Here is a 57671-nt window from a genome sequence, read left to right as displayed (position 1 = left end):
GACGGCTTCAAGATTTGAATTGAAATATGCCTTGATGCTTCCTTCTTTGATACGGTTAATGATATCCGGCCGTACCCAGTATTTAACCCTATGGCTTACCTCGCTATCGCGGATCACCAATGTAACGTCAGCGCCTTTGCGATAGGTTTCAAGGGCAACGTCAATAGCCGAGTTGCTTGAACCCACCACCACCACTTTTTGCAGCGTGTAATAATGCGGATCCTGATAGTAGTGTTTTACTTTGGGCAGGTTTTCGCCGGGGATATCAAGCTTAACAGCAATATCATAAAACCCGGTTGAAAGGATCACTTTTTTAGCCTGGTAAGTTGCTTTTTTTGTGGTGATGGTATAAAATCCATCTTCAGGCTTTACTTCGGTAACTTCTTCAAAAAGATGAATAGGCAGGTTATTTGAAAGCGCTACCCGGCGGTAGTACTCCAAAGCATCATTACGGGTAGGCTTGTTATGTACGGTAACAAAAGGAACGCCGCCAATCTCCAGTTTCTCGGAAGTAGAGAAAAATGTCATGGTAGCAGGGTAGTTGTATAAGGAATTTACAAGTGTGCCTTTTTCGACAATTACAAAACTTAAACCGGCTTTTTGAGCGGCAAGTCCGCAAGTTAAACCTATCGGACCACCACCAATAATGAATATATCGAGCATTTATGTACAGTTATGAAATTAAAGAAATCATGAACCTGTGCAGGTTCGGGGCATGTTTGCCAGTGCGGCAAAAATAAGAAAATAAAAAAGGGTAAGCTACTTTTATCGCGCCGCTCAACTCTCTACCCTTGCTGTGTTCCCACCCTGGGGGAGTTCAAGAGGAGCTGGCCGTAAAAGACTTACCCCGGCGCAAATATAGAAAAAGGTAGCGTTTCTGGTTAAGAAAATGTTAAAAAAGGCTTATCTGTTGATTTATAGAGGGATAATTTTTAAATTGCCTTGCTATAACAGTATTATCGTACTTCGTTAACACGTTTTCATCTCCCCAAAATTCAAATTCGCGGTAAATTTTGGCATGCTGGTCGATATCAAGCAACAGATTTTTCAAAATAGTAAGCCGGTTAACAACAAATTTTACCTTCATTTCCCTCTTTTGAAAATAAGGCCAAAGCAGGTTAAATTGCTCGGGCGTTATAGCTCTTGCTACAGTGATATGGGGCAGGGTACTGCTATCGCCAACGATATCCTTCAGCGATTTAAGCCAGTATTGGTTTTGCCTGGTAAGTTTAAGTTTTGCAAAAATGGTTTTGTTATAGTTGTTACTTTCATTAAAGCAATCAAACCCATCTATTTCAAAAACGGCAGGCGGTAATAAGCTAAGTTTCCTGCTCAAAAACGAAAAACCCTGAACATCTACATCCAGTGGTTTGCGCGGGTAGTTGTTTATGGTGATGTGTGCCCTTGCGTGCATACTGGGGTAATTGCCAATAACGCGTTTTGCTTCGTTCTTTAATTTCCTGACCATAACATCAACATGATCGGGTATCGGGAGGATAAAATGATAAAATGCGTAGTCCATGATTATTAAATTTTAAATGAACAAATTGATCTGATCCGGATCGCCGGCCTTAAGCAGTTCCAGCTCGTCGCGGGTATAGCCCGGGCCGGTCATGTTTTTAAATTCGAAAACTTTAAACTTATCCCATTTTGCAAAGGCATCAAGCGTATCCCGTTTTAAAATGGTAAGCTCTTTAACCCAAAATGGCTCCAGCAACTTTTTATGCCTGAAATGCGGCCAAAGGGTGTCAAAATCTTTTTCAGGGATATCGCGCACAACAGTTATGTGCGGGACGATATTCTTTTTGATACGCAGCTTCTTTTTTAAAGTGTTAAACCATTCGTCGGTAGCGGGCGTTGCACGGATATTAGCATAAATGGTCATGCGGTTGTGCAGGTGGGTGAAATGATAAAACCCATCCATATGCAGTAACACAGGGGGCATAGTATTCAGTGCCTGCTCCATCAAATCAAGGTTTTTATCGGCCATAAAAGGCTTTTGCCTTTCAAGATGCTGTACAGAGATATGAGCAGGCGAATCCATACTTTTATAATTGCCAATGAGTTTTGCCGATGCTTTTTTGTAACGTGCAATCTCATGCTTCACCGTTTCGGGAGGCGATAATAACATCAGGTAATCTTCATATATACTCATTGGCTGTATCATTTTTGTTATTTCAAATTTGCTAAAAAAATTAGCAAAATACCAAATTAATTTTCATATTTGTTGTGTGGAAGCTAAGCGGCATATTGTACATATCGACCTCGACTCGTTTTTCGTTTCGGTGGAACGAAAGTTTCATCCCGAGCTGATCGGTAAGCCGGTGATCATCGGTGGTTCGCCCGAAAGGGGAGTGGTGGCTTCATGTAGTTATGAGGCGAGGGCTTTTGGGGTACATTCGGCTATGCCAACTAAAAAGGCTTTGCAACTTTGCCCACACGCTATCCTTATTCGCGGTTCGCACGGGCGTTATGGGGAGGCCTCACGCGAGGTTACACAGATCATTCATGATACAGTGCCTTTGTACCAAAAAACGTCGGTCGATGAGTTTTATATTGATTATACCGGCATGGATCGTTTTTATGATTGCTATCACGAAGCAAGCAAGCTAAGACAAAAGATCATAAAGGAAACTGGTCTGCCTATTTCATTTGGTATGGCATCCGGTAAAACGATAGCTAAAATGGCTACCAATCAGGCCAAGCCTAACGGACAAATGTTTGTAAAACATGGCGATGAGTTGAAATTTCTGGCCCCGCTAAATATCGGTAAGATCCCAGGCTTAGGAGAGAGCACCTGCAATAAGTTATATCAATATGGCATTGAAAAGATAGGGGATTTGCAGCGTACCAATATTCGCTTCCTCGAAACCATTTTCGGGAAATACGGGCATTCACTTTGGGAAAAAGCCAATGGGATAGATCATGGCGAGATTGTCCCGCACTCTGACAGGAAATCCATCAGCACAGAGCATACTTTCCATATCAATGTATCCGACCATCGTACCCTTGAAACTATCCTGGTATCGATGACGGAGGAGCTGTCTTCCAAACTCAGGAGAGAGAACAAACTTTCATCATGCCTGGCTATTAAATTACGCTACGGCAATTTTGAAACGCATACCCAGCAGCAAAAAATAGCGCTTACCGCGGCCGAACATATCCTGATTCCCGGTGTGAAAAACCTACTTAAAATGGCCTGGGACCAGCACCGACCCATCAGGCTGATAGGCGTACGGCTGAGCGATCTTTGTACCGGCAGCTACCAGATCAACCTTTTTGAGGATAATGAAGAACGCATCAAACTTTACCAGGCCATGGATCAGATCAACTTTAAGTTTGGCGATAAAACTGTTTGCAGGGCAGCAGGGATGGAGATCGGCACGAGGAATTTTAATCCGTTTATGCGGGGCTGACCGTTGATTTTTTTTGATTGGGTTGATTTTGCTGATTGCAGGAATTATCAATGTAAAGTATGTGTCATTTCGATAGAGCATGGGCTGGTTGAGGGCTGGTGCGAAAGAGAAATCTTATACGCCATGCAAGTCGCCGTGCATGGCGTATAAGATTTCTCCTCACACTGCCGCACTGCCTCCGCGGATTCGTCGAAATGACAGGGAGAATTATACATGTCAGTCGCGCCACTAATTTTCTACCAATGGTCAAAGGTTTTTTACCGTTGGTCAAAGTAATTTTATGGAGTGGCGGGTTGTGGCTTCTTTTGATCAAAAAGAAGAAATCATGGAAACCACACAACGTCAAACTTACCTCGATTGGTTGAGGATCTTATCCATATTGGGGGTGTTATTTTTTCATTCAGCAATGCCTTTTGTTGCCGAAGATGGCTGGCACATCAAAAACCACGAAACCAGTAACCTGATGATGGAATCGAATCATTTTCTGCACCTTTTTCGCATGCCGCTGCTCTTTTTTATTTCAGGTACCGTGAGTTACTACATGATGCAGCGGCGTTCTACACTCAGTTTCATAGGTTTGCGTTTCCGCCGTCTTTTTATTCCGCTTTTGGTGGGCATGTTCATCATTGTGCCGCCGCAGATCTACATGGAGCGTTTAGCCAATGGCTACAAAGGATCATTCCTGGATTTTTATCCAAGTACATTTAGCTTCCAGCCTTATCCTAAAGGCAATTTCAGCTGGCACCACCTTTGGTTTATCGCCTATCTGTTTATTTACGATCTAATCTTCGCGCCTATCTTCGCCTGGATGATCTCGCCTAAAAGCAATGCGTTTAAACAAAAGCTTGCGGTTTTGGCAGAGGGGAAATGGGTTTACCTATTGATGCTGCCAGGAATTCTGTGGTTTACTTTCACCAGTTGGGATTTGCCCGAAACCAATGATCTGATCCACGACGGCAGCTACTTTGTTTACTGGCTATTATTCCTGCTGGCAGGTTTTATCTGTATCCTTCAACCTAAACTGATAGACAGCCTGGAGCGCAATCGCCGGTTTGCTTTAACCATCGGTTTTTTAAGCCTGATGACCTGGGAAGTAATGCGCTGGAATGGCGTTGAACCGTTGCATCCCCACTGGCCTTTTCAAAATATTGCGTTTTCGTACGCCTTTACAGCTTTGCGGCCAATTATTGCCTGGGGATGGGTGCTGGCACTGGTTGGCTATGGCAAGCATTATTTTAATCGCAGTCATAAAGTGCTCAATTACTTAAACCAGGCTGTATATCCGTTTTATATATTGCATCAAACGGTTATTGTATTGGTGGTATATTACATTGTGCAGGTACAAAATGAAAGCATCCTTTCAAAATACATTTATACTGTGGGCATTACCTTTTTTGTAACTGTGCTTACGTATCATTTATTAGTGCGGCCTTATGCGCTAACCAGGTTTTTATTTGGTATGAAACCGAAGGACAAAACCAGTGTTGTACCTAAGCCGGAGATATTGGAGATAAAACCTGAACCTGTCCTTTCTGCCTTAAATTTGTAATTTGCTGATATGAATTTTTTTCGGAAATATATTTTCCCGGCAGTATATGGCCTATTGGTATATTTTACCATCAGGCTGTTACACGATACCGATGTTGGCCAGCATTTTTGGAAAAGGGATTTTTATGTCAATGGCATTGAAATGGCCTGTTCTATATTGGTTGGCTATTTGGCTATCTATCTTTTTGAACGGCTTTTCAGGCACTATGACAAACACTGGGCAGGACAATTATCCTATCGGGACGTAGCACGGGAGTTGGCCATATTGGTAGGTGTAAACCTGGTATTGGTAAACGTAGTATTTGTTCCGATGGATATGGCCCTGCACGTAACCCAGGGGATAAGAGAGCTAATTCCCTGGGCAGACATAGCCGATATTAATATGATACCCACCTTGTACGCTATTGTTTATTATGGCATTGCCCGTAGCAGTACGTGGTTAAAGGCTTATGTAAATAACAAGATGCAACTGGAAAAGTTAACCAACGACCAACTGGATACCGAGCTGAAGTTTTTAAAAGCACAATACCATCCGCATTTTTTATTTAATGCACTGAATACTATTTATTTTCAGATGGATGAAGATGTTCCCGGCGCAAAAAAAAGCACCGAGTTATTGTCGAGCCTGTTGCGTTATCAGCTTTATGATCAGCAACAGCAGGTACCTATAAAACAGGAGTTGGAATATCTCGAAAATTATATCCGGTTGCAGCAAATCAGGGCGAGCAGCAAAATGAAACTCAGTGTTAATTTTGAGGGAGGCTTAACCGATCAGCAGATCTATCCGCTGCTTCTATTGCCTTTGGTTGAAAATGCTTTTAAATACATAGGCGGAGATTATAAAATAGTTATAGAAGGATGCATCACTGAGGGTAACTTTGTTTTTAAAGTTTATAATGATGTGCCGGCAAATATGAAAACCCCTGATAGTTACAGCGGCATCGGTCTGGATAATTTAAGCCGAAGGCTGCAATTACTTTACCCGGATAAACATCAGTTAACTACGGGTCGCGAAGCTGATCACTATACAGCAATACTTCAATTAGACATTTAAATAATGGCCTTAATCAGTTGCATTATTACCGACGATGAACCCTTTGCCCGTAAAGGACTGGAAGGCTACGTTAAAAAAGCCGGCTTTTTTGATTTGAAAGCACAATGTGAAGACGCGATGGAATTAGGAGCCTTGCTGGCTCAGCAATCAGTTGATCTGCTGTTCCTGGATATCCAGATGCCGCACTTAACCGGCGTTGAGTTTATCCGTTCGCTTCCCAATCCGCCAAAAGTGATCTTCACCACCGCTTTTAAGGAATATGCTACTGATGGTTTTGACCTGGATGTGCTCGACTATCTGCTTAAACCTATTCCTTTTGAGCGCTTTATGAAGGCCGCATTTAAAGCCAAGGATTACTTTGATTTAAGAAATAACGCAGGCGCCGTCGATTATCTGTTTGTTAAATGTAATGGTAAGCTCGAAAAGATAATTTTTGATGAGGTGCTGTTTATCAAAGGCATGGAAAACTATGTAGAGATCTACACTCCAGCACGTAAGATCATAACCCACAGCACCCTGCGGGCCTTTGCCGAAAAAATGCCTCCGCGTAAATTCATGCAAACACATAAATCATACATTGTTGCCAATAATAAAATCACGTCGATAGAAGGGAATATGCTGAACATTGGCACATTTGAGGTACCGATCAGCAGGCAGCTTAAAGACCAGGTAATGCATGCGCTTACTAATCAATCAAGGTAACTTGAATCACGAAAGCCGTTGATACATTAGGTAGTATGGCACTGTGATTTTTAAAGTGATTTTCCTGTGGATAATTAAAACTATTTTGTAATATGCAGTTATACTACTATTGTATAATTGAAAAACCTATGGGGCACGGTAAAAACCTGTTCAAAGCTTTATCCATTTTTTTAACGGCAGGTTCGTGCTTAGCCGTCAATATTTCATATGCCCAAACCCATAGCGACAGCGTTAAACTGGCTATCGAGCCATCTTATAATAATGTAAGTGGTACCCACCAATTTTTTTTAGGCGATAATTATCGCAAGCTTTGGGCGGCACCCGTTACCCTGCCTGTATTTCATCTTACTGCCGAAAAAGGCGGGCTTAAAATATTGCAAAGGGGCGGAGGGAAGCAAACTAAATCATTGCGTCTTCAGGATCCTACGGGGCAGCAATGGGTATTGCGTACCATTCAAAAATATCCTGAAAAAGGTTTGCCTGTTGATCTGCGTCCAACGGTAGCTAAAGATATCCTGCAAGACCAGGTATCGGCAGCTCATCCCTTTTCGGCGCTTACGGTACCTCCGCTGGCCGAAGCATTGGGCGTTCCGCATTCAAACCCTAAAATTGTTTATGTACCGGATGACCCTGCTTTTGGTGAGTATCAGAAAGATTTTGCCAACCAGGTGTTTTTGTTTGAAGAACGCGAGCCGCTTGATGCCGAAAAAACTGATAATACCGAAAAGGTACAACGTAAATTACAGGATGACAACGATAACCGTGTTGACCAGAAGACCGTGTTGCGTGCCCGGTTGCTGGATATGCTTTTAGGTGATTGGGACAGGCATGAAGACCAATGGCGCTGGGAAAAGATCGACGGAAAACATGAAACCGTTTACGAACCTGTTCCGCGCGACCGTGACCAGGTGTACTACAAAACATCGGGCGTATTACCCTGGATAGTAGCTCATCAATGGCTCAAATCAAAATTTCAGGGTTACAGTGACGAGATCAGGGATATCAATGGCTGGAATTTTAATGCCCGTTATTTTGACCGCTATTTCCTCAACCAGTTGAGTGAAGATGACTGGAAAGAGCAGATAGCCTACGTGCAAAGCAAACTGACCGATGACCTGATCAAAAAAGCGGTGCATTTAATGCCCGATACCATCTACAAACTTTCGGGCCCGGAAATCATCAGCAAAATGATAGCGCGGCGTAATATCCTGCAAAAACAGGCGCTTGAGTATTATAAATTTATCTCCATATACGTAGACGTCCCGGCGAGCGATAAAACGGATAAGTTCACCATCGCTCACGAAACTAACGGCGATATCAGCCTTACTATAAATAAGATAAAGAAAGACGGCAGCGTTGATAAAGTTACCTATCATCGTATTTTTAAGCCGGGTGTTACCAAAGAAATAAGAATGTATGGTTTCGATGGAGATGATTTTTTTACGGTAACGGGTTCAACACCATCGCCTATAATAGTTAGGATGATAGGTGGTGATGGCATGGATACCTTCGCGGTTGACAGCAGTTTGAACAATAAGGGCAAGACCTATATTTATGACCGTTCGGATCAGAAGAATGTACTTCCTTCATCGTCCCTTGCCAAAAATCGTACTTCAACAGATACTGCGGTAAATAGTTATGATAAAACCAGCTTTAAGTTCGACAGGTTTGAGCCCATCATCCTGGCTAATTACAGTAATGATATCGGTATTTTGCTGATAGGTGGTTTCTCATATGAGCGGCACGGTTTCCGCAAGGAACCTTATGCTTTCAGAGAAGAGTTTCTGACTAATTATTCGCTGGAACGCAAATCATTTTTGTTTACCTACATGGCCGACTGGAAAAAGGCCATTGGCAAAAATGACCTGAAGATAAACCTGCTTTCGCGCGGGCCAAGTAACCTGAGTAACTTTTTCGGGATAGGTAATAATACCGTTTTTGAAAATGAAGGCGACAGGAAGATCTCCTATTATCGTAACCGCTACGACTATGTTACAGGTGATGTTTCCCTGCACCGTGATTTTGGGAAACTGCATGTTAGCGCTGGCATTGCAGGTCAGTTTTATAACAGCAAGGAAACCAACAATACCGAAAGGTTTTTAAATGGCTATAACGCCTCTTTCCCTAACGAGGAAGTTTTTGGCACAAAAGTTTACGGAGGTTTAACGGCCAATGCAACGGTTGATACCCGGAATAAACTGATCATCCCCACGCAGGGCATTTTATGGACAACCACTATAAGCGGCTTTAGTGGCGGCGGTTCGGGAAGTCACAACACCTACGGACAGGTATTATCCGAGTTTAGTTTCTATTTAAATCCCGACAGGGACTCTGTATTGGTAATTGCCAATCGCACGGGTTTAGGCACTACGGTAGGGAATGCCGCGTATTTTCAGCAGATGAAACTCGGGGGGGCACAAAACTTCCGGGGCTTTCACACCAACAGGTTTACTGGTAAAACAATTGCTTATAATAACCTCGAGTTACGATTAAAGGTTATGGATTTCACATCGTACCTGTTGCCGGGTTCATTTGGTTTGATAGGCTTTAATGACGTAGGCAGGGTATGGGTTCCCGGCGAATCATCAGACAAGTGGCATGATGGTTATGGCGGTGGCTTATACATCATTCCGGCGCAATTGGTGCTGATTGAAGCAGTAATGGGTTTTTCAAAAGAAGGGTCGTTACCTTATATATCTATCGGGTTTAGGTTTTAAAATAACTGCCGCGGGTTTAGCGTAGCATAACCCGTGGTTGGCATGCTCAAAGCTTTCAGCTTTAGTTTTTAGGAGAGAGTAGTTCTGATAATTAATCAACACATTCCGCTTTTTTGGTGGCATTTTTTTGTCAGTACCTGTTTCCCGGTTTTAAACTTTAGTCCAAAAACTTCAAAAACGACAAAAAATTATCAAAAAACAGAAAAGGTAAAGTGTTTTTTGAAATACCTGTTTTTTTATTCTTGAAAGTTTTATTTGTTGATAATCAGCTATTTATTAGTGTTTCATATGGGATGCTAATTTATTGATTACCAATATGTTTCAATTATTAGGTGTTCCGCGTTTTGACTCTCAAAAAATGGAACACTATAAAAAAGGCGAGTACATATTTTTATTTTTTTTTTGAGAATGGCGATTTTGGGACGCCCGCTTTTTTACAATTATATCATAAAATAATTGGCTTTTACCGGCATGCGGGTTACCGGGTTTTATATATTTGCATATGAATCACCTCGTAGCACCATCTATCTTAGCGGCCGATTTTGCCAACCTGCAACGCGATATCGAAATGATCAATAACAGCGAAGCCGACTGGATCCACGTTGATATTATGGATGGTATGTTTGTTCCTAATATCTCTTTTGGTTTCCCGGTTGTAAGCGCTGTCAAAAAACACGCTACCAAGCCGCTTGATGTTCACCTGATGATTGTTGACCCTGATCGTTACCTGAAAGCGTTTAAAGATGCCGGTGCCGATAGTATTACTGTGCACCAGGAGGCTTGCCCGCATTTACACCGTACCGTACAGGTAATTAAACAATTAGGTTGTAAAGCTGCTGTTGCTATTAACCCGGCGACCCCTGTTTTCTTATTAGAGGATATTATTGCCGAACTGGATATGGTTTTGATCATGTCGGTTAATCCCGGTTTCGGTGGACAGCATTTTATTGATAACACTTATAAAAAGATCAAAGAACTCAGGACACTAAGTGCCGAAAAAAATCCCGGCCTGTTAATTGAGATCGATGGCGGGGTGGATGCTAACAATGTAACAAAACTGATAGAAGCCGGGGCAAATGTGTTTGTTGCGGGTACTTCGGTATTCTCGTCGGCCGATCAGGTGGCCGCAATTTCAAAACTCAAACATCCCTAAAAGTATTATAATGATAATAATTACTATCAACCCTGTAGGGTTAGTTTAATTATTTGCAATCAAAGGCCCGTTTGTTGATTAATTGTATATTTTTTCAAAAAATGTAAATAATGTCTATATATTTTGTCAAATTAATTAACTTCGGCCCAACAAAATACAAACTTCCTAATAGTGTATTTAGAACCTACAATTCGTTAATTATATGAAACATAATTTTGGTGCCGGACCCGGCATTCTACCACACGAAGTTTTAAAGCAAGCTTCAGAAGCAGTTATTGATTTTAATGGTACTGGACTCTCTTTGCTTGAAATTTCACACCGATCGAAAGAGTTTGAAGCCGTTTTAGACGAAGCTGTAAGCCTGGTAAAAGAATTATTCAACGTTCCGGAAGGTTATTCGGTATTGTTTCTGCAAGGTGGCGCCAGCACCCAGTTTGCTTTGGCCCCTTACAACCTGTTACCTGAAGGTGGTAAAGTAGCTTATGTTGAAACTGGTGTTTGGGCCAATAAAGCTTTAAAAGAAGCTAAATATTTTGGCGAAGTACAAGTTGTAGCTACTTCAAAAGAGGCTAACTTTACTTACATCCCTAAGGATTTTGAAATCCCGGCCGATGCTGCTTACATCCACATTACATCAAACAATACCATTTACGGTACACAGTTACAGGAGTTCTTTAAATCGCCAATTCCGGTGGTTTGTGATATGTCGTCAGATATTTTCAGCCGCGTGGTTAACGTTGCCGATTTTGGTTTGATCTACGCTGGTGCTCAGAAAAACATGGGCCCTGCCGGTGTTACTTTGGTTATTGTTAAGGATGATTTGCTGGGTAAAACCGGTCGTAAAATTCCTGCAATGTTTAACTACCAAACTCAAATTGAAGGTGGTTCAATGTACAACACCCCACCGGTATTTGCTATCTACGTATCAATGCTTACCCTTAAATGGTTAAAAGCAAAAGGTGGCGTACCGGCAATTGAGCAGGAAAACATTACCAAAGCACGTGTACTTTATGAAGAAATTGACCGCAACCCATTGTTCAAAGCGGTGGCTGCTGTTGAAGACCGCTCAAAAATGAATGTTTGCTTTGTGATGGAAAATCCGGAACTGGAAAAACCATTCCTGAAACTTGCCGAAGAACGCGGTATAGTTGGCATTAAAGGCCACAGAAGTGTAGGCGGTTTCCGCGCTTCAATTTACAACGCATTGCCAATAAGCAGTATTTATGCGCTGATTGACGTAATGCAGGAATTTGCTGAGAATAATAAATAATTTAAAAGTATCATTAGTTCACTGGTTCATTAGTTCATTAGTTTTTAATGAAGCAGACCAATGAACCAGTGAACTAATGAACCATTGAACATAAAAGAGATGATCAAAATATTAGCTAATGACGGTATCGACCCGATAGGTAAAAAAATGCTGGAAGATGCCGGCTTTTTTGTAGATACCAACAATATCCCACAGGACGAGCTTCCTGAAAAATTGAAAAACTATGATGCTATTACCGTACGTAGTGCTACTAAAGTACGTAAAGCATTGATCGATGCTACGCCTAACCTGAAACTGATCGGTCGCGGTGGTGTAGGTGTTGATAATATTGATGTTGATTATGCCAAAGAAAAAGGCATTGGTGTATATAATACCCCGGCATCATCTTCTTTATCAGTAGCTGAACTGGTATTTGCGAGCTTATTCGGTTCTGTACGCTTTTTACCTGATAGCAACCGCAAAATGCCGGTTGATGGTGGTACTAAATTTAACGACCTGAAAAAAGCTTACGCTAAAGGTGTTGAGCTTCGCGGTAAAACTTTAGGTATTGTAGGTTTTGGCCGTATCGGCAGGGAAGTAGCTAAAATAGCTATCGGTGTTGGTATGGATGTTTTAGCATATGATCTTTATGATTTCAATCCTGAGTTGGATCTTGTTTTAGGTGGCGGTACTACTGTTAAAGTAGCTGTTAAAAAATCTACGCTCGACGAGATTACTACAACTGCTGATTTCATTACGTTGCATACTCCATTTATCGACAAAGCCCTTTTTGGTGCTGAAGAATTGGCTAAAACTAAAAAAGGTGTTGGCTTGGTAAATATTTCACGCGGCGGTTTGATCGACGAGCTTGCTTTGGTTGATGCATTAAACAGCGGCCAGGTTTCATTTGCTGCGCTTGACGTGTTTGACAATGAGCCGACCCCTCGTGCAGAGATCTTAACTCACCCTAAAATTTCTCTGACCCCGCACATTGGCGCTGCCACTAACGAGGCCCAGGAAAGGATTGGCGTAGAGCTTGCAAGTTTGATCATTGAGCATTTCAAAAACGCGTAACACGAATTCGTTCTAATTAGAGCGAATTACACGAATACAATCTATAAAGCAAACGGCACGAATTTTATCAATTCGTGCCGTTTGCTTTATATGAAAAAACCATGTCATTGCGAGGCACGAAGCAATCGCATGCTATACAGGGCGGTCATGCTTCCGCGTGTGATTGCTTCGTGCCTCGTATGACATGGTTTATATTGAATGATTTTTATATGATATAACTAACACCCTTCTCAGGCATAGTTACGCCATAACCTTCCTGCTCCAAATCATTAGCCAATAGCTGCATGCTTTCACCCTCGCCATGTACCAGGAATACGTGTTTCAACTTTTCCTTACCGATGATTTTTACGGTGTTCATCAGATCATTATGATCGCCATGGGCACTTAGTACGTCGGTTTGTTTGATGGTGGCATAAACGGAAAGTTCACGGTCTTTTATGTGAACAATAGAATCACCTCTTAATAAACGATGTCCCAATGTTCCTTTGGCACAATAGCCTATGAATAGAATAGTGGCATAGTAATTTTGGATATTGTAAAAAAGATGGTCCTGGATACGGCCGCCTTCCAACATCCCTGCGGATGATATGATAATACAAGGCTCCCAGTAATTGGAAATTTGCCTGCTATCCTTAAGCGTTTCCACGTAGGTGAGGTTGTCAAATTCAAATTCATCGCCGCGTTTCTGGTAAAAATCCTGGGCTTCCTGATTTACGTGATTATGGTATTTCCTAAACACTTCGGTTGCCTGGGTAGCCATTGGACTATCGACAAATACTTTAACGGGCGGCAATAAACCTGTACTGAAGATCTTATTTAAAGAGTAAACTAATGATTGTGTACGCCCAATGCTGAACGCCGGGATAATCAAACGGCCTTGTTCTTTAATGCAGGCCTTTTCAATAATCTCTATCAGGGTTTGTTCAACGGTTTTGTCCGTGCTATGGTAGCGACCGCCGTAGGTAGCCTCTGAAACCAGGAAATTAACAGGTGGCAGGGGCTGTGGATCGTTCAGAACCGGGTAATTTTTCCTGCCGATATCGCCGGTAAAGGCAATGGATTTTTCTTCGCCTTGATCTGTTATTTTAAATACCGCTGCAGCTGCGCCTAACAAGTGACCAACTGGTACAAAGGTTAATTCAATATCGCCTGTGATGCGAAAAGGTTTATCAAATCCTATAGTAACAAAACGCTCTACCGTATCCATTACATGTTTTTGCATGTACAATGGCTGCGCGTGAGTATTAAATTTACCCCTGCCGCGCTTGTGGTGCCCGCCTTTACTCGCAGCTTTGCGCATGAAAATGTTTACTGAGTCGAGCAGCAACAATTCAGTCAGATCGGCTGTAGGTGGGGTACACAAAATTTGCCCTTCAAATCCTAAACGGATTAGGGTAGGTAAATTGCCCGAATGATCGATATGGGCGTGGGTAAGCACTACTACGTCAATGTCTTCAGGGCGAAAAGGAAAGTTTTCGTTAGATATAACACTGCGGTCCTTTTCATAGTCCAGCCCGCAATCCACCAAAATTTTATATTGTCCAACCTCAAGCAAATGCATGCTCCCGGTTACCTGCCGGGCCGCCCCGTGTATAGTTAGTTTCATTTTTATATACGCGACACCAAATTATAACATTGGTATCAATAATTATATTACGTTGTAAGTAATCTTTAATTTGTGAATATAATAGTTTACACCCGTTTTGTTGCGAGTATAAACGGATTAACAAGCTATAAGTTCGTTTATATGCTAATTAATTTTAGGCCTGGCTGCTTTCAAACTGTAGCTGACTCAGGTATTTGTAAAGACCCTGTTCGTTGCCAATGAGTTCGGTGTGGCTGCCGCTTTCAATAATATGGCCCTTTTCAAGCACGATGATCTTATCCGCTTCGCGAATGGTTGACAGGCGATGCGCTATGATAATGGAGGTACGGTCTTTCATCAGTTCTTCCAAAGCTTCCTGTACCAGGCGTTCCGATTCTGAATCTAATGAAGAAGTAGCCTCATCAAGGATTAGTATGGATGGGTTTTTGAGTAAGGCCCTCGCAATGGCAATACGCTGCCTTTGTCCGCCTGATAATTTAACACCACGCTCGCCCACAACGGTTTCATAACCTTCGGGGAAGGACGAGATAAACTGATGCGCGTTGGCACGTTTAGCAGCCTGAATAATATCTTCTTTTGAAGCATTGAGCCTGCCATAGGCGATGTTCTCCATAATAGTACCGCCAAACAGCAATACATCCTGCGGAACGATGGCTACCTGGTTGCGGATATCAGTAAGGGAATAATTGTCGGCTGGTTTACTATCAAATAAAATACCGCCGTTTTGCGGATGATAGAATTGTAAAATCAGCGAAGCCATAGTAGATTTGCCCGAACCGCTTGGCCCAACAATGGCTACCCGCTGCCCGGCATCGGCATTAAATGAGATCCCTTTTAATACGGTAATTTCTGGGCGTGATGGGTAGGCAAATACTACATCATTAAAAGCAAGATCACCTTTAATGGGTTGTTTAATCCCGTTTTCGCTTTCAACCATCGAGATCTCTTCACCCTGCTCGGCAAGGATTTCGAGTACACGCTCACTTGCACCTACAGCTTTTTGGAGGTTGGCATAAAGATCGGGGAAACTACCCATAGCAGCACCTACAAATATCGAATACATGATAAAAGTGGTAAGGTCGCCAACATATATTTCATGATTAGCTACCAGCACCGAACCGTACCAGATAACCCCCACAAAAGTGCCGAACAAGCAAAATACGATGAACGACGCGAATATCCCCCTGAATTTAGCCCCGCGAACAGCGATATTCACTACCTGGCGTAAGATCTTGTCGTAACGGGTGGCTTCATAGGCCTCGTTAACAAAAGCCTTTACGTTGGCAATGCCTTGCAGTGTTTCTTCAACTATAGTATTTGATTCGGCTAATTTATCCTGAGCCTCCCGTGAAAGCTTGCGGATATACCGCCCAAAAAATACAGCGAAGGCAACAAGAAAAGGTAATATAGCCAGCAAGGTAAGCGTAAGTTTTATGGATACAATTGCCAGCAGGGTAGTGCTGCCCACCATGATCACCAACTGACGGATCATTTCGGCGAAAGTGGTGGTTAATGTATCCTGAATCTGGGAAAGATCGGCAGAGATTCGGCTGTTGAGCTCACCAACCCGGCGGTTGGCGAAGAAGTTCATAGGCAGTGTGATCAGCTTAAAATAAGTATCGCGCCTGATATCGGCTAATGACTTTTCAGCTACTTGTACAAACCAAACTACCCTGAAAAACGAAATAAAAGCCTGGGCAAATAAGATAATGAAACCCATGATAGCTATGGCATTTAAACCATGCGGCAAATATTTGTATTTGTAGATACCCTGTGCTGCATCGATCAAAGCACCGAGGATAGCTGGGAACGCCAGCCCGACAAGGCTCGATAAGAACAGAAAAACTAATCCGGCTATGAATTTAACCCTGTAAGGTTTTAAGTAAGTAAGCAGTTTGGCTACATTACGCAGGCTGCTTCGGTTTATTTTTGCTTTAGGTAATTCTGCTTCGGCCTTGCTGCCACTGTTCAGTCGTCCTCTTGCCATGTATGGGTTTGAATGTTAAGTCGCGAATTTACGCTTTAACCCGGTTGTTTTTACGCAACAGAAATAAAATTGACGCAGCCATGAAAAGTATAACTACTACAAATATGGTTTGCATGGTACTAAAATGCTGTTCTGAATTGTTTAATTGCTGTTTAAGGTGTGCATTTTGTAGTTTTAACCTGTTGATCACTTCCATGTAGCCAGCCGCCGTAGTTTCGGCCTCTTTGCTGTGGCTTTGGATCTGTCTTTGCTGAAAATCACGGTATTCAAGCAGGATCTTGAGTTCTTTGAAAATAGCATCGTCCGTTTTGGCGATATCCATCAGGATGCCGGCCGACCGACGGATATCATCTTTGGTTTGAAAGCCGAAAATGCCGGTGTGCTGGCTGAGGCTTTGATCATACTGCCCAAATTTTTGTTTACGGGCCGCCAGCATGGTGTTGATTTTTTTACGCTGAAGCTGGTAAGCTACAGAATCGGAGTTAACAGGGCTTTGGGCTGATGCACCAACAGTTGCTATCAAACAGAATAAAAAAAGCAGCGCGATTTTTTTCATTTATACAATACCTTATTGAAATTCAATGATTACTTTATCATTCAGGTTTAAACCCAGCAGGCCGCTTGCATTGCCCTTATTTATGGCTATCTCCAGATGGTCGCTGATGCCGAACAAACAAAGTTTTTCGCCAACGGGCACTTCATTATAATGCCAGCTTAAATGGTTGATGGTTTCGTTGCGCTTAAAATTGAGCACAAAACGCCTGCCTTGCTGTACGTTGTTAAAAAACTCCTTGGTAATATTGGTGATCACATTCTGAAATGAATCGATATAGATCACCACGCCTTTGATCAGGTTTTTTTCAATAACAGGCTGCAAATTCATTTTGTTTTCAATCTCGCTCACCGGCAGGCCAATCTCGTCCAATTTGCCGCCTTTGGCTAAATGACAGGCTGTTTTTACAAAAATATCAGCTAGCGGAAAGTGCAGGAATTTAAGGTCCTGCATAATGTTGATCTCAACGATATCTTCAGGCGCCTGGTCAAACATGAGCGAAAAAATGCCGTTGTCGGCCCCTACAAAGTAGTGCTTTTTGTAGCGTACAGCAAGGTATTTGGTATGGTCGTTATAAACGGTATCAATGCCAATAAGGTGTACGGTATCTTCGGGGAAATAATGATAGCTGTTTTTAAGTATAAAGGCGGCCTGTTGTACATTAAAGGCCGCTACACTGTTGGTAATATCAACAATATTTACTGTGGGCAACAATTTGTAGATACTGCCTTTTAAAGCAGCCTGGTAAATATCTTTATCGCCTAAATCAGTAGTTAATGTTATAATTGCCATTAATTTTATAAATATTTATTGCTAATCTTGTAGTAGCATTTGAAGCTACAAATATTCAATTTTTAATTCATAAAAATCTGTAACTAAAAAATCAAATTAGTATTGAACGAACTTAAGCTATCAATTGAAAACGTAAACCCTGCAGTGCTGTGGGGACCGAATAATGATCATTTTGAGATCATTAAGAAACAATACCCCAAGCTTAAAATAGTTGCCCGTGGCAGTGAAGTGAAGATTTTGGGCGATGAAAATGAGATCAATATTTTCCAGGAGAAGTTTACCCACCTGATAAATCATGTTGAGAAATTTGAAAATCTTAACATAACCGACCTCGAACGTATTCTTGGTTCAAGAACCAGCAATGCCACCACGGTTGCTGAACCAACAGCTGTTGATAAATTTGCAAGTGGTGAAGTAATTGTATTTGGGCCAAACGGTATTATGGTTAGGGCCCGTACTACCAATCAGCGCCGCATGGTTGATAGTATCAATAAAAGTGATATCCTTTTTGCCATTGGTCCGGCAGGTACCGGTAAAACTTATACTGCAGTTGCATTGGCGGTGAGGGCGCTTAAAAATAAGGAAATTAAACGCATTATATTAACCCGCCCGGCTGTTGAGGCCGGGGAGAACCTCGGTTTTTTACCGGGCGACCTTAAAGAAAAGATCGACCCGTACCTGAGGCCTTTGTATGATGCTTTGGATGACATGATCCCGGCCGAAAAACTAAAGGTTTACCTGGAGAACCGTACTATTGAGATTGCACCGCTGGCCTTTATGCGTGGCCGTACCCTTGATAACTGTTTTGTTATTTTGGATGAGGCCCAGAATGCTACCGATATGCAGCTCAAGATGTTTTTGACCCGTATGGGGCCATCGGCTAAGTTTATTGTTACAGGTGATGTTACGCAGATAGATTTGCCAAAAAAACAACAATCCGGCTTACATACCGCTTTAAGGATCCTGACAGATATTAAAGGCATTGAAATAGTTTACCTGAGCGGCGAAGACGTAGTAAGGCATAAATTAGTACGTAAGATATTAGAAGCTTACGGGGATATACAGTAAAACACAGATACAAGAGTCAAGAATCAAGATGCAGGAAGTCGTGTTTCTGTCTTGCTTCTTGACTCTATATTCTTTATTCTTAACATGAACGCAATAAACGAAACACATTTTAACTTTCCCGGCCAAACGGCTTTTTACAAGGGGAAAGTACGCGATGTTTATACGATAGATAATAAATTCCTGGCCATGGTTGTTACCGACCGTATTTCGGCCTTTGATGTTGTACTGCCTGAAGCAATTCCTTTTAAAGGGCAGGTGCTTAACCAGATTGCTGCCCGCTTTTTAGAAGCAACGGCAGATATTGTTCCAAACTGGGTTATTTCAGTTCCGGACCCAAGCGTTACTATTGGCCGCATTTGTGAGCCATTTAAGGTAGAGATGGTGATCCGCGGTTACCTGGCAGGTCATGCTGCGCGCGAGTATAGTGCAGGCAGGCGCCATGTATGCGGTGTAGCTTTGCCTGAAGGTTTAAAAGAAAATGATATACTGCCCGAACCTATCATCACACCAACAACTAAGGCATCGGTAGGGCATGATGAAGATATTTCACGTGAGGAGATCCTCGCAAAAGGCATCGTATCTGAAGAAGATTATGTTAAGCTTGAAGCCTATACCCGGGCCCTGTTTAAACGCGGTACCGAAATTGCAGCTAAACAAGGTTTAATATTGGTAGATACCAAGTATGAATTTGGCAAGGTTGACGGCCAGATCTACCTGATTGATGAGATCCATACACCCGACTCCTCAAGATATTTTTATAAAGAAGGGTACGAAGACCGTCAGCAAAAGGGAGAAGCCCAAAAACAGCTTTCGAAAGAGTTTGTGCGCAAATGGCTTATCGAAAATGGTTTCCAAGGTAAAGATGGGCAGGTAGTGCCGGTTATGACCGAAGAAATTGTTAATTCGATATCCGAACGTTATATTGAGCTTTACGAGCAGATTATTGGCGAGGCATTTGTCAAGCCTGCTGAAGGCAGTGTGTTAACTCGTGTTGAAACCGCAATTAATAACGCCTTGAGTGTTATGTAATTTTTAAATATCCATAAAATATTTATCTTAGCTTATTAATTTTAATAAGAATGAAATTTACTGTAGATAAACACGAGAAATATATATTATTGAAGCTTAATGAGTCAAAATTAAATTCAATAGTAACTCCTCAGTTAAAATCAGAATTGATTTTGATCAATACAGAGGGCCAGCGCAACATTATTCTCGACTTGTCGCAGGTGAAATATGCCGATTCATCGGGCTTAAGCAGCTTGCTGGTTGGCCACCGCTTATGTAAAAATGCATCGGGTTCCTTCATTCTGGCGGGTTTAAATGATGCGGTTGCCCGTTTGGTAACCATATCTCAACTGGATAATGTATTAACCATTGTTCCAACTGCCGAAGAAGGTGTCGATCATATCTTTATGGAAGAGATTGAAAAGGAATTAAAAAAAGAAGCAAGATAAACCATTTGATTGCTTACCTATTATGAAATTTGAGGTAACAATCCTTGGCAGCAGCTCCGCAACCCCCATTTTTAACAGGAATCCCACTTCACAGGTGCTCAATATCAATGAGCGCCTGTATTTGATAGACTGCGGCGAAGGCACGCAGCAACAAATGCTCCGCTTTGATATCAAAGCCGGTCGCATTGATCACATTTTAATTAGTCATCTTCACGGCGATCATTATTTAGGGCTGGTTGGTCTATTGTCATCCATGCACCTTAACGGGCGTAAAAAGGCGCTTAAATTAGTTTGTCCCGAACCCTTAAAGGAGATCATTGACCTGCAATTAAAATATTCAGATACGGAGCTACAGTTCCCAATTGAATACATATTTACTAATGCGCAGCAAATTGAAGTTTTGATAAGCAATAATGATGTCGTTGTTGAAACCATACCGCTTGATCACCGGATTGCCTGTACGGGCTTTTTATTTAAGGAAAAGAAACGTTTACGTAAGCTGATCAAGGAGAAAATAGAAAGCCTTGATATTTCTGTCGCCTATTATTCGATATTAAAAAAAGGCGGAGATTATACGGATGAAAAAGGCAAAGTTTACAAAAATGAGGATTTGACCATTGATTCGGCCGAGCCTAAAAGCTATGCTTACTGCTCCGATACGATGTATAATGAAAACTACTTTGCCCAAATCGCTAACGCCACGCTGCTTTATCATGAGTCTACGTTTTTAAATGATATGCTCGACAGGGCTGTTATTACCCATCATACCACAGCGTTACAGGCAGGAGAGATAGCCCTGAAAACTAACGCTAAAAAACTACTCATAGGCCATTTTTCGGCCCGCTATAAAACCCTGAATGAGTTATTGGATGAGGCTAAAATAAATTTCCCCTCAACTGAACTTGCAATTGAGGGGAAAACCTTCTTTATAGAATAGTTTTTTAGAGCTAAAAGCTTAAGGCAAAAAGCTGAAAGCTCAATCAAGCTTTTAAAGCTTTAAACTTTGCGCATTCAGCTTTTAGCTCTTCATTAATCTTTCTTGCCGCCAAATACCGAGAAGCTTACATAACGTTTCGGATGTGCTTTTAAATCGATGAACAGGTTGTTGAGGTTGTTTGATGCGTCTGTAAGATTTTTGTACATCTTATCATCATTAAGCAATAAACCCAAAGATCCCTGGCTGTTGTTGATCTTGGCAATAGTTGCCTGCAAATCGGCCATGGCTTTGTTTGCATTATCAAGCGTTTGTTTCAGGTTAGCAGCGGCAACGTCGTTACTTACTTTTTCAAAGTTGGCCGTCATGCCGTTAAGGTGTGTTGTACTTGTTTTTAAGTTTCCGGATACAACTTCGGCATTGGAAAGTATAGCATCGATATGGCCTGTTTGTGAACCTACCAGGTAATCTATTTTTTTCGTGGTGCCTTCAAGCGTTTGCAGCGAGTTGGCAATGCTCATGAAGCTGCGGTCGATATTTTTCTGAAAGTTAGGGTTCAGGATCTTATTAACAGCGCTCAATGACGAATCAAGTTTTGACATCAGCATTTCTGCCTTTTTCTGTATCGGCTGCAGGGTTTCAGCAAGGCTTCCCTGGATATCGGCCCTAAGTGTATCCTTGTCTTCGGCAGATACGTTGCTGTTTCCTAACTCAAAGACTATGGCCTTACTGCCCAAAAGATCGGTACTTTCCAGTTTCGCTAAAGTGTTTTTAGGGATAACAACATCCGGATCAATTTTAAATTCTACAACCGTATGCCCATCTTGCTGAAGTTGCATTTTGGAAATGCGGCCTATCTGGAAACCATTTACCAGCACGGGTTTGGAAACGGTTAAACCTTCAACGCTGTTATAAATAGCGTAGTATTTGTTTGATCCTGAAAAAACATCATTACCACGTAAATAACTGTAACCTAATATAAGTATAGTAATTGCGATGGCCGTAAGCGCGCCAATTTTGGTTTCGTTAGAGATTTTCATTAAGTAGAGTTTATACGTTAATTGTGTTTAAGGTTATAAACCTGCACCAGGCTTATATGTTTTATGATGTACGTTTTATTTACACAGAAGGTAACAGTTTGCCTTTATAATTATTGCGAAACCTGCTCCATCTCTTTTTTATAGCTTGTTAATGCACGGATGATCGAAGCTACGATCTCGTTTTGTCCATCTTCCGAGTTAAGGTATTTTTCGTCATCGGGGTTATTGATGTATCCGGTTTCAACCAATACTGATGGCATCGCGCTGTGGCAAAGTACATAAATTCCCTGCTCCCTGATACCCTCACTTCGTCTCCCGTCAGTATCGGTAAATTCGCCGTTAATTAAAGTAGCCAGCTTAATACTTTGCTGTCTGAACTTCCTTTTGTACTCATTTGTTAAAATGATGGTCATCGGATCGTTGGGGTCTAATGCGCCGCCGTCAAGTTCTGATTCTTCGCCAACCTGGTTTTTCTGAATAGCGCTTTCCTCTTCGCGAGTGCGGTGCAAACCATAAACCAAAATCAGTACGCCTTTGCCTGATCTGTCCGGAACCCTGACCGTACGATATACCGCTTTATGGCGTTTAGTGCCAACCTTTTCGCGAATGGTTCTGTCAGATAATGAGTTACAGTGCAGTGAAATAAATAACTGTCCTTTGTTTTCATTGGCTATTTCGGCCCTACGCTCAAATGAAACATCATCTTCAGTAGTACGGGTCATTACAGCCTTCACCCCGGTTAATTCTTTTTCTATAGCAGCTTGCAATTTAAAGCCAATAGCCAGCGTTACATTCCTTTCTGACGAATAAGAACCCGATGCACCGTGCGAATAATGACCTGTAGAAGCTGATGGTTTGCCACCATGCCCCGGGTCGATAATGATGGTTTTAATCTTAAAACCGGTACTGTTTATCACAGTATCCTTTTGAGAATTAATATTATTAGTTACAATAGAACTGTATGATTTAAAAGGAAAAAATGAAAGGAGAACCAGCAATACCCACAAACTATAAATCAATCTTTTCAATGCCTTATTTTTCATTATTTTTGAACGCTGTTAACTATATCTGCAAAAATACTATTCATAATCAATTTTGAAATTCATAACCCTTTTTTTTCTGCTTGCAATTATATTAATAGTAAATGGACTTGCTAACGCTGGCACTATTTTAAATAGCAGCAATGGCAGGCGGCCTTTAACTGATACTATTATCAAACTTGATTCGCTTCGTGATAAGAAACTTCTTAAAGGTAAAAAATCCGGCTCAATTACGCCACTAAGAAATGGTAAACCGGTAAATTCTTTACCCGCGAATGATACCACTAAAAAAAATAAAGGTGGGCTACAATCAGAAGTAAAGGCAACCGCCGAGGATTCGACACACTCAGACAGGGAGCACCAGATCACCCAGTTTTACGGAAAAGCCCGGGTAACCTATGAAGATTTTGAGCTTGATGCAGATTATATCAGGGTTGACGATAAAAACCACCTCATATTTGCTCGGGGGAGTATTGATCCGCGCACGCATCAATATACCCGCAGGCCTATCATGAAACAAAAAACGGATAAGCCTGTAGCATCCGACTCCCTTATTTTTAATTATCAAACCAAAAAAGTAAAGATCTATAATCCTGCATCCGAGCAGGAAGGTAACTTTATTTCGGGTGGACAGGCAAAAAAGCTAAATGATGATGAGGTTGCTTACCGCAACGTAATTTTCAGTACCTGTGATCTTCCTTACCCTGATACGCACTTTGGTATTGTGATAACCCGTGGTATAGGCGAAAAGAAACGGATTATATCAGGGCCTGCTTATCTTGAAATTGAAGGCGTGCCATTACCGTTGGGTATACCTTTTGGCTTTTTCCCAAAGCCGGATACCAGGACATCGGGTGTTATTTTACCAACTTTTGGTGAGGATAATACCTTGGGCTTTTACCTTAAAGGGCTGGGATATTATATAGGTATAAGTGATTACGTTGATTTAACTACCACAGGCTCCATTTACTCAAAAGGTTCTTATGAGCTGAGCAGCACGGCACGTTATCTTAAACGCTATAAATATACAGGTAACGTTACGCTGAGCTTCGGCTCGCATAACTATGGACTGGAGGGTGACCCTGCTACTAAGGATGCGCACATTTACTGGTCGCATGTACAGGATGCCAATGCCAATCCTGGTTCAACTTTTAGTGCTTCCGTTGATGCAGGTACTTCCGGTTTCTTCAGGAATACACCATCGGCAAGTAATTATAACGTTAATTCTATTGCGCAAAGTAGTTTACGTTCAAGTATCGCCTATGGCAAAACTTGGGCGGGTACACCTTTTAACTTAAGTATAGGCATTTCGCATAGCCAGGATATAGCCCGTAAAACAGTAAATATCGAATTACCTACCATTGCTTTTGGTATGTCGTCAATAAATCCCTTCGATTCCAAAAATAGGGTAGGCGAACAAAAATGGTATCAGAAAATTACTATCAGTTATAATTTGGTAGGTACTAATAAGTTGAGCGATATCCCTGAAAGTCAATTGTTCAAGAGCGAAACTTTGTCAAAGCGGTTACAAAATGGTTTTCAGCATACCATTCCGGTTAGTTTAGGTTTAAACGTGTTGAAATACTTTCAGTTTAATAACAGTGTGAACTATACCGAGCGCTGGTATTTTCAAAGCATTAACGAAAGGTTTGAAAGGGGGAGTATTGCCGGCTCAAACCAGCTAATTATTGATACTATACCGGGCTTTAAGCGTGCCGGGGAGTATAGTGTAAGTACAGGTATCTCAACCAAATTATATGGTACTATCAATTTTAAACATGGTAACCTGAGAGCCATCAGGCACGTGGCAACCCCTTCAATAAGTTTTAGCTATCGTCCCGACTTCAGCGACCCGAGTTTCGGTTATTACAGAACTGCGGTAAGTACAGCTACTGTGCCTTATCCTTATACTTACCAAAAATATTCGATTTTTCAGAATGGGGTTTACGGGGGGCCATCGGCGGGTAAGCAGGCCGGCTTAAACTTCTCGGTAGATAATACCATAGAGGCTAAGGTAAAGGCAAAAAGCACAGATACATCGGGCACTGACCGGAAGATCACTATTTTGCAGGGCCTGTCGTTCTCTACCTTTTATAATTTCGCGGCTGATTCAATGAAACTGTCAGATATCTCATTTTCGGGCCATACTGCTATTTTTAATCAAAAATTAAGCATCAGTTTTTCGGGAGTATTTAGTCCGTATATAACAAAGGTAAGTGATTCTATTGCAAATAATCAGATAGTAAAAACAAGCCGCTACGTCAACAGGTATGCCTGGCAGGACGGGAAATTCCCAACTTTAACAGGTTTAAATATCTCTATGGGCGGGAGTTTAAATTCAACCAAGGCAACTCCGGGTAACGCGGCCCTCAATACTATTGCAACCATGAATACCAACCAGGCCCAACGGCTGGCCCTGGTAAACAGCGATCCGAATGCTTATGTTGACTTTAATGTTCCGTGGAATATCTCGCTTAATTATAGCTTTAGCTATCAAAACTATTTAAATACCAAAACAACCAGCAATACACTCCAGGTATCGGGTGATGTGAACCTTACACAAAAGTGGAAGATCCAGTACACTACCACATATGATATTAAGGCGGCTAAGTTTGCCAGTGCAACATCGTTTTCAATATATCGCGACCTGCATTGCTGGGACCTGGCCTTTCAGTGGATTCCTTTTGGCGTATATAAAATGTATAACGTAACTTTAAAGGTGAAGGCGTCTATCTTGCAGGATCTGAAACTGAGCAAGAAAAGCGATTACAATCCACAATCATCTTTTTATTAATATAATAATGCTGGCAGAAATAATTACCATCGGCGACGAAATACTTATCGGGCAAATTGTTGATACTAATTCGGCCTGGATGGCTACCGAACTTAATAAGATAGGGGTACGGGTAAAACAGATCTCATCAATAAGCGACGATAAGGAGCATATCCTGAAAGCATTATCGGAAGCAGCCCATCGGGCCAATATTATTTTTATCACTGGTGGCCTTGGCCCCACAAAAGATGATATCACCAAAAAAACATTGGCCGAATATTTTGGCGTTGAACTTGTTGAAAATGTGGAAGCCCTTGCCAATGTAGAACGCATTTTTGCTAAATACAACCGTCCATTACTGGAAGTTAATAAGCAGCAGGCTTTTGTTCCTGCTAATTGCGAAGTAGTGAGGAATGAAAACGGCACAGCGCCGGGGATGTGGTTTAACCATAATGGTGTTATCTATGTGTCGATGCCGGGTGTACCTTTTGAGATGATGTACATGATGGAGGGGCAGGTACTGCCTAAAGTTAAAGCTACTTTTAAGCTACCAGTAATTATCCATAAAACACTGCTGACCGTTGGAGAAGGTGAATCATTTTTGGCTGAACGGATAGCGGATATTGAGAACGATCTGCCATCATATATTAAGCTTGCCTACCTGCCCAAGTTAGGCCAGGTGCGTTTACGCTTAAGTGCTTTTGGCGAAGACCAGGCCGCTTTGCAAAAAGAAGTGGATGCATTTGCCGCCCGGTTTATAGAGCGGATAGGCTCGCCGTTTGTTATTGATCAGGATATTCCGCTTGAAAAGGCAATTCTTGATTTGATGGAAAATAACGGTCTTACTTTATCGGTGGCAGAAAGCTGCACCGGTGGTTATCTTTCACATTTGTTTACCCAGCATCCGGGTTCATCGCACGTGTTTTTAGGTGGGGCGGTATCGTATTCGTACGAATTAAAAGAGAGTATCCTGGGGGTAAAGAACGAAACTTTATGGCAGCATGGGGCCGTTAGCGAAGAAACTGTAACAGAAATGGTAGAAGGTGCACTGTTAAATTTCAAATCGGATTTTGCCGTCGCCATTACGGGCGTAGCAGGCCCTGGCGGCGGAACAGAAGATAAACCCGTTGGTACTGTGTGGATTGCGGCTGCAGGAAAAGGTAAATCATTGATAAAAAAATACACATTTGGCAGTAAACGCCGCCAAAACATTGAACGGAGTGCGGTAATGGCCCTGTCAATGTTGAATACTTTACTTACTGAAATTAAAAAGTAAAGATTTAAATACATAATTTTGGGGTTAAACTATATTCTACTGTATGGCCAAATACCAGCTGTTATTGCCAAAAATGGGGGAGAGCGTTGCCGAAGCAACCGTTATCAAATGGGTGAAAAATCCGGGTGATAAGGTTAATGCTGACGATGCGGTGATGGAAATTGCCACCGATAAAGTTGACTCGGATGTGCCTTCGCCTGTAGCAGGTAAGTTAGTTGAACAACTGTATAAAGAAAACGACGTTGTGCAGGTTGGCGCGGTTATAGCCATCATTGAAACTGATGAACCTGAAGCTGCTGCGCCGGTAACTGTACAACCGGAAGAAGCTCCTGCTCCTCAACCTGCCGAAGAGCCCAAAATAGCAGAATCAACTTATCACGAAACCGTTCAGTTTACAGAAACTGAAAAAGCTCCTGAACCTGAGCTTAACGAAATTCAACCTGAAAATTTATCAGGTATCCCCGGTATAGATCAGCTTGAGCAAAAAAGCTCATCTGCTAGTCCTGTATTTAAGTCGGAAGGGCGCTTTTATTCGCCCTTGGTAAGAAATATTGCCGCGCAGGAAAGCATTAGCATTAATGAGCTTGATGGCATCCCCGGAACAGGTTCTGAGGGCCGTTTAACCAAGGATGACCTGCTGAACTACCTGCAGGCTAAAACTCCAACGGTTCAAAATATCCAGCCACCAGCTTTTGCAGTACCGGTTAATGGTCAATCAACTGAACCTGTAAAAGTTGCTGAGCCAGTGAAGGAAACACAGCCGGTTGCTGAACCGGTAAACATAACTGTGCAAGCCCCAGAATCGGTAGCTCAACCTGTAATTGCCGCAACTCCTGAACCTGTAAAAGCGGAAGCGCCGAAAGTTTCGCCTGTTGAGCAAAAAACTGCGCCGGCCGCTTCAGTATCTGGTGCTGATGAGATCATTGAAATGGACAGGATGCGCCGTTTAATTGCCGACCATATGGTGATGAGCAAGCAAACATCGCCTCACGTTACCTCGTTTGTTGAAGCCGATGTTACCAACCTTGTGCTATGGCGTGAAAAAGTAAAGAATAGCTTTGAAAAACGCGAAGGTGAAAAAATAACCTTTACGCCTATATTTATTGAAGCCGTGGTGAAAGCCATTAAAGATTTCCCGATGATCAATGTATCAGTTAATGGTACCCAGATCATTAAGAAAGCGGCTATCAATATCAGCATGGCAACAGCATTGCCAAGTGGTAACCTCATAGTCCCTGTAATTAAAAAGGCCGATGAGCTTAATCTTGTTGGGTTAAGCAAGGCGGTTAATGACCTGGCAAACCGCGCACGTAACGGTAAGCTACAACCCGATGATGTAAAAGAGGGTACATTTACCATCACCAATGTTGGCTCGTTTGGTAATGTTATGGGTACACCGATAATTAATCAGCCGCAGGTTGCTATTTTAGCTGTCGGCGCTATTAAGAAAAAGCCGGCCGTAATTGAAACAAAAGAAGGCGATATGATCGCTATACGCCATATGATGTTTCTTTCATTATCATATGATCACCGTGTTGTTGATGGTGCCTTAGGAGGTTCCTTTGTAAGGCGTGTGGCTGATTATTTAGAGAAATGGGATAGCAGCAGGGAAGTATAAACGCTTAGATATATATTAAACAGGGAACGCCGGGCAAATTGTCCGGCGTTCCCCGTTTAAGGGGCATCGTTCGAAAATTGAATTTTAAATTTTTACTAATGAAGCACATAAATCTCTACTGGCTTTAAAACCCTGTTAAATCATACTTATAGCAAAAAATCGTATTAACTTTGCCTTTGAAAATGGCTTATAAGTATATTGATAATTACCGCGAACAGGGCGCCCGTAAAAGATTGGTTGATGTTTTAAGAAAAAAGGGAATTGGCGACGAACACGTTTTAGAGGCTATTGGTAAGGTAAAACGTCATTTCTTTTTTGATGAAACTTTCTGGAACCAGGCTTACAGGGATATTGCGTTCCCGATAGGCGAAGGGCAAACCATATCGCAACCTTATACTGTGGCCTATCAAACTGAATTGCTGCATATTCGCAGGGGAGATAAAGTACTTGAAATAGGTACAGGCTCCGGGTATCAAACCTGTGTACTGCTTGAGCTTGGCGCTATTGTTTATACCATAGAACGTCAGGAAAAGCTATATCATCGCACTAAATTTGTATTGCCCAATGAAATGGGATATAATGCCCATTTTTTCCTGGGTGATGGCTCTGTTGGTATAGCCGATTACGCACCTTATGATAAGATAATTGTAACTGCCGGTGCACCAACCGTACCTGAAGTATTGTTAAAGCAATTAAATATAGGTGGCATCCTGGTTATCCCGGTTGGCGACGAGGAAACCCAAAAGATGGTTACGATACTAAAAGTAGGGGATAACGATTACGAAAAAATTGTGCTGGATACCTTCAGGTTTGTGCCGTTGGTAGGGGATAAGGCTTGGTAAGCCCCCTAACCTAAAGGGGGAATTTCTGATTTGCATATTAATAAACAAGGCCCGAATTTTGAATCCGGGCCTTGTTTATTATTTAAATGCTTGATCGATCATACTAAGAAGCTCCCCCATTAGGGGGCTTGGGGGGCAACTACCTTTTCATCACCCTGTCCAATTCTATCTTGGTATCGCGCTCTTTTAATGTTTCGCGTTTATCGAATGTCTTTTTACCTTGTGCTAATCCGATCTCCAGTTTTGCAAAACCGCGCTCGCTGATAAATAGGGCCAGCGGAACTATGGTCAGTCCCCGCTCTTCGCCGCGGGTTTGGAGTTTTTTGAGCTCTTTTTTATTTAGCAGCAGGATACGGTCGCGTTTAGCCTCGTGGTTATAGAACGAGCCAAATGAATATTCAGAAATATGCAGGTTACGTACGTATAGCTGGTTGTTAATGAATGTACAAAAAGCGTCGTTAATATTAGCCTTCCCTTGTCTTATAGACTTGATTTCGGTACCCAGCAGTTGTATTCCCGCTACGTATTTATCAAGTATATGGTACTCAAAGTAGGCTTTTTTATTTTTTATGTAGATCTTATCCTCGCTCATAATTATTCGACCGCAAACTTACAAAATTAGTTTGACTGTGGCTTTACCACCAGCACCGGCACATTAACCTTGTGCCTTACAGAGTTTACGGTTGTGCCAAATATAAGGTCTTTCAGTGCCTTGTGCCCGTGCGAGCCCATTACAATGAAATCAATCTTTTCATCCTTTACAATCTCGGCAATGGCACTGGCAGGGTTACCGTAACCAATTTGTCCCTGGGCATTGTAGCCAAGATTTTTTAAAGCGCAAACATACTTGTCGAGGTTGTTAAAATCGATCTGGGTTTCATTATCTAATACTTGGCCGCCATAATAGCGTGCGCCGGCAGTTTCAACAACATGTATCAATGTATAATCGGCCGTTTTACCACCCTGCATAATGGCGTGGCGAAGGCAGTCGGTATCATTTTTTGAAAAATCGATGGTTATGGCAATATGGCTATAAGTGATGGCATCAAGCTCGGTAATAGCATTGGCTATACCGTGCGGCACAATGGCTGGTCTGTCATAATGTTTAAATAACAATGGTCGTATAAAAACGTAGACCAGCAGTATAGCTACACCAATAACAATCGGAACCACTATAGCATAGATCCATATTGATGACGGGTTGCCGTTTACCCAATCCCCAATTTGTTCATATACCAGCTTGGCATTTAACGCTACAATTAATAGGGCGCTTGCCCATGCCAATGCCCTTGTCTGGAAATTGATAGCAAATTTGCCCATTCTTTTCCTGTCGGATGTAAAATGGATGAGCGGGATTACCGCGAAGCCCAGTTGCAGACTTAATACCACCTGGCTCAAGATCAGGAGTTTGCCTAAACCTTCCTCTCCATAATAAAGTATGGTAAACACAGCTGGCACAATAGCCAGCACACGGGTGAGCAGGCGGCGTAACCAGGGTTCTATCCGCAGGTTGATATGGCCTTCCATGATGATCTGCCCGGCAAGCGTACCTGTAATAGTTGAACTCTGGCCCGAGGCTATCAACGCTATGGCAAATAAGGTTGGTGCAATGGCTCCAAAAATATGTTCAAGAAGTTTAAACGCATCCTGGATTTCTGCCACTTCAAAATAGCCGTTTCTGAAGAAAGCGCTTGCTGCTAATATCAAAATAGCCGCATTTACAAAAAAAGCAAGGTTAAGGGCTATAACAGTATCAAAAAGGTTAAACTTAATAGCAGCTCTGAAGCCTTCTTCCGTGCGGGTTATTTTACGGGTTTGCACAAGTGATGAATGCAGGTATAAATTATGCGGCATCACCGTTGCACCAATGATGCCGATAGCTATATAAAGCATCTGCTGGCTTATTTTATCGCCTTTAAATAAATTAGTGGGAATGAAGCCCTTTGCCACCTCTATTACATCCGGCTTAACAATAAACATTTCAACCAAAAAGGAGAGCCCGACTATAAAGATCATCGAAATAATGAAACCCTCAAGCTTGCGCATACCCTTATTCATAAGGTAGAGCATCAGTACAGTATCTGTAATGGTAAGTGATACGCCCCAGATCAACGGTAAATGAAACAGCAGCTTTAAGCCAATGGCCATACCGATGATTTCGGCAAGGTCACATGCTACAATGGCTATCTGTGCTAAAATATACAAACAAAAATTTGCGAAACGCGGATAGGCATTTTTGGAAGCTTGTGCAAGGTCGAGCCCGCGCACTATCCCTAACCGGGCCGCCAGCGATTGCAGGAGCAACGCTATCATGTTTGATACAAACAACACCCAGATGAGCTTATACCCAAAGGCACTGCCACCGGCAATATCTGTTGCCCAATTACCCGGATCCATGTAGCCCACGCTTACCAGGTAAGCCGGGCCTAAAAAAGCCATGAGTTTACGCCAGCCGGTTTTGTTTTCGGTGATTACAGATCCGTGTACGTTGCCTAAAGATTCGGTGTGTGTATTGTTCATAGGGCTATAAGCAAATTGTTAGCTACCTCACGGCTTATATGCACTTCTTTATTGCCTGTTTGTACCACTACCGAATGGTCATATTCAATAATATCAGTGATCATTATTTTGCAGCCGATGGTAAGCTGTTTTTTATCGAGGTATTGTAAAAATGATGAACTATGGTCGCGTACGCCTGAAATAACGCCGCCCTGATTAACCGTTACCGCCGAAACAGGTTTTAACTCATGCGTGGCAAACCGGCCATTACAATCCGGTATAGGGTCGCCATGCGGGTCGTGCTTGGGATAGCCCATAAACTCGTCAAGGCGGTCAATCAGTTCTTCAGATGAGATATGTTCCATCTCTTCGGCAAGGTCATGTACCTGGTCCCACTTGAAATTAAGTTTCTCAACCAGAAAGTATTCCCACAGCCGATGCTTACGGATAATGCTTATGGCTATCTTTTCGCCGGAAGGAGTTAGGCTTACACCCTGGTAAGGAGTATAGTTGATGAGCGCCTTATCGGCAAGCTTTTTCAGCATATCGGTGACCGAAGATGCTTTGGTATTTAGCGAGGAAGCGATTTGATTTGTACTTGCATTTCCATCATTTACAGCAAGATGATAGATGGCTTTTAAGTAGTTTTCCTCGGCTAAAGTATTCATTTAAACAAATCTAATAAAAAATTTAGACTAATCTAAAAAAATAAACGTTAGGAAATATGTTTTCGTTGAAGTACTTTAAAGAAAAATTAAATTTTGTGAAGCAAGGAAAATACTATATTTGCATACAACTATGGCCGCCGAATTAGATAAAATAGACCTACAAATACTCAGGATTTTACAGGAAAACGGAAGGATAACCAACCTTCAGCTGTCTAACGAGATAGGGCTTTCACCAGCACCTACTCTTGAACGTGTGCGTAAACTTGAGAACGCCGAATACATTAAGAGCTATCATGCCCTGGTAGATGAAGAGAAATTAGGATTAGGTATCAAAACTTTTATCCAGATCTCCCTTGACTTTCATCAGAAAAACACTATTCAAACTTTTTTGGATGAGATCAAGAATATTAAAGAGGTTACCGAATGTCATCACGTGACCGGCCAGTGCGACTTTTTGCTGAAGGTGTATGTGCGCGACATTAAGTCATACGAGCAGCTCATTATGGAAAAGATCAGCCGCATTACCGTGGTAAAAACATTCCAAACCATGATGATCATGTCAACCAGTAAAAAAGAGCCGATAGTGCCGTTGGAGTACTGAAGAAAGATTCAAGACAGTAAGAGTCAGGAATCAAGAAAAGATTCAGGACTATAAGAATAAAGAGTCAAGAAGAAGGATTAGATATCTTTCATTTCTTGACTCTTTTTATTTTCAGACTTTTTCAAATCTTGATTCTTGACTCTTACTGTCTTGACTCTCTCTCAATGTATTTGCCAGTCAATCTCTTTTTTACCTTCCTTTTTCAATATCTCGTTGGTTTTTGAAAAAGGCTTACTGCCGAAAAAACCACGATCTGCCGAGAAAGGTGAGGGGTGAGGAGAGCGAATAATAAAGTGTTTCTTTTCGTCGATCAAAACTGCTTTTGACTGGGCGAACGCTCCCCACAGTATAAATACAATGTCTTCCTTTTTATCAGAAATGGTTTTGATCACCTCGTCTGTAAATTCTTCCCAGCCTCTTTTTTGATGTGAGCCGGCATCACCTGCCCTTACGGTTAAAGTTGCGTTCAGTAATAGTACACCTTGTTTTGCCCATTCTTCAAGGTTACCATGCGCGGGAAGGGTAAAGCCCGGAATGTCGCTTTGGAGCTCTTTATAGATATTAATGAGTGAGCGGGGAATGGCAATACCTTTTTGAACCGAAAATGAAAGGCCATGCGCCTGATGGGCTCCATGATAAGGGTCCTGGCCTAATATCACCACTTTAACATCATCAAAATGAGTAGTGTTAAACGCATTGAAGATTTCACCGTTTTTAGGGTACACAATTTGTCCGGATTCGTGCTCTTCCTTTAAAAATTGTTTGAGTTTTAGCATGTAAGGTTTATCAAATTCCTGCTGTAAAACCTCGAGCCATGATGATGGTAACGCAATCGCCATAAATATTTATATAGAAGTTGATTAAGCGTACAAATAAACTGATATTTGTGCTAATATATAGTAACACAAATTATGTCAAATATTGTTCGGTTAGTTATTGCTTGTGTAGTGATGGGTGCGGCGGTCGCACTTAGTGCATTTGGTTTTTGGGGATGGGGTTTTTTAGTTTTGTTAATGGGCGGTATTATATTGCTTAGCTTTTTCTTTAACGAAAACATGATCATTGCCCAGTATTTTTTACGTAAAGAAAATTCTGAAAAATCAGAAGTTTGGTTATTGAAAATTACTGATTATGAAAAACAGCTGCACAAAAACCAACATGGTTATTACAACCTGTTGATCGGTTTGATCGAATCGCGCAAGGCGCCAATGAAGTCAGAGAAATACTTCAAGAAGGCTTTATCGCTGGGTATGAAGATGTCGCACAATACGGCTTTAGCCAAATTGAGCCTGGCTGGTATTTCAATGGCAAAGCGCAACAAGCGCGAAGCACAAATGTATTTGTCAGAAGCATCAAAGGATGATAAGAACAAATTGCTTACCGAACAGATCAAGATGATGAAAGGCCAGTTGGCACAGATGGATAAGCAAGTAGTAAGGGGCGGATATCGCCAGTTCTAAAAGAGAATAAGAAAAAAGGAATAAAAAATAAAAGGGACGCGAAAATCGCGTCCCTTTTATTTTTCTTCAATGGCGCTGAAATAATCAGGCGTAGCTGAATGGTTTTGATAAGGTTGAACGTAGCTGTCTGTATATGATGAATATTCAGATTCTTCAGACGGGTTGGCCACTTCAACAAGTTTCAGTAAACTCCTGATGAACGACAGGTTGAAATTGCTCCTGTTAAGTTTGATCAGGTATTCGTTTTCGGTGATCTCCAATATTGAGTTGGTCATGATATTTGTATATATGTGTTTATTACAATGATAGCTAACTCTTTTTAAATGAAAGTATTATTTTTTTTAAGCTTTTGTTAAGAAATTATAGCTGGTTTTGGTTTGTTAGCGTTATTTAAAAAGCAGCGAAGGTAAGCCAACGCCGATACCAATGCCGTAGAAAAAATCGGCCCAGAAGAAACGTAGCAGGTTAAATAAATAGATCAGTCCTATAATAGGAAAAGATATGATGGCTAACGCGTTTTTTTCCTTGGCTTTCACTTTTGCCTGATCAAATAAATTTTTAGCATCCTGGTTTGACGGTATTGCATGCATACCTATAGACACGCCAAGCCACATTAAAAAGTACGACAGTGGGTGATCGACATTGAAATAACTAATGGGGATATAAGCCGGGATACAAATAAGCAGGCATAATAAGGTATTTATAAAAAACGGGCCCATGCTTATTAAAAATGTTGTGTAAAAATTGTTTGTATTTTCATGTATCACATAACCTACCGGGTTGGCAAATCTGAAATAACAAACATCAAAAACGGCTACTTTGCGTAACCTGCAAAAAAACAGGTGTGCAAACTCATGTACAATAACACYGGGAAAAGTAGCAATAGAGATAAGAATACCAGGAATGAACATATTTATTTGTTTAAAGCAGAAGTGTAACCATTAGGAAATTTTTTCAGAAACTCATCGCGGCTGATGATCTGTTTGCTATCAATCCTGTATAAGATCCGGCCGGTATAATCTTTTGATATAGCGCTGGTATCATCCATTTTTCTGGCCTTTTGAAGGTATTGTAGCGAAAGCTGTCTTAGCGAGTCCTGTCCGTTTTGTGCATATAAACAGGCATATGCCGAGGCCACACCAGCCCACGATTGTGCTATTGTAGAATCAAGCCCTAAAACAGCTCTTGATGTTTTCAAAAACATCGGGTAATCTTTCTTTTCATAAGCAACCCCGTTTTCGGAATTGAGTATCAGTTGATTAATGTGAAAATCGGCGCCCAGATCTGTACATTTATTAAATTCGACTAAAGCAAAGGCTGATTTATCTTTTGACAAAAATTCAATACCACGGAAATAAGCGGCCATTTGTACAAGATCGCGGGTTTCAGGTACTTCTTCGGCCGCTTTGCTCATGAATTGTGCCGCATTTGAAACATCTGATTTTGAAAAAGCCACATTGGCTTTGTTTAAATTGTTGTACGCCGCATAAAAGCGCCAGTTCCAGAATATGGAAAATACAACCAGCAATATTACACCGCCAAAAAATAGCTTAACCCACTGCGGGAAGATCTTTTTTTCGAGATCGACGCTGCAGTTATCGCAAATAGGGTAAGCCGAAAGTTTGTTAAGCGGTGTTCCATAATCGGTTTTGCAGAATGTGCATACCGTATCAGGATTTGCTATTTCTTCAGGAGTTTTGGCCTCTTGAGCAGGCATACTATTTTCATTGGTTTCCGGAAGATCTCCTTCGCCAGAAAAATGTGCAGTAAAATTAGAGGCTGGCCGTATTATGGCCGTTTTTGGGAAATGCTCTCTTTTAAAACGGAGAACGTGCAGGTTTAATTTCATTAAAATGTGATATGATCAAGGTGGGTTTACACAGCGATAAAAATCACTGTGTAAATCCTATCTCAAATATATCACAAAAAGCAGAATTTAAAAAGAAGTTACTGTTATAAGTCCATTACTATTCAAACCAGGCCATTACCTCTTCTTTGGTGGGCATGGTAATATCCAGTTTTAATTTTTTACGCATTCCGCCAAGATCGTTAAATACCTTGTTGGGGTTAGCTGCTTTTAATTCTTCAACGGTGTTATATCCCATTTTATTTAATACAGGTACCCACTCGGCGCGTACACCGATGTTTATAAAATCATCGGCAGTGGTAACTTTAGCTTTTTTCTCCGGGCGCATTTGCGGGAAGAACAATACTTCCTGGATAGTGCTTTGATTGGTCATCAGCATTACCAGCCTGTCGATACCTATGCCTAAACCTGATGTTGGTGGCATACCGTATTCAAGGGCGCGTAAAAAGTCATCATCCATTGCCATAGCCTCATCGTCACCGCGACCGGCCAGGATCAGTTGTTCTTCCAAACGCTCGCGCTGATCAATAGGGTCATTTAGCTCAGAATAGGCATTTGCAATTTCTTTACCATTCACAAATAGCTCGAAGCGCTCAACCAGCCCGTCCTTAGTACGGTGCTTTTTGGCAAGCGGAGTCATTTCGATAGGGTAGTCGGTAATATAAGTAGGTTGGATCAAGTGGTGTTCAACTTTAGCGCTGAAGATCTCATCGATCAGTTTGCCTTTACCCATGCTTGGGTTGATCTCTATTTTTAATTCGTTACAAACCTCACGTAAACCGGCCTCGTCCATCGCAGATACATCGATACCTGTGTATTTCAGGATCGAATCATACATGGAGAGTTTTTCGTAAGGGCCTGCAAAGTTGATCTCGTTGTTGCCAACCTGCACAGCCGGGATGCCATGAACTGCTCTTGCAACAGTTTCCAAACATTCCTCAACCATGGCCATCATCCAGATGTAGTCTTTATAGGCTACATAGATTTCCATAGCGGTAAACTCCGGGTTATGGGTGCGGTCCATGCCCTCGTTACGGAACATTTTACCAAACTCATAAACACCATCAAAACCGGCAACGATAAGCCTTTTTAAGTAAAGCTCATTAGCGATACGTAAAAACAGCGGCATATCAAGCGTGTTATGATGGGTAGCGAACGGACGGGCCGCAGCGCCACCATGCACAGGCTGCAGGATAGGGGTTTCAACCTCCATCCATCCCTGGCCATTAAAGTAATTGCGCATAGCGCTGATCACTTTTGAGCGGTTGATGAAAATTTGTTTGTAATCGGGATTAACGGTTAAGTCCACATAACGCTGGCGATAACGTAGTTCGGGGTCGGTAAAGCCATCGTGAATGGTTCCGTCATCTTCACGTTTAACAACCGGCAGTGGTTTCAATGATTTTGAAAGCACAACCAACTCGCGTACGTGAACCGAGATCTCACCTGTTTGAGTGGTAAATACATAGCCTTTTACGCCCACGTAGTCACCGATATCAAGTAGCTTTTTAAATACGGTGTTATATAATGTCTTGTCCTCATCAGGGCAAATATCATCGCGTTTTATATATATCTGCACACGACCGGTTGAATCCTGTAACTCGGCAAATGAAGCACTGCCCATGATACGGCGGGTCATGATGCGGCCTGCAATTACAACATCCTGGTAGGCCTCGGGTTTATCCTTAAAATTATCGGCTATATCCTGTGCCCAGGCGTTAACATTAAAAGCTTCGGCGGGGTATGGATTAATACCAAGTGCACGTAACTCTTGTAAAGATTTGCGGCGAATGATCTCCTGTTCGGATAATGCAATACTCATGTGATGTACGGTATTTTAATAAAGGTGCAAAAGTAGCGTTTTTATCAATCTTTTTAATCAAATATTTGTTTGGTTTTGAAGGGGTAGATGGGATAGAGAAAAGTTGGACAAAATACAAATCCACTACTTGTATCAAATATTTTACCCCTGTAAAATAATCAGTCTCAAAAACATATTACTTTAGCAAAACCATTATAACATTCCGTAAACCATGAAAAAACTATCTGCTCTTATTCTGTTTATATCGGTACTGTCGGTTAGGGTATTAGCCCAAACTGAAACTGATTTGTACGACCACAATACCAAGCCCCAACTGGTTGCCAAACAATTCTCATTTACAGAGGGGCCGGCTGTCGATAAAAAGGGTAATGTTTTTTTTACCGATCAGCCTAACAATAAGATCTGGAAGTATGATACTGAAGGCAAGCTTTCCGTTTTCCTGGATAGCGCAGGCCGATCAAACGGGATGTATTTTGATAAAAAAGGCAACCTGATCAGTTGTGCCGATGCTGATGATCAGCTTTGGTCTATCGGTCCTAAAGGCAAGGTTACTGTTTTACTGAAAGATTACCAGGGGCATAAATTTAACGGCCCCAATGATGTTTGGGTACGCCCGGACGGCGGCATCTATATAACTGATCCGTATTACCAGCGCGATTACTGGACCCGTAAGCAACCGGACCTCGACGGGCAAAAGCTCTATTTCCTGGCCAAAGGCAAAGCCCCGGCTGTGATGGTTGATGATAAGTTTGTACGTCCTAACGGCATCATCGGTACACCTGATGGCAAGACTTTGTACGTTGCTGATATCGGCGATAATAAAACCTATCGTTATGATATCAATAAGGATGGTACACTATCAAACCGTACCCTGTTCATAGCTATGGGATGTGATGGGATGACGATAGATGAACATGGTAACGTATACATGTGCGGAAAGGGAGTTACCATAGTTAATCCCAAAGGTGAAAAGATAGGACATATCGATATTGACGAACCCTGGACAGCCAATATCTGCTTCGGCGGCAAGGATAAGGACATCTTGTTTATGACAGCCTCCAAAGCGGTTTACATTTTAAAAATGAATGTAAAAGGAGTGGATTGATCCCATCCACTATAGTGCTAGTATGCTCATGATATAAATAAAATGGGGGTCATGCTGAGCTTGTCGAAGCATGGTGGGCAGGGCCTCTGCGCGCGAGTCTTCGACAGGCTCAGACTGACAAGCCATCTTTTGTCATTTTACCTTTGGAGTTCATAGGATTTAAATACTCAGCAATACAAACACAAAACGACAGGTGTTCAACTTTTGAAAGTGTGAACACCTGTCGTTTTTGTCTGAATTTTATTTTCTGATAATCAATTAGTTATAAATATCTAAAAATGCTCAATACACTAATTTGAACGTTTTGGTATTGATAATCAATAAGTTGCGATATTGGGTTTTCGAAGGCTGAACACCCGTTTTTAAAAAACTGAACACTCTAAAAACATCAACAAAAAAGCCGGAGGTATGTAGTACCCCCGGCTCTTCTTTTTCAAATTATTAGCTTTTATGATCCTGAAGCACCGGTATCTACTTTAACTTCAAGCGCTGTCCTAACCGAAGCTGGCAGGCTTGATAGTAAGGTATAACCTGTTGCTGTTTCGATAACCTTAACTGTGGTGATATATTTAGTCCAGTCAGAATTGATGGTGTTGATATTAGGTGTGTTTACCGCAATAACCCTTGTTGAAGTGGTAACCCTTGCTACATCGCCATCTCCTTTAGGGATGATCAGTGCAACTTTCCAAACATTGCTTGGTACGTTTACGTGGCCACTGTTAATAGTGTTTGCAGAACCGTTTGACCCGGTACCCCCGGTACCATAGCTACCCATAATAATATAAACCTCGTTACCGGCAACTACCTGCTCACGCAAATAATTTTCAAGATTGGCCCAGGTTTGCTGATTGTTTTGCGGTGCCTGAGGTATCATGTTAGTCATCAGGAAGGTTGCTGAGTTAGCATCGGTCGAGCTGGTACGATCAGCAGAAGGACAATTATGTCCCCTGTCGAACCCGCTGCCCGAATAGCTATTGCTCTCTACCTGGTACCATCCTGTAGGCAAGCCGCTCCAGCCTGCAAAATTATCAAGGCGACTGGTTGCGTTGGTGGTATTGGTTGCATCAAGGTGCCAGCTAACCCAGTTAGGCTCACCTTTGGTGGCGTTGTATGATTCTACATAATACTTCTGGTCAATAAGGTAATTATCCATCGAAGCCAATGTAGAAAGCGCGTTTGAAGGGTTGCCGAAAAGCAGGTTACTGTTATCGCCGCTTGCAGGCGGCGCATCAGCACCGGCAGTAGCATCGCGTGGAGTTGATGCACTTGAACCGCCGGCGGTATCGCCACTGCCGGTATCAGGCGTGCCAACGGTTATACCCGGATCACCGGTACCTTTAAAGGTTATATCATCAATATTGATGCGGGTTGTACCAGCTTTTTTAATCTCGAACCTAACTTTACCTGTAACACTCACTTTAAATGAGTCGGTTACCAGTGTGGTATTGGTTTCGGTAATATCTGCACCTACCTGGGCGTAAGTCGTGCCGCCATCAGTCGACATTAACAACTGCCATGTTGATGTGGCATCGGTGCCATATTTACCGTGCTTTATATACAAAGTTTTAAGGCCATTGATATCAAAATTCATGGCGATATCCCCGGTACGGATCCTTACCGATTTACTGCCATCTTTTAGGTCGGCAGCAAGGTTGCCTATTAATGCATCGTTAAAATTCCAGCTACCGGTGCTTAAAGCTACGTCGGCAGCTGCATAGGCGGTTTTACTTCCCTGTTCAAAATCCTCGGTAATGGTGTAAGGAACCGGGACTGGAGTGGTTGTTACCGTAGTATCGCCATTTTTAGGTGGGGTTGGTGAGTTCTTGAGGTCTTTGGAACATCCGGCAAAGGTTAAGGCTAAACCCAGGCCGACAAGCAGGTTGTTAATTTTCATAAGTGTTTTTTTTATGATAGATAAATACAAAGCACAGCCAATGCGTTTACGCCGTGCAAATTTTTTAACTGGAAAGATTCAGGGGAGACAGAAAACAGGAGCATGCATTTGCATGCTCCTGTTTATAGATATTACGATTGCGGAACTACGAACTTTGTTCCGTCGAAAACGAAGGCTTTGCTTGTGTTTGAAGTTGTACCTTTAAAGTAAGTGGTATAGGTAACCACAAACTTTTGATTTGGAAGTGCTGTAGCTTTAAACTTCTCTGTTAATACAGCAATTAATGCCGCGTTTAAGTCGTCAGGGCTCCAATAAGTAGCATCGGTGGACGCGCTGATATTAAAGTCAGGATATTTAGCTACGTTATCCCTTGCGGCTTGTGTTCCGGCTGTGGTTTGTGTTCCGATGTACACATAATCAGCGGCAGCAAGCGTGTAATTTACAGTACTGCTGGCAACCCATTTACCGGCTACACGTTCAAACGATAAAGTTCTTGGCGTTGCACCGGCAATCCAATTATTACCATCAAAAGCGTAAGCAGCAACTTTTTGATAATCGGTGCCATCATAATAGTTATAACTTACATATAATATATCACCAACTTTAGCTGTTGCCGAAACTGACAAATCCGCCTTTAAAAGGGCATTGATATAAGTATTGATATTGTCTTTATCTGCGGCAACAAACTCGTTGTGACTTGAACGGCCTATTGAAAGGTACTGTGCAGGCGATAACAGGTAGATTTGTTGCCATGCGCTGTTCAGATAAAGGTACCCAAAGGTTTGCACCGATACGCTCCCTGCATAATAGTTAAAGGTAAGTACAGCAAGCTGATTTGCCTTTGGCGACGAGGTTTTTGGCCCGTAAGGTAACCATGAAAGTACTTGCGCCGCACTGAAATCGGTGAATTTATTGCCTGGTAACAGCAAATAATCGGCATTGGTAAGTGTATAGGCCACTGAGGTATAAAGGCTATCGGCCATTTTTATTACCGGGGTTCCTACATTAAATGTTATGCTGGCAGTTGAGCCATCGTCAACACGCGGGTATTCGGCTGCAAGTATAGCGGGTATGCTTTGCTTGCCGTCATCGTCTGATTTAAACACATGATTTTTATAGCCATAAGTGGAGGTGTCAAGCTTTCCATAATCGGCCGAGGCCAACGTTTGTGTCAAACTGGCCTTGTGTACAGGCTGTGCATTAGGAATAACCGGTTGCTTTTGACAAGCGGTAAATGCCAGCGCCAATAACGTTAATGAATAATATATCTTTTTCATTTTTGTCAGTATTAAAATTTAACTTTTATGGTTGATGTAAATGTTCTGCCTAAGCCGTAATAAACGTTAACATTGGCCGGCAAACCGGTAGCATTCGTATCAAAAGAGTCAGAGATGAATTTGGTATTCAACAGGTTAACTACGTTACCAATCAGGTAAGAGTCAAGCCCGGCTATTTTAAATTTGAAAACACCGTTCACGTCCCAAACCGAATAGTTTGGCAGCTTATAAGGAGTTAAATTAGGTTTGGTGATGTTTGAAAAAAGAAAGTTTGAATAGTAATTGGCTATATAGTTATAGTTTGTCCCCAATCTCAAGGCCGGCAATACGTCGATATCCAAATGGAAGCCTGCGGTGGTTTGTCCGGCATCGCCAACTTTTAAACCTTTCAGATCAACTTTTCCAACAGTAGCCACAACTTGTTGCTGGCTGTTATACACTGTAGCAGGGCCTGCATCTGAGGTATAATGCCAGTCGCCGTATGAAAACATACCACCAACAGTTACAGCTTTGATGGGCTTGTAGGTAAGCTCAAGCTCGGCACCCTGGTGGAGCTCATTTACGCCAGAGATATTTACGCTATACAACTGGTTGGTTTTGGTATCGCCATATGAGTTTGAGAAAGACTCATCGCCGTAGCTTGACCTGTACAGGTTTAATTTAGCGCTGAAGTTTGAGATCTTATAACCATAACCCAATTCATAGCTGAACAATTTTTCGCTTACTGTGCTGTGGTTAATGTTATTGGTAAACTTCTGGAACACATTATCAAAGTACGGTGGTTTGGTGATGTAACCTACGTTGGCAAATATGTTCATCTGATCGTTCAGGTTATAATTTGCACCGGCTTTGGCCTGGTAGGTGAAAAAGCTAACGTAAGGGCTTTTTTGGTTTGGATCGCTGTTAAGGTAGTTAAACATGTCAACGCGTTTGTCTGCAGTACCCGAACCCGAAAGGGTAACAAAAGCAGAGAAGTTATTCTTTAAGTATTCTGCTTGCATAAATGCACCGCCCGATTGTACATAATCCTTGTTGTAGTAGCCAAATTTATCGCCAACTACAGCTCTTTTCTGAGGGTCATTAATGTCGCCCGAAGCGCTTCCTACGGCTGTATTACCTGTATATGCAGCATACACATAATCGGCACCTAATAAATCGGTGACTTCTTCATAGTGCGTGCCTTTGTATGACCTTAAATCAATACCGGCCGAAAAATCGATGTCATTGCCGAAACGGGTACGGTAGGTGCTTCGTGCACCATACCAGGTATGGTCATTATGTGCCGAGTAAAAATAGGTGCTGGCCGAACCATCAGGATTTGCCGCATTGCTTTTTTCAACTGCCGTAAAATCATACGGTGAGTAGAAGTTGCTTACCCTTACCGGGTTGGTGTTGCCACCTATTGCACCGCCTCCGCCTGTGCCATAAGTTGCATATAAAACAGTAGATAAACTTGATTTTTCATTAATGGTCCACTCGTGGTTTAATGAAAATACAGGTTTGCTGAATGTGTTGTTGTACGGATTGATCTGTTTGCCATCTTTAACGCCCAAGTAGTAATTCCATTCAATTCCCTGCGGTGCATTTTGATACTCGGCAATTGACCGTTGTGGCCTTTGACCGTGAGTTTGCGTAGCGCCCATTAATGAGAACGACAAAGTTTGGCTCGGGCTCAATACTTTAGACAAATTGAAGAAGTAATTGTATCCTAAATAACTAAGACCATCGGCAAAACCATCACCTTTATTACGGCTCCCCTGGAAAGTCATGGCCCAGCCTTTATCATTTAAGCCGGTAGATACCAATACAGCAGTTTTCTGCAGGTTGTCGCTACCGTATGATTGGGCTATATAACCACCTTTTTCCATGTCGGTATTGCGGGTAGTGATATTAATGGTACCACCAAATGAAGGAACAATAATTTTCGATGCACCTAAACCGCGTTGAATTTGTACGGAAGTAGTTACATCGGTAAGTCCTGACCAGTTTGACCAGAAGATTGAACCGTTTTCCATGTCGTTAACCGGGATCCCGTTGATGGTTAAGGCCACATTGCCTTTTTTGGAGCCGCTTGAGAAACCCCTGATACTGATACGTGAATCGCCATAGCCGCCACCCTGGGCAGTAGCCATTACGCCCGGAGTACCCTGCAAAAGCTGTGGGATATCCCTGGTGCCCATTTTTTCTTCAATAAACTGCTGATTAATGGTTGAGGCTGCGATAGGTGTCTTACGGTCAACGGCCACATCGCCGGTTATTACTACCTCCTTCATGGAATTGGCGCTTGACTGCATGGTGATCACACCAAGATCGCTGACACCTGAAAGTGTTACCTCTTTGGTAACGTAACCGATATATGAAATCACAAGAACGGCACCTTGATCTGAACCGGTATTAAGTTTAAATGTACCGTTTAAACCGGTGGTCGTAGCTTTCGTTGTACCTTTAAGTCCTATCGAAGCACCGATCAAAGGTTCTTTTGTATCGGCATCAACAACCTTGCCCGTATATACCTGTGCAGGTGCGTTGGCGCTGTTTTCGGCGGCTTTGGCGTTTTTTTCTTTTACCACAATGGTATGCCCTACAATAGCATAAGTAACAGGCTGGCCTTTAAACACCCTGTCGAGCACTTTTGTTAAAGCTTCGTTTTTTACATTTAACGATACCTTGTTGCTGCCGGCAACCAATTCGGTTTGCATGAAAATGTCATAGCCGCTTTGCTGCTCAATTTTGTTCAGTACTGCCTGGAGGCTGCTGTTCTTTTCGGCTAAAGTGATGTTTTGGCTGAAACTTTTGGCGCTGAGATGCAGGCAAACTGCAAATAATAGAACGGCGATAAGCTTTATCCGCATAATAAATTTTCTTTTAGTATCCGGACTAACCCGGAAAAAACCATTGGTAGCGTTTTTGAATTTATTTACCCGGCCATTGTTGTGTACAGGCACAGGAAATGTAGAAAAATCCATATTTTTGTTTTGGGTTGATTAGTTTAAAAAGTATTTAGTCGATATGATTTGGATGATGTTTGCCCGAAAAAAATAGCCGGAGGTGGTCGCAACACTTTCGGTTTTTTTATGGGCCAACGTTTAGTAAACCGGCCTTGCCGTTTACTGCATATTGGATTTGTTATGATTTTACTATAATCTTCCTCCCGTTAATTGTGAAGTTTAAGCCGCTTGTTTTAAGGATTTCAAATATTTGCGACACGGGTACATTGCGCGATATGCGCCCCATGTAATGTTTTTGTGCTGTTTTACCCTGGTATTCCACATCCACATCATACCAGCGCGATAGCTGGCGCATGATAGTTTGCAGGTCGGTATTGCTGAAAACAAATTTTCCGTTTTTCCAGGCCACCGCTTCGTCTATATTGGCATTTTCATCTATGTCGATGCTGTTTAAAGTATTAATTGCCTGCTGTCCCGGTTTTATTTTAACCGATTGGCCGGTATTGCGGGTAACCCTCACACTGCCTTCAAGCAGGGTGGTTTTGGTTGCACCCTCATCGGTATAGCTGTTGATGTTGAAATGGGTGCCCAAAACGGTAACTGTTTGGCTGGCAGTTTTTACATTGAAAGGTTTTGAAGGATCTTTAATGACCTCAAAATAAGCCTCGCCGGTAAGTTCAACCCTGCGTTCGTTGCCGGTAAAAGCGGTTGGATATTTTAGCGATGATGCAGCGTTTAACCAAACTCTTGTGCCGTCGGGCAAAACCACCTGGTATTGGCCGCCGCGTGGGGTAGCCAGCATATTAATGGCAATAGTTTCGGCAGGAGCTGGGGCAGCAGGGTTTTGAGCTTCATCGGTAGCTTCATAAACCACCTTGCCGTTTTCATCTTCTTTGATCACTGCGTTTTGCTGGCTGGCAATTTGCCCGTGTTTAGCGCTATCCAAAACTATGGTTGAACCATCGGCCAATGTAAGTACTGCTTTATTGGTTCCGGGTGGAAGATCCTTATATTGGTTGGCCAGGCTTTGAGTATGCTCAATGTCCTGGCGTTTATTTAATGTAATAGTTAAAGCAGCCAGCAACACAACAGCGGCTGCATAAGCAATCCATCGTGGCTTGCCTGTTTTGGTTTTAAACCCCGTTCCCTTACGGATCTTTTTCCAGGCCTGGGCTTTATCGTTTACTGAAAAGGTTTCCAGCTCATTGTTGAGCAGGTGTTCGTCGGTCAATTTTTTGAATAATTCCTGGTTGCGTGCATCAGCCTCAATCCATTGATCAAGCTGGAGTTTTTCCTGGTCGTTCAACTCATTTCGCATATATTTTGCGATCAGCTGGCCCAGGTCAAAGTATGAGTCGTAATTATTCATTTTTCCTTTTCGTACATAAAGACACCTTCATTTTAAAAGTGGATAAAGGCGGGTGCATATTTTTTTAATTTTTTTTAGATCTGTTTAAATTTGATTGTTTTTGAATGTAGAGACGCATCACATGCGTCTTCCACGTGCAATTTCCGACGGAATTAGAAGCCTTTTAAATCGGCCTGTCCACCGGGAGACGCATGTGATGCGTCTCTACAAAAAACTTTCCATTCGTTTTTAAGCGGCTTCTTAGATCTGTTATTATTCACAGTTTATCATCATGGCCTAAAGCTTTTGATCGTGGGATTTACTGCGGGTGGTCAATTGGCTGCCGTAGTTCATCAATTATATTTCGGTTTGCCGAAAACGGTGGTTATCTTTAAGTATGAAAGGATTATGATTGAGCCCTGTTATAACCTTTTCAGGATTCGGTTATGCTGGAGAAATAGAACATCTGGTTTAAACAAAAGATGAAAAAAAGATTTAAAATTTCGATCACAGGAAATAATTGGATCAAGGGGATCCTGGTAGTTTCGGTATTGTTAACAGGCGCTCATTTCTCCCGGGCGCAGGATCTTAATCTATATAAAAAAGCGCTGTTTATTAATGGCAAAGACACGTTACCTTACAGGATATTATATCCTGAAAACTATGACTCCCAAAAATCATACCCTTTGGTTGTTTACCTGCATGGTGCGGGTTTCAGAGGAAATGATAATGAGCAACAACTCGGCGGAAGTAGCAGGTATTACGGAGCCGGCAAGGATTTTTTAAATGATTCGGTCCGGAAAAAATATCCTGCACTTGTAGTTTTTCCGCAATGCCCTGCAGACAGCATGTGGTTCAAAATCCCTCCGGGGCCGCCCTACGATACAACTGCAGCGTTTAACCATAAGATGAACACCCTGGCGCTTTCAACACCTGAGCGAATGGTGAAACTTTTAATAGATAGTTTGGCTAAACATAAAATCGCCGACAGAAAAAGAATTTACCTGGGCGGCACTTCGCTTGGTGCCTTTGGTACTTACGATTTGATAGTCCATTATCCAGACTTTTTTGCGGCTGCTTTCCCTATCTGCGGGCAGGCTAACGTAGTGTTATATCCAAAAATGGCAGCTAAGGTTCCGGTGTGGATCTTTCACGGCGCGGCCGATGACGTTATTAACCCCTGGCCAGATAGAAGCATGATCAAAGCATTGCAACAAAGCGGTGCGAAAAATGCGAAATACACCGAATATCCAGGCTTAAAACATGACATTGAAGCCAGGGTATTTGCTGAACCCGATTTGTTCCATTGGATATTTTCGTTTAAGAAATAGTATGAAAGAAGAACAAGAGCGAATTTATGGTTGACAATATAATAACTCCAGACCATCACCACTTGTAACGGAAGATATTTTTAAAACTTCATAAGCCTTTCCTGTGTATCTTTAGGAAATAAACTCCTATCTGCTTATGAAAATATCAAAATACCTGCATTCGTGCCTGCTTTTTGAACTGGAAGGCTATCAGTTGTTGTTTGATCCGGGAAAGTTTTCTTTTGCCGAGGGTTTAGTTACACCGCAAATGTTTGGCGATGTGAAAAGTATCGTGATCACGCATATTCACCCCGATCATTTTGATATCGACATTTTAAAAAGCATTGTTGAATTAAGCGGCGCGGTGGTAATTACCAATTCGCAGGTGGGTAAGGAATTGGATAAGGTCAATTTAAAATATACGCTTCTTGAAGAGGGCACTCATCGTGCGGGGCCGTTTAAACTCCAGGCTTTCCCGGTAAGGCATGAGCTGATCATGGATAACCCGCTGCCGCAGATGACAGGCTTCCTGATCAATAATAAAGTTTTGCATCCCGTTGATTCGATGGAAGAAAAGCTATTGAATTTTAAGGGGATTGAATTACTGATCATGGTTACTATGGCGCCGTTTGCCAATGAACCCACAATTTCGGCCTTTGCTGATGAGCTGCAACCTAAGCAGATCTTTCCGGTACATGATGGTTATGCCAAGGATTTTTTTATCATCCAGCGTTATACCGCCTACAAAAAGCATTTCGATAAGCAAAGCATCAAATTTCATGAGATTTATAAAGTAGGGGATGGGATAAGTCTTTAGTCTTAAATCAGAAGTTTTAAGCCGATGAATTTAGAATTACTATTGTTAGGACTCAAGATTTTGAACTTGAGACTTACGACTTAAAAAACTCCATGAAAAAAGAAACCCCCGCCGAGAGGCGGGGGTTCTTTGCGGGCTCAGCCTCCTGCTAAGCCGACCCGCGTTAACCTTATCACACTGCTAAGGTGAGGATTAATAATGAAGAAAACATGAACATTAATTGCCGTTAATTTTTCATCTTAGCGAAAAACATAATTTTAGCTAATGCAGAAACCCGATAGCCTAATTTTTGATATGGACGGAACCCTTTGGGATGCCGTTGACACCTACGCCCAATCATGGAATCTGATATTTCAAAAGCTTGATATTCAAAGAACTATCAAACGGGATGAGCTGCTGCACGTGATAGGTATGGATGGCAAAAAGCTTACCCGGGTACTGCTGCCCGAATTTGATGAAGAAAAGGGAATGGAAATTTACAATGCAGTAAACCAGGTAAGGCGCGAAATATTACCTACCAGTGGCGGCATCATGTACAAAGGGGTTACCGAGGGCTTAAAACAATTAGCCGCTAAATACAAGCTTTTTGTATTGAGCAATTGTGCCGTGGGGATTATTCCGCTGTTTTTAACCTGGGCGGGCATTAATGAAGTTATTACCGATAGCATGGCCTATGGTACCAATCAGATGCCTAAAAACCACAATATGCATTTGCTGATGGATAAACACAATTTGCAAAACCCGGTTTACATAGGCGATACCAATGGCGATGCCGAACAAACACGCCTTGCAGGCATCCCGTTTGTGTTTGTTAGCTATGGCTTTGGCAATACTGATGATTATGATAATAAGTTTGATGATTTTGAATCGTTAGCCCAATATTATTTGAGTTTGTAAGTTTAGTTTACATGAAAAGCGTATCACTGCTTCTTTTATTTCTTACCACTCTGTGTGGTTCGGCATTTAGCCAGCATGCTACCGTTGAATCTGAGGAATGGCTCACCGAAGACCTGGGTTACCTTTATTTCAATGATGGCAAAGTTCATTTTAACTTAGATGGCTTTAAGAAACATGAAAATAAATACAAGATAGAGCATGATACACTTAAAATAATTGATACTTATACTACCAGTTCAGATAATTTTAAGCAACAGCATATCGATGTTTCTAAATTTATCATCAATTATTTCGATGGCAAAAAATTAACCATTAAGGCTGTTAATGAAAGTGCCATAAAATTAGCCGGGCGGCCTCCATTACAGTTTAAAAATTATAAAGCCAGCTTTGATAACGGCATCAAATTTTCAAAGCTTCGTTTCATGTCCTCAACCTGTTATAGTGGCTGCCCCCAATTGCTCATCAATATTTGGGCCGATGGTACTTATCGTTTAAAAGGAGGCGAATTTGCTGATCCTTATAAAGGGGATTATGCCGGTAAACTCAGCAAGCTCCAACTCGATAGCCTGAACTATTGGCTGAAGCATAGTGAATTAAAAAAGATGTACGATTGGAAGCAAGGGAGCCAGGTTACAGATGCCGCTAATTATTACCTGGATATTGATTTTGAAAACAATAAAGATAAGCTTACACTAAATACCAACGACCCGCCTTTCAACCTAACGGGTTTGGTTAACTTTCTGGTGGAATCGTTTAAAAAAGTAAGTCTTACAAAAATTAAAGAGGGGGAGAAGCAGGCAAACTAAAATAAAACGTGGAGCCTTCGCCTTCTGCGCTTTCAACGCCTATTTTGCCTTTGTGGCGCTGGATGATCTCGCTGGCCAGGTAAAGACCGACACCAAAGCCTGATACAGTCATAGTTTTTTCACTTTCAACCCGGTAAAAACGCTGGAACAGTTTCTTTTGATCTTTAGGTTTAATGCCCACTCCTAAATCAGCCACCGAAACGCTGATGCCACAATCAGTTGTTGTACTCGTAATAGTGATGGTACTTCCCCGCGGAGAATATTTAGTGGCATTACTTAAAAAGTTACTTACTACCTGCCCAATCTTATCCCTGTCTGCATTGATATTTAATATGCCCTGAGGTTCAAAATTTATAACGTGACTGTTTGCTGCCTGGGTAAATTCCGTTATCGTATCGCTTATTAACTCATTAATATCAAATTGTTCAAGCTTAAGTTGCAGCTTGCCCGATTCCAGCCTGGACAGGTCAAGAAAGCCGTGGATGAGGTCGGTCATTTTATTGACTTGTAAATTGGCTTTGGCCAGTGCACTTATTACAAAATTATCATCGGTGTTAACAAGCTTCTTCGCCAGTATTTGAATGTACGATTTGATTGAGGTAAGCGGCGTTTTAAGTTCATGACTGGCCATTGCTATAAAGTCGTTTTTTCGGATCTCATCACTTTTACTTTCCGTAATATCGAGTACAGTCCCCAAAATACGGGTGTTGTTCTTCCCCGCGTCGGATATTTGCTTCCCTTTGACACGGATCCAGTGTAACGAGTTATCCGGCCATATAATCCTTACATCATAGCCATAAGTGCCGGTTTTGAAAGCTTCGTTAAATGAATTGATCACTATTTCTTTGTCATCAGGATGCACCATGTTAAATATATCTGTCGAAGTCAGGGCTGCATCTGCCGGGTGGCCGAGCAGTTCAACAAGCTGGGGGGAGCAGTAGCGTTTATCATCTTTCATGGCCCAGTCAAAAGTGGCGAAGCCGGTAGCTTCGGCAGCAAGCCGGAGGCGATTTTCACTTTCCAACGCAGCCTGACGGGCGCTTACTTCGGCTGTTATATCAACCACCACGTTCAGGATATAGGTTACCTTATTATCATAACAAAGTGGAATATTACTGCATGACCAAAAGCGAACGTCATAAGTTTGCGTTTGTGCATTATATACATTGTATTGATAGCAGGGAATATCGATCTTAAGGCCAGTTTCGGCAACTTTAGTAAATACATGGCGGGCTTTGGTAACGTCTTTAGGATCGCTGTCATCATCCGGAAAAACCTCAAAAAAACTCCTGCCTAAAATATTTTCACGAACCGAGGAGGTAATTTTAAGATAATCATCACTTGCCGCCATGATGGTGAATAAAGGGGCATCAGCTTTAACCAATAAAGAGCCTGGTGACTTTTCAAAAATGATCTTGAAAATTTCGTCGGGTAATGCATGCTGTTGGTCTCCAGTCATTAGCAGTATTGTGATGTTAGTCGGCAAGTAAATTTAGTTAAAATACTATTTCATTTATTAAAAGTTATGATATTTTTTAATTGATACGAAAAATAAGCTTTATAGCTATTCGTATTGCAGATCATAAAATATTTGCCGGGCAGCTAAGTTTTTGTAGCTTAGTTAACAAATAAAACCTCCGATGAAAGCAAAAACAAAATTTATTATTGTATTTATATTGCTGTTGATTTTGGCCGGCTTCTTTTACTACCGCTATTATTTTGTTTTTGGCGAAGGAACGAAGGCTGGCACCATGAACTATTTTGTGAAAAAAGGCTACGTTTTTAAAACTTACGAAGGAAGGTTAATTCAAAGCGGCATCCGCACACAGGTCACCGGCGGCACGATTGGCTCCAATGAATTTATGTTTTCTGTAACTGATGAAAAAGTGGCTAAGCAACTGAGCAGTAATGCCGGCTCATTTTTAGAACTTCATTATAAAGAATACCTGCACACGTTGCCATGGAGAGGGGTAAGCGTTTTTGTGGTTGATAGTGTGGTTTCGGCCAAACCACTTGCGCCAGGTATGTAATAAAATATTAAACTACAACCTTGGTTAAACAGTAACCAGGTTGTAGTTTAATTCGCCGTTTTGTTTGGTGATCTTTACCATGCCACGGGCAAACAAATAGTCAAGCACTTCAGTCGCGTTTTTTTCATGGGTAAACGTATTTACCGATGGTTCATATTCCCTCAATTTCACGGCGATATCGGCAACGGTAGCTTGTTTCAATTGCGAAAGCGTGTAAATGACCTTATCCTGGGTGCAGGTAACTTTAGCGTATTGATCAGGCACACGGCATGCCAAAAAAAATGATTGATTTGAATTGCTCATCTGTGTATATAACTAATTATCATCAGGCATTAACCGTATCCCTTAACGATTTAACGGTGTCATGCGCTTTTTTTAAACCTTCCAAATGGTTGTTCAGCAAGGCTACAACCTGCTCGTCTTCCCATATCAGCTCCTTATCATCAAGTGCGGCGCGGTAAGCTTTTTTGGCTATATCCTCACCGTATTCACAATCTGAGAGGATAGCATGCTTGTCTTTATTCATAAAAACCGACTTCACATCCATCCAGGTATGATAAAACTTACCCGAAAGGGTAGTGCCATCTGTGGGATCGCCGCCTAATACATGAATGTATTCGCGTATTTCACTAACGTAACTTTTGCTTTGATCAATATACTCATTAAAAAGTAAATTCAATCCGGTTTCATCAACAGCCTCGGCGGCTTTCTGATAACCGGCTATCCTGTCATTATTTATTTTGATCAGATCGTTCAACGCTGAGATCTGGTGCTGCACGTGTTGTAGGACTCCCATAGCTATTATTGTTTTGTTATAATAAATAACATAGCTTATGGGTTAATGTTTTTTTATTTTTAGTTAGATATTCATTCGCTGGATTTAATTAATAATACAACGGGATGAATCGGCGGCCGGGTGAGACGGCCACCGTCAGGGATCATCCCGAGGAGGGGTAAAACTTATTTAGTTGATGTGTTAAGCTTGTGATTATGCAGCGTTGTGCTTATGGGTAAACTGTTCTACTTTTTTCAGCAGTTCGTTCATTTCAAATGGCTTGGCCAAAAAATCGTTAGCACCAGCCGCGATCGCCGATTCTCGTACATCGCGGCTTGCAGATATCATGATGACGGGAATATCTTTGGTTAGTTCGCTTTCTTTGAATTTTTTGCAGATATCGCGCCCGTCTTCGCCACTCATCCAGATATCCAGCAGCAGCAGGTCAGGAAGTTCTCCTTTCAATTCAAGCACGGTGGTGCCGTCAACAGTTGATGTTACTTCGTAGCCTTCAAATTCAAGCAGCATTTCCACAGCGTCAACAATACCGGGATCATCGTCCGCGATCATGATTTTTTTGTTCTTTGTATCCATCTTAGGCGTAAGGGCTTGGTTAAACCCTCTGAAATTATATGTAATAAACTAACCTACTTGTAAAATGATCCAGTCAAAAATTAACTGTTAGTATCATCTACAGGTAATGCAAAGCAAAAAGTAGACCCTTTGCCTTCAACGCTGTTTACCCACATTCTGCCGCCTTCGCGCTTAATAATTTCTGAAGAGATGTATAATCCTAACCCCAAACCGGGGAAAGTATGCTGCTTATTCCCACTTACCCGGTAAAACTGTTCAAACACCCGGTCCTTCTTTTCTTCGGGGATACCGATGCCGAAATCCTGTACACAAACAATGGCCTCATTGTTTTCGCGGCGGGTTGTAATAATGATGGTATCGGTATGCGGCGAATACTTGATGGCATTTGTGATTAGGTTGGTAATAACCTGGCTAATACGGTCTTTGTCTGAATATATTCTGCCTGTTTGGGAAAAGTTTTGTACGAGTTTATGTTTTTGGCTGGTGTGCTGCAGGTCTTCTACGGTTTCCCGCAGAGCCTCGTTAAAATCGAACCATGTTTTATTGAACTGTAACCTGCCCGAGTTGATCTTAGTAACATCCAGCAAATCGCCGATGAGGTTGGTAAGGCGGTTGATTTGAGCATCCATTCTTAGCACCATTTCAGCCTTTTTTTGCTCACCCTCTTTGGTAAGCATAGCGCCCAATACCTGGGCATATGCTTTTATACTGGTAACCGGTGTCTTTAACTCATGACTTGCAATGCCTAAAAAGTCATCTTTTTGACGCTGAAGCTGTTTCTGCTCATTAATGTCGGTGTTGGTGCCGAACCATTTAATGATTTTACCATCAATTATGAAGGGTAAGGCCCGGGCGAGATGCCATTTGTAATTTTCGTCTTTGTCTTTTAGCCTGAATTCGCATTGATAAACGCTTCCTGTATTTAATGCATTGGTCCAGGCTTCAATACAGCCTTCCCTGTCATCGGGATGGATGCCGTTGAGCCAGTCGGGGCCGGCTATTTCATTGGCAGCTATGCCAAAATAATCTACAGCCCGCTGGTTAACATAATCGAGTTCTCCATCGGTGCGGGCTGTCCAGAGCTGTACCGGCATAAAATCGGTAACAAACTCAAACTGCCTGATCTGGTCATTCAATTCCCTGTTGCGTAATATTACTTCACGTTCGGCAAGTGTTTTTTCGGTAACATCAGTACATGCACCTATATATCCTGTAAATTCCCCTCGTTCGTTATATTGCGGATTACCGGTTGCTATACACCATCTTGTTTCACCATCTCTGCGTGCAATTCTAAAATTAACTTCATAAAACCGGCGCGCACTTAAATCGGATATAAACTTTTCCGTGGCCCGTGGCCTGTCTTCTTCTAAAATGGCATTAGTCCACCCGGCACCCATGTTATCTTCGTATTTAATACCGGTCCAGTCAACCCAGGTTTGGTTTACGTAGGTGATATTACCATAGCCATCTGCCATCCAAAGTGCCGTAGGGGATGCGTTGGTGATGTTTTTGAGTAATTGTTCACTATCGGTCAGGGCTTTTTTATCGGCAATTTCCCGCCTCATGTCGCGGGCAATTGAAGCGCGGCCCTGCGGTAATCCGGTTACGGCATCATAAACCAGCATGGTAGTGCCGTATACAGGAATGGCTTCGCCCGTTTGGAAATGACGGTAAAGGATCTCACCGCTCCATTTGCCGTGAGTCATTAAAAACGGGGTTACTTTATCCTTTAGCTTAACAAGCTCATCGGGCATTATGAACTCGCTGTTATGCCTTTTGTGCTCATTAACACCTTTGATGCCCAGCATTTTTCGCCCTGCGGTATTTACATAAGTTACATTACCATCCAGATCAGAAAGGCTTACAAAATCTGAGCTGTGATTAATGAGCGATAGTAATTTATATTGCTCATTCCTTGCCGCTTTTTCGGGGCGGAGGTCGCGGGCTACAGACGCCATCCCAATAGGCAGACCGTTTAACGGATCGTCAATTCTGAAACAATTAACGTAAACCGGAATATTTTCTCCCGTTTTAAAATGCCGGTAATGCATTTCACCTTCCCATTTGCCGTACTGTTGTACAGCAGGCTCTATCTCATTATTTACTTTGTCTTTTTCGTTGCCGGCAAAGTATTCAACACCTGGTTTTAATGCCTCTTTGGTGCTCCCGATACCTAATATGGCATAGGTTGTTTTATTGACATAGGTTACTGATCCGTCCATACTTCCTACAGCAACCATATCGGCTGTATTGTCAATCAGCGCAAGCAGTTTTTGTTGTTCCTGCTTGTCCAAAATTTCACGGGTTATATCCTGTACCGTACCGGCAAAGCGGATTGGTTCATGGTTATCATTAAAGTAAGCTTTTCCTTTCAGATGGATCCAGTATTTAAGGTGCCCGCTATGGTCAACGGTGCGAGTGATCATATCATAATTACCGCCGCCGGTAGGGTTATACGCCTGCATAACCGCAGCCCGTAACCGTTGCTCATCTTCCGGGTGCACAAATTTCAGCAGATCAGCATATTTGATTTCGTCGTTTTTTTGAAAGCCGCAAAGTTCTTTACAACGGTCGTCCCATATTACGGTTTGCAATTTGGGGTTTAAATCCCAGGTGCCCAATTCGGCTGCCTGCAGCGCAAACTGAACACGCTGCTCACTTTCGGCAAGCTTTTGACGGGTTGTTACCAGTTCGGTAACATCTGCCGCGGTGTTCAAAACACCCCACACTTCGCCAGCGTCATTGCGTAAGGGCTTAAAAGTAAAGTTGAAGTAAAACTCTTCAAGCTTATTATCTATCACGAGATCAACTTTTTGCTCTTTTCCTTCGTAGGCGATGCCACTTTTATAAACGTTTAATAATATGGCATGGAAGCCCTGTTCCTCAAGTTCAGGGAGCAAGTTAAAGTAGGTTCGGCCAATAACATTATCGCCTTTGCCCCAAATGTCAGTAATGGCTTTATTAGCTATCCTGATCTCCATTCCTTCGCCAATATATAACCCTACCGGTGTAGGAGATTCCCTGATCAGAATACGGAAAATATCTTCGTTTAAT

At 42.0% G+C, this 57671-nt stretch carries 50 protein-coding genes and 1 other RNA gene (2 of these 51 cut by a window edge); 24 read left to right on the top strand and 27 right to left on the bottom strand.

Annotated elements, in window-relative coordinates; translation table 11 throughout:
- From AC1DUD_RS20250 to AC1DUD_RS20235, 4 genes are all read right to left on the bottom strand, one after another.
- Positions 1–663 carry the 5' portion of a YpdA family putative bacillithiol disulfide reductase gene (locus AC1DUD_RS20250; protein WP_477377668.1) on the bottom strand. 294 nt of this gene lie to the left of the window's left edge, so 663 of the gene's 957 nt are visible here — the first part of the coding sequence; it begins with the start codon at positions 661–663; its stop codon lies off the left edge, out of view.
- A gap of 86 nt (positions 664–749) precedes the next feature.
- Positions 750–848: signal recognition particle sRNA small type (ffs, locus tag AC1DUD_RS20245), an RNA gene on the bottom strand.
- 44 nt (positions 849–892) lie between these two features.
- On the bottom strand, positions 893–1522 hold the full coding sequence (locus tag AC1DUD_RS20240; protein ID WP_477377666.1) for a hypothetical protein: 630 nt from the start codon (positions 1520–1522) through the stop codon (positions 893–895).
- 12 nt (positions 1523–1534) lie between these two features.
- Complete coding sequence (locus tag AC1DUD_RS20235; protein WP_477377664.1) at positions 1535–2155, bottom strand: 2'-5' RNA ligase family protein; 621 nt, start codon at positions 2153–2155, stop codon at positions 1535–1537.
- Positions 2156–2231: 76 nt separating this feature from the next.
- On the opposite strand from AC1DUD_RS20235, the gene dinB reads away from it, so the two are divergent.
- The 8 genes from dinB to AC1DUD_RS20195 all read left to right on the top strand — a co-directional run bounded on the left by dinB (position 2232) and on the right by AC1DUD_RS20195 (position 12913).
- Entirely contained in the window at positions 2232–3416 is a 1185-nt protein-coding gene (gene dinB / locus AC1DUD_RS20230) for a DNA polymerase IV (protein ID WP_477377662.1), read from the top strand.
- A 325-nt stretch (positions 3417–3741) separates the two neighbouring features.
- Entirely contained in the window at positions 3742–4965 is a 1224-nt protein-coding gene (locus AC1DUD_RS20225) for an acyltransferase family protein (protein ID WP_477377660.1), read from the top strand.
- Positions 4966–4974: 9 nt separating this feature from the next.
- On the top strand, positions 4975–6018 hold the full coding sequence (locus AC1DUD_RS20220; RefSeq protein ID WP_477377658.1) for a sensor histidine kinase: 1044 nt from the start codon (positions 4975–4977) through the stop codon (positions 6016–6018).
- 3 nt (positions 6019–6021) lie between these two features.
- The gene (locus AC1DUD_RS20215; protein WP_477377656.1) at positions 6022–6720 is read left to right on the top strand and encodes a LytR/AlgR family response regulator transcription factor; all 699 of its coding nucleotides are present in this window, start codon (positions 6022–6024) and stop codon (positions 6718–6720) included.
- A gap of 92 nt (positions 6721–6812) precedes the next feature.
- Complete coding sequence (locus tag AC1DUD_RS20210; protein WP_477377654.1) at positions 6813–9437, top strand: BamA/TamA family outer membrane protein; 2625 nt, start codon at positions 6813–6815, stop codon at positions 9435–9437.
- Positions 9438–9939: 502 nt separating this feature from the next.
- Positions 9940–10590, top strand: a complete 651-nt coding sequence (rpe, locus tag AC1DUD_RS20205) for a ribulose-phosphate 3-epimerase (RefSeq protein ID WP_477377652.1) — start codon at positions 9940–9942, stop codon at positions 10588–10590.
- Positions 10591–10792: 202 nt separating this feature from the next.
- The gene (serC, locus tag AC1DUD_RS20200) at positions 10793–11860 is read left to right on the top strand and encodes a 3-phosphoserine/phosphohydroxythreonine transaminase (RefSeq protein ID WP_477377650.1); all 1068 of its coding nucleotides are present in this window, start codon (positions 10793–10795) and stop codon (positions 11858–11860) included.
- 99 nt (positions 11861–11959) lie between these two features.
- Complete coding sequence (locus tag AC1DUD_RS20195; RefSeq protein WP_477377648.1) at positions 11960–12913, top strand: D-2-hydroxyacid dehydrogenase; 954 nt, start codon at positions 11960–11962, stop codon at positions 12911–12913.
- Between the two features lie 205 nt (positions 12914–13118).
- Here the strand turns inward: AC1DUD_RS20195 and AC1DUD_RS20190 are convergent, their stop codons facing one another.
- The 4 genes from AC1DUD_RS20190 to AC1DUD_RS20175 form a co-directional block, all read right to left on the bottom strand.
- Positions 13119–14519, bottom strand: a complete 1401-nt coding sequence (locus AC1DUD_RS20190) for an MBL fold metallo-hydrolase (RefSeq protein WP_477377646.1) — start codon at positions 14517–14519, stop codon at positions 13119–13121.
- Between the two features lie 154 nt (positions 14520–14673).
- Positions 14674–16506, bottom strand: a complete 1833-nt coding sequence (locus AC1DUD_RS20185) for an ABC transporter ATP-binding protein (protein WP_477377644.1) — start codon at positions 16504–16506, stop codon at positions 14674–14676.
- A 28-nt stretch (positions 16507–16534) separates the two neighbouring features.
- Positions 16535–17062 (bottom strand): hypothetical protein, encoded by a 528-nt coding sequence (locus tag AC1DUD_RS20180; RefSeq protein WP_477377642.1) that lies wholly within the window; start codon positions 17060–17062, stop codon positions 16535–16537.
- Between the two features lie 12 nt (positions 17063–17074).
- Positions 17075–17851: an SAM hydrolase/SAM-dependent halogenase family protein gene (locus AC1DUD_RS20175; protein WP_121224678.1), complete on the bottom strand. Its 777-nt coding sequence runs from the start codon at positions 17849–17851 to the stop codon at positions 17075–17077.
- Positions 17852–17953: 102 nt separating this feature from the next.
- Between AC1DUD_RS20175 and AC1DUD_RS20170 the strand changes: the two genes are divergently transcribed.
- The 4 genes from AC1DUD_RS20170 (at position 17954) to AC1DUD_RS20155 (ending at position 21313) form a co-directional block, all read left to right on the top strand.
- The gene (locus AC1DUD_RS20170; protein WP_477377639.1) at positions 17954–18919 is read left to right on the top strand and encodes a PhoH family protein; all 966 of its coding nucleotides are present in this window, start codon (positions 17954–17956) and stop codon (positions 18917–18919) included.
- A gap of 84 nt (positions 18920–19003) precedes the next feature.
- Complete coding sequence (locus tag AC1DUD_RS20165; RefSeq protein WP_477377637.1) at positions 19004–19948, top strand: phosphoribosylaminoimidazolesuccinocarboxamide synthase; 945 nt, start codon at positions 19004–19006, stop codon at positions 19946–19948.
- Between the two features lie 50 nt (positions 19949–19998).
- A complete protein-coding gene (locus AC1DUD_RS20160) occupies positions 19999–20376 on the top strand; it encodes an STAS domain-containing protein (protein WP_121224683.1) in 378 nt (125 codons plus the stop codon).
- Positions 20377–20398: 22 nt separating this feature from the next.
- Positions 20399–21313, top strand: coding sequence for a ribonuclease Z (locus tag AC1DUD_RS20155; RefSeq protein WP_477377634.1), 915 nt, complete (start codon positions 20399–20401; stop codon positions 21311–21313).
- Positions 21314–21405: 92 nt separating this feature from the next.
- On the opposite strand, the gene AC1DUD_RS20150 is transcribed toward AC1DUD_RS20155, so the two are convergent.
- Positions 21406–22350 (bottom strand): MlaD family protein, encoded by a 945-nt coding sequence (locus AC1DUD_RS20150; protein ID WP_477377632.1) that lies wholly within the window; start codon positions 22348–22350, stop codon positions 21406–21408.
- 110 nt (positions 22351–22460) lie between these two features.
- Positions 22461–23393, bottom strand: a complete 933-nt coding sequence (locus tag AC1DUD_RS20145) for an N-acetylmuramoyl-L-alanine amidase family protein (protein ID WP_477377630.1) — start codon at positions 23391–23393, stop codon at positions 22461–22463.
- A 52-nt stretch (positions 23394–23445) separates the two neighbouring features.
- On the opposite strand from AC1DUD_RS20145, the gene AC1DUD_RS20140 reads away from it, so the two are divergent.
- From AC1DUD_RS20140 to AC1DUD_RS20125, 4 genes are all read left to right on the top strand, one after another.
- Positions 23446–26184, top strand: a complete 2739-nt coding sequence (locus AC1DUD_RS20140; RefSeq protein WP_477377628.1) for a putative LPS assembly protein LptD — start codon at positions 23446–23448, stop codon at positions 26182–26184.
- A gap of 7 nt (positions 26185–26191) precedes the next feature.
- Positions 26192–27439 carry a competence/damage-inducible protein A gene (locus tag AC1DUD_RS20135; RefSeq protein WP_477377626.1) on the top strand — a complete coding sequence of 416 codons (1248 nt, stop codon included), beginning with the start codon at positions 26192–26194 and terminating at the stop codon, positions 27437–27439.
- A gap of 43 nt (positions 27440–27482) precedes the next feature.
- A complete protein-coding gene (locus AC1DUD_RS20130) occupies positions 27483–29057 on the top strand; it encodes a dihydrolipoamide acetyltransferase family protein (protein ID WP_477377624.1) in 1575 nt (524 codons plus the stop codon).
- A gap of 182 nt (positions 29058–29239) precedes the next feature.
- Entirely contained in the window at positions 29240–29899 is a 660-nt protein-coding gene (locus tag AC1DUD_RS20125) for a protein-L-isoaspartate(D-aspartate) O-methyltransferase (protein WP_477377622.1), read from the top strand.
- A 139-nt stretch (positions 29900–30038) separates the two neighbouring features.
- Here the strand turns inward: AC1DUD_RS20125 and smpB are convergent, their stop codons facing one another.
- From smpB to AC1DUD_RS20110, 3 genes are read right to left on the bottom strand one after another with little or no spacing between them, the layout of a single operon-like run.
- Positions 30039–30491: an SsrA-binding protein SmpB gene (gene smpB, locus AC1DUD_RS20120; RefSeq protein WP_121224698.1), complete on the bottom strand. Its 453-nt coding sequence runs from the start codon at positions 30489–30491 to the stop codon at positions 30039–30041.
- Positions 30492–30517: 26 nt separating this feature from the next.
- On the bottom strand, positions 30518–32419 hold the full coding sequence (locus AC1DUD_RS20115; protein WP_477377619.1) for an Nramp family divalent metal transporter: 1902 nt from the start codon (positions 32417–32419) through the stop codon (positions 30518–30520).
- Positions 32416–33066, bottom strand: a complete 651-nt coding sequence (locus AC1DUD_RS20110; protein ID WP_477377617.1) for a metal-dependent transcriptional regulator — start codon at positions 33064–33066, stop codon at positions 32416–32418. The genes AC1DUD_RS20115 and AC1DUD_RS20110 overlap by 4 nt, the downstream gene beginning before the upstream one ends.
- Positions 33067–33196: 130 nt before the next feature.
- Between AC1DUD_RS20110 and AC1DUD_RS20105 the strand changes: the two genes are divergently transcribed.
- On the top strand, positions 33197–33667 hold the full coding sequence (locus tag AC1DUD_RS20105; RefSeq protein ID WP_110583415.1) for an Lrp/AsnC family transcriptional regulator: 471 nt from the start codon (positions 33197–33199) through the stop codon (positions 33665–33667).
- 161 nt (positions 33668–33828) lie between these two features.
- On the opposite strand, the gene ung is transcribed toward AC1DUD_RS20105, so the two are convergent.
- Complete coding sequence (ung, locus tag AC1DUD_RS20100; protein ID WP_477377615.1) at positions 33829–34506, bottom strand: uracil-DNA glycosylase; 678 nt, start codon at positions 34504–34506, stop codon at positions 33829–33831.
- Between the two features lie 72 nt (positions 34507–34578).
- On the opposite strand from ung, the gene AC1DUD_RS20095 reads away from it, so the two are divergent.
- Positions 34579–35127, top strand: a complete 549-nt coding sequence (locus AC1DUD_RS20095) for a DUF2892 domain-containing protein (RefSeq protein ID WP_477377613.1) — start codon at positions 34579–34581, stop codon at positions 35125–35127.
- Between the two features lie 56 nt (positions 35128–35183).
- On the opposite strand, the gene AC1DUD_RS20090 is transcribed toward AC1DUD_RS20095, so the two are convergent.
- The 4 genes from AC1DUD_RS20090 to lysS all read right to left on the bottom strand — a co-directional run bounded on the left by AC1DUD_RS20090 (position 35184) and on the right by lysS (position 38816).
- Positions 35184–35402 (bottom strand): hypothetical protein, encoded by a 219-nt coding sequence (locus AC1DUD_RS20090; protein ID WP_090527160.1) that lies wholly within the window; start codon positions 35400–35402, stop codon positions 35184–35186.
- 111 nt (positions 35403–35513) lie between these two features.
- Complete coding sequence (locus tag AC1DUD_RS20085; RefSeq protein WP_477377610.1) at positions 35514–36038, bottom strand: hypothetical protein; 525 nt, start codon at positions 36036–36038, stop codon at positions 35514–35516.
- Positions 36039–36040: 2 nt separating this feature from the next.
- A complete protein-coding gene (locus AC1DUD_RS20080) occupies positions 36041–36976 on the bottom strand; it encodes a hypothetical protein (RefSeq protein WP_477377608.1) in 936 nt (311 codons plus the stop codon).
- A gap of 118 nt (positions 36977–37094) precedes the next feature.
- Positions 37095–38816: a lysine--tRNA ligase gene (lysS, locus tag AC1DUD_RS20075; RefSeq protein ID WP_477377606.1), complete on the bottom strand. Its 1722-nt coding sequence runs from the start codon at positions 38814–38816 to the stop codon at positions 37095–37097.
- A gap of 211 nt (positions 38817–39027) precedes the next feature.
- Between lysS and AC1DUD_RS20070 the strand changes: the two genes are divergently transcribed.
- Entirely contained in the window at positions 39028–39921 is an 894-nt protein-coding gene (locus AC1DUD_RS20070; protein WP_477377604.1) for an SMP-30/gluconolactonase/LRE family protein, read from the top strand.
- Positions 39922–40369: 448 nt separating this feature from the next.
- On the opposite strand, the gene AC1DUD_RS20065 is transcribed toward AC1DUD_RS20070, so the two are convergent.
- From AC1DUD_RS20065 to AC1DUD_RS20050, 4 genes are all read right to left on the bottom strand, one after another.
- Positions 40370–41815: a DNA/RNA non-specific endonuclease gene (locus tag AC1DUD_RS20065; protein WP_477377602.1), complete on the bottom strand. Its 1446-nt coding sequence runs from the start codon at positions 41813–41815 to the stop codon at positions 40370–40372.
- 131 nt (positions 41816–41946) lie between these two features.
- Positions 41947–43092 (bottom strand): hypothetical protein, encoded by a 1146-nt coding sequence (locus AC1DUD_RS20060; RefSeq protein WP_477377600.1) that lies wholly within the window; start codon positions 43090–43092, stop codon positions 41947–41949.
- Positions 43093–43103: 11 nt separating this feature from the next.
- A complete protein-coding gene (locus AC1DUD_RS20055; RefSeq protein WP_477377598.1) occupies positions 43104–46058 on the bottom strand; it encodes a TonB-dependent receptor domain-containing protein in 2955 nt (984 codons plus the stop codon).
- 160 nt (positions 46059–46218) lie between these two features.
- Complete coding sequence (locus tag AC1DUD_RS20050) at positions 46219–47409, bottom strand: FecR family protein (protein ID WP_477377596.1); 1191 nt, start codon at positions 47407–47409, stop codon at positions 46219–46221.
- 461 nt (positions 47410–47870) lie between these two features.
- Here AC1DUD_RS20050 and AC1DUD_RS20045 point away from each other — a divergent pair, with 461 nt between their 5' ends.
- The 4 genes from AC1DUD_RS20045 to AC1DUD_RS20030 all read left to right on the top strand — a co-directional run bounded on the left by AC1DUD_RS20045 (position 47871) and on the right by AC1DUD_RS20030 (position 51218).
- Positions 47871–48719: a carboxylesterase family protein gene (locus AC1DUD_RS20045; RefSeq protein WP_477377594.1), complete on the top strand. Its 849-nt coding sequence runs from the start codon at positions 47871–47873 to the stop codon at positions 48717–48719.
- A gap of 136 nt (positions 48720–48855) precedes the next feature.
- Complete coding sequence (locus tag AC1DUD_RS20040; RefSeq protein ID WP_477377592.1) at positions 48856–49515, top strand: MBL fold metallo-hydrolase; 660 nt, start codon at positions 48856–48858, stop codon at positions 49513–49515.
- A 264-nt stretch (positions 49516–49779) separates the two neighbouring features.
- Positions 49780–50412, top strand: coding sequence for an HAD family hydrolase (locus AC1DUD_RS20035; protein WP_477377590.1), 633 nt, complete (start codon positions 49780–49782; stop codon positions 50410–50412).
- Positions 50413–50423: 11 nt separating this feature from the next.
- Positions 50424–51218 carry a DUF6438 domain-containing protein gene (locus tag AC1DUD_RS20030; protein ID WP_477377588.1) on the top strand — a complete coding sequence of 265 codons (795 nt, stop codon included), beginning with the start codon at positions 50424–50426 and terminating at the stop codon, positions 51216–51218.
- On the opposite strand, the gene AC1DUD_RS20025 is transcribed toward AC1DUD_RS20030, so the two are convergent.
- Positions 51190–52677, bottom strand: coding sequence for an ATP-binding protein (locus tag AC1DUD_RS20025; protein WP_477377586.1), 1488 nt, complete (start codon positions 52675–52677; stop codon positions 51190–51192). The genes AC1DUD_RS20030 and AC1DUD_RS20025 overlap by 29 nt on opposite strands.
- Positions 52678–52858: 181 nt before the next feature.
- Here AC1DUD_RS20025 and AC1DUD_RS20020 point away from each other — a divergent pair, with 181 nt between their 5' ends.
- On the top strand, positions 52859–53248 hold the full coding sequence (locus AC1DUD_RS20020; protein WP_330858518.1) for a hypothetical protein: 390 nt from the start codon (positions 52859–52861) through the stop codon (positions 53246–53248).
- A 24-nt stretch (positions 53249–53272) separates the two neighbouring features.
- On the opposite strand, the gene AC1DUD_RS20015 is transcribed toward AC1DUD_RS20020, so the two are convergent.
- The 4 genes from AC1DUD_RS20015 to AC1DUD_RS20000 all read right to left on the bottom strand — a co-directional run.
- The gene (locus AC1DUD_RS20015) at positions 53273–53551 is read right to left on the bottom strand and encodes a hypothetical protein (RefSeq protein WP_477377583.1); all 279 of its coding nucleotides are present in this window, start codon (positions 53549–53551) and stop codon (positions 53273–53275) included.
- A gap of 22 nt (positions 53552–53573) precedes the next feature.
- Positions 53574–54044, bottom strand: coding sequence for a ferritin-like domain-containing protein (locus AC1DUD_RS20010; RefSeq protein ID WP_477377581.1), 471 nt, complete (start codon positions 54042–54044; stop codon positions 53574–53576).
- 192 nt (positions 54045–54236) lie between these two features.
- Positions 54237–54617 (bottom strand): response regulator, encoded by a 381-nt coding sequence (locus tag AC1DUD_RS20005; RefSeq protein ID WP_477377579.1) that lies wholly within the window; start codon positions 54615–54617, stop codon positions 54237–54239.
- Between the two features lie 80 nt (positions 54618–54697).
- On the bottom strand, positions 54698–57671 hold the 3' portion of the coding sequence (locus AC1DUD_RS20000) for a PAS domain-containing sensor histidine kinase (protein WP_477377577.1). The gene runs 29 nt beyond the window's last position; the window shows 2974 of its 3003 coding nt (coding positions 30–3003); the start codon falls outside the window, past its right edge; it ends in the stop codon at positions 54698–54700.

It is taken from the genome of Mucilaginibacter sp. P4_A11, from assembly GCF_056402535.1.
This window is presented reverse-complemented; position numbering and strand designations above follow the sequence as displayed.

What these genes read in the sequence shown, in the direction of transcription:
- AC1DUD_RS20240 (WP_477377666.1), bottom strand. Translation starts at nt 1,522, where the DNA reads ATGGACTACGCATTTTATCATTTTATCCTCCCGATACCCGATCATGTT.
- AC1DUD_RS20235 (WP_477377664.1), bottom strand. Translation starts at nt 2,155, where the DNA reads ATGAGTATATATGAAGATTACCTGATGTTATTATCGCCTCCCGAAACG.
- AC1DUD_RS20225 (WP_477377660.1), top strand. Translation starts at nt 3,742, where the DNA reads ATGGAAACCACACAACGTCAAACTTACCTCGATTGGTTGAGGATCTTA.
- AC1DUD_RS20220 (WP_477377658.1), top strand. Translation starts at nt 4,975, where the DNA reads ATGAATTTTTTTCGGAAATATATTTTCCCGGCAGTATATGGCCTATTG.
- AC1DUD_RS20215 (WP_477377656.1), top strand. Translation starts at nt 6,022, where the DNA reads ATGGCCTTAATCAGTTGCATTATTACCGACGATGAACCCTTTGCCCGT.
- AC1DUD_RS20210 (WP_477377654.1), top strand. Translation starts at nt 6,813, where the DNA reads ATGCAGTTATACTACTATTGTATAATTGAAAAACCTATGGGGCACGGT.
- rpe (WP_477377652.1), top strand. Translation starts at nt 9,940, where the DNA reads ATGAATCACCTCGTAGCACCATCTATCTTAGCGGCCGATTTTGCCAAC.
- serC (WP_477377650.1), top strand. Translation starts at nt 10,793, where the DNA reads ATGAAACATAATTTTGGTGCCGGACCCGGCATTCTACCACACGAAGTT.
- AC1DUD_RS20195 (WP_477377648.1), top strand. Translation starts at nt 11,960, where the DNA reads ATGATCAAAATATTAGCTAATGACGGTATCGACCCGATAGGTAAAAAA.
- AC1DUD_RS20190 (WP_477377646.1), bottom strand. Translation starts at nt 14,519, where the DNA reads ATGAAACTAACTATACACGGGGCGGCCCGGCAGGTAACCGGGAGCATG.
- AC1DUD_RS20185 (WP_477377644.1), bottom strand. Translation starts at nt 16,506, where the DNA reads ATGGCAAGAGGACGACTGAACAGTGGCAGCAAGGCCGAAGCAGAATTA.
- AC1DUD_RS20180 (WP_477377642.1), bottom strand. Translation starts at nt 17,062, where the DNA reads ATGAAAAAAATCGCGCTGCTTTTTTTATTCTGTTTGATAGCAACTGTT.
- AC1DUD_RS20175 (WP_121224678.1), bottom strand. Translation starts at nt 17,851, where the DNA reads ATGGCAATTATAACATTAACTACTGATTTAGGCGATAAAGATATTTAC.
- AC1DUD_RS20165 (WP_477377637.1), top strand. Translation starts at nt 19,004, where the DNA reads ATGAACGCAATAAACGAAACACATTTTAACTTTCCCGGCCAAACGGCT.
- AC1DUD_RS20160 (WP_121224683.1), top strand. Translation starts at nt 19,999, where the DNA reads ATGAAATTTACTGTAGATAAACACGAGAAATATATATTATTGAAGCTT.
- AC1DUD_RS20155 (WP_477377634.1), top strand. Translation starts at nt 20,399, where the DNA reads ATGAAATTTGAGGTAACAATCCTTGGCAGCAGCTCCGCAACCCCCATT.
- AC1DUD_RS20150 (WP_477377632.1), bottom strand. Translation starts at nt 22,350, where the DNA reads ATGAAAATCTCTAACGAAACCAAAATTGGCGCGCTTACGGCCATCGCA.
- AC1DUD_RS20145 (WP_477377630.1), bottom strand. Translation starts at nt 23,393, where the DNA reads ATGAAAAATAAGGCATTGAAAAGATTGATTTATAGTTTGTGGGTATTG.
- AC1DUD_RS20135 (WP_477377626.1), top strand. Translation starts at nt 26,192, where the DNA reads ATGCTGGCAGAAATAATTACCATCGGCGACGAAATACTTATCGGGCAA.
- AC1DUD_RS20130 (WP_477377624.1), top strand. Translation starts at nt 27,483, where the DNA reads ATGGCCAAATACCAGCTGTTATTGCCAAAAATGGGGGAGAGCGTTGCC.
- AC1DUD_RS20125 (WP_477377622.1), top strand. Translation starts at nt 29,240, where the DNA reads ATGGCTTATAAGTATATTGATAATTACCGCGAACAGGGCGCCCGTAAA.
- smpB (WP_121224698.1), bottom strand. Translation starts at nt 30,491, where the DNA reads ATGAGCGAGGATAAGATCTACATAAAAAATAAAAAAGCCTACTTTGAG.
- AC1DUD_RS20115 (WP_477377619.1), bottom strand. Translation starts at nt 32,419, where the DNA reads ATGAACAATACACACACCGAATCTTTAGGCAACGTACACGGATCTGTA.
- AC1DUD_RS20110 (WP_477377617.1), bottom strand. Translation starts at nt 33,066, where the DNA reads ATGAATACTTTAGCCGAGGAAAACTACTTAAAAGCCATCTATCATCTT.
- AC1DUD_RS20105 (WP_110583415.1), top strand. Translation starts at nt 33,197, where the DNA reads ATGGCCGCCGAATTAGATAAAATAGACCTACAAATACTCAGGATTTTA.
- ung (WP_477377615.1), bottom strand. Translation starts at nt 34,506, where the DNA reads ATGGCGATTGCGTTACCATCATCATGGCTCGAGGTTTTACAGCAGGAA.
- AC1DUD_RS20095 (WP_477377613.1), top strand. Translation starts at nt 34,579, where the DNA reads ATGTCAAATATTGTTCGGTTAGTTATTGCTTGTGTAGTGATGGGTGCG.
- AC1DUD_RS20090 (WP_090527160.1), bottom strand. Translation starts at nt 35,402, where the DNA reads ATGACCAACTCAATATTGGAGATCACCGAAAACGAATACCTGATCAAA.
- AC1DUD_RS20080 (WP_477377608.1), bottom strand. Translation starts at nt 36,976, where the DNA reads ATGAAATTAAACCTGCACGTTCTCCGTTTTAAAAGAGAGCATTTCCCA.
- lysS (WP_477377606.1), bottom strand. Translation starts at nt 38,816, where the DNA reads ATGAGTATTGCATTATCCGAACAGGAGATCATTCGCCGCAAATCTTTA.
- AC1DUD_RS20070 (WP_477377604.1), top strand. Translation starts at nt 39,028, where the DNA reads ATGAAAAAACTATCTGCTCTTATTCTGTTTATATCGGTACTGTCGGTT.
- AC1DUD_RS20065 (WP_477377602.1), bottom strand. Translation starts at nt 41,815, where the DNA reads ATGAAAATTAACAACCTGCTTGTCGGCCTGGGTTTAGCCTTAACCTTT.
- AC1DUD_RS20060 (WP_477377600.1), bottom strand. Translation starts at nt 43,092, where the DNA reads ATGAAAAAGATATATTATTCATTAACGTTATTGGCGCTGGCATTTACC.
- AC1DUD_RS20055 (WP_477377598.1), bottom strand. Translation starts at nt 46,058, where the DNA reads ATGGATTTTTCTACATTTCCTGTGCCTGTACACAACAATGGCCGGGTA.
- AC1DUD_RS20050 (WP_477377596.1), bottom strand. Translation starts at nt 47,409, where the DNA reads ATGAATAATTACGACTCATACTTTGACCTGGGCCAGCTGATCGCAAAA.
- AC1DUD_RS20045 (WP_477377594.1), top strand. Translation starts at nt 47,871, where the DNA reads ATGAAAAAAAGATTTAAAATTTCGATCACAGGAAATAATTGGATCAAG.
- AC1DUD_RS20040 (WP_477377592.1), top strand. Translation starts at nt 48,856, where the DNA reads ATGAAAATATCAAAATACCTGCATTCGTGCCTGCTTTTTGAACTGGAA.
- AC1DUD_RS20035 (WP_477377590.1), top strand. Translation starts at nt 49,780, where the DNA reads ATGCAGAAACCCGATAGCCTAATTTTTGATATGGACGGAACCCTTTGG.
- AC1DUD_RS20030 (WP_477377588.1), top strand. Translation starts at nt 50,424, where the DNA reads ATGAAAAGCGTATCACTGCTTCTTTTATTTCTTACCACTCTGTGTGGT.
- AC1DUD_RS20025 (WP_477377586.1), bottom strand. Translation starts at nt 52,677, where the DNA reads ATGACTGGAGACCAACAGCATGCATTACCCGACGAAATTTTCAAGATC.
- AC1DUD_RS20020 (WP_330858518.1), top strand. Translation starts at nt 52,859, where the DNA reads ATGAAAGCAAAAACAAAATTTATTATTGTATTTATATTGCTGTTGATT.
- AC1DUD_RS20015 (WP_477377583.1), bottom strand. Translation starts at nt 53,551, where the DNA reads ATGAGCAATTCAAATCAATCATTTTTTTTGGCATGCCGTGTGCCTGAT.
- AC1DUD_RS20010 (WP_477377581.1), bottom strand. Translation starts at nt 54,044, where the DNA reads ATGGGAGTCCTACAACACGTGCAGCACCAGATCTCAGCGTTGAACGAT.
- AC1DUD_RS20005 (WP_477377579.1), bottom strand. Translation starts at nt 54,617, where the DNA reads ATGGATACAAAGAACAAAAAAATCATGATCGCGGACGATGATCCCGGT.